This is a genomic window from Rhodanobacter sp. Root627 (genome assembly GCF_001427835.1).
Taxonomy (GTDB): Bacteria; Pseudomonadota; Gammaproteobacteria; order Xanthomonadales; family Rhodanobacteraceae; genus Rhodanobacter; species Rhodanobacter ginsenosidimutans.
Map to the genome: position 1 here is coordinate 56,473 of NZ_LMGW01000002.1, position 57,671 is coordinate 114,143.

Here is a 57,671-nt window from a genome sequence, read left to right on the forward strand (position 1 = left end):
GCTTCAGCCGCGATGCTTTTTGGCCGGGAATCGGGAATCGGGAATCGGGAATCGGGAATCGCGAAAAGCGTCGCGGCTGAAGCCGCTCCTACAGGTTTTTTGCGGGTGGGGTCAGCCGCGCTTCTCGACCGCGCGCAGTTCGCTGGCGAGTTTGTCCAGCACGCCGTTGACGTAGCTGTGGCCGTGGTCGGCGCCGAAGCGCTTGGTGACTTCGATGGCTTCGTTGATCACCACGCGGTACGGCACGTCGGGGCGGAATTTCAGCTCGTAGGCGGCCAGGCGCAGCGCGGCGCGTTCGATCGGATCGATCTGGGCGACTTCGCGGTCGATATGCGGGCGCAGGCTTTCGTCGAGCGCGTCGACGTTGGTTTCCACGCCGTGCAGCAGGTCTTCGAAGTACTCCAGGTCGGCAATCTCCATGTCCTGCTCGTGGCGGAACTGGTCGATCACCGCGTTCATGTGGCTGCCGCTCAACTGCCACGCATACAGCGCCTGCAGCGCGCGGCGGCGAGCGCGCGAACGCGCCTGCATGTCGATACTTTGGCTCATGCCAGCTTGCCGTAGAGATTGACCATTTCCAGCGCGGCCATGGCGGCGTCGGCGCCCTTGTTGCCGGCCTTGGTGCCGGAGCGCTCGATCGCCTGCTCGATGCTGTCGGTGGTGAGCACGCCGAACGCCACCGGCACGCCGGACGCGTACGCCGCCTGCGCCAGGCCCTTGGCGCATTCGCCGGCCACGTAGTCGAAGTGCGGGGTGGAACCGCGGATCACCGCGCCAAGGGCGATCACCGCCGTGTACTTGCCGCTGTTGGCCAGCTTGTGCGCGGCCAGCGCGATTTCCCAGGCGCCGGGCACGCGGACCAGGTCGATCGCATCGTCCGCCACGCCGTGGCGCACCAGCGCGTCACGCGCACCGGCCACCAGCGGTTCGACGACGAAGCCATTGAAGCGGCCGGCGACGATGACAAAGCGGCCTTTGGGCGTGGCGAAATCGCCTTCGATGATCTTCATTGCGGATTCCTTGGGTGGGCACAGCCCATGCTGGCCGGTCATTTTACGGGTTTGGGGCTTCGCCTGCTCTCTTTGCTCCCTCCCCTGCTTTGCAGGGGAGGGTTGGGGTGGGGTCGCTTTTGACCCCGGAAGATCAAAAGCCAACCCCCTCACCTAAAGGACTCCCTACGGTCGCCAGCCTCCCCCTGCCTTGCAGGGGAAGGAGTGCAGGCGTCAGAGCGACGGCAGATGCGGGTAATCGCTGAAACCAAGACTGGCCTCGCCGCCGCCCACGCGCAGCCTTGCCGGCGCGCTGAAGGGCAGCGTGAATTTGTCCGGTTCGTGGCCGGTGGGCAGGCCGTCGATCACCGGGATGCCGCAGGCGGCGCGGATCTGCTCGAAGCTGTGCTGCAGGCCGTAGCCGTTGTCGTAGGCGCTGCCGCGGCACTGGCTGAAATCGCCCAGCAGCAGCGCGCGCTGGCGCCCCAGCACACCGGACAGGTGCAGTTGGTACAGCAGCCGCTCGATCCGGAACGGCGGCTCGCCCACGTCCTCCACGAACAGGATGCCGCCCTCGATGGCGGGGAAATACGGCGTACCGATCAGGCTGCACAGCACGGCCAGGTTGCCACCCCACAGCGGGCCTTCGACCTCCGCTTCCGTTGCGGCCGTGGTGCGCCATGCGACCTGGGTCGCCGGCGAGCGCGCCGTCTGCCAGAAGTGCTGCCAGGTGAAATCACTCAAGGCTTCCGCGCCAAAATCCGCGCCCAGCATCGGGCCGCTAAAGGTGCACAGCCCGCTTTTTGCGTGCAGGGCCAGTTGCAGCGCAGTGAAATCGCTGTAACCGACCAGCAGCGTGTCGCCGCCGCTCAGCCGTTCGCGCAAGGCGTCGTAATGCAGATCGGCCAGCAACCGCGTGGCGCCGTAGCCGCCGCGGATCGCCAGCGCGATATCCGGCAGCGCATCCAGCGTGGCCAGCGCATTGATATCCGCCGCCCGTTGGGCGTCGCTGCCGGCGTAGCGCTGCTCGCTGCGGTCAAGCACGTCCAGCGCATCCACGACGCAACCGGCCTCGCGCAGCCGTTCCACGCCGCGCGTCATGGCGGCGCGATCGTGCGGATAGCCGGAAGGGGCGATCAGGCGGATGCGGGGTTCGGACATGGGCGCGGGTTCGGTGGGCGACGGTCGATTATGCGGGGATAGGGTGGCGGTTGCAGGGCGGAGGGATGGCGCGATGCCGCGACTTCTGTGTGGGAGCGGCTTCAGCCGCGATGCTCTTGGCTCTTCCAAATCCCAAATCCCGTAAAAGCATCGCGGCTGAAGCCGCTCCCACAGAAACAGGTGCGAGTCAAACGTACTCGACGACCTCCAGATCGAAACCGCCCAGGCCCACCAGCTTGCGCGGCGTGCCGATCACGCGCAGGCGGTGCACGCCGAGGTCGGCCAGGATCTGCGCGCCCAGGCCCAGTTCGCGCCATTCCTGCTGCGGGTCGGAGGTGGGTTCGGGCCGGGGCTGACGTTGCAGTCCAGCCAGCAGGGTGTCCGGCGTGTCATCGCCAGACAGCACCAGCAGCACGCCGCGATCCTCGTCGGCGATGCGGCGCAGGGCTTCGGTCACGGTGATGCCAAGATCGTCGCGTTGCAGGTGCAGCACGTCGGACAAGGTGTTGCGCACATGCACGCGCGACAGCACCGGCGCGCCGTCGTCCACCGTGCCGCGCACCAAGGCGAAGTGCAGGCCCTTGCGGATCACGTCGCGATACGCGACCAGCCGGAACGCGCCGAACTCGGTCTGCACGTCTTCCTCGTGCACGCGCTGCACGGTCTTCTCGGTTTCCAGCCGGTGGCGGATCAGGTCGGCAATGGAGCCGATCTTCAACCCGTGCTTGCGCGCGAAAACCTCCAGCTCCGGCCGGCGCGCCATCGAGCCGTCCTCATGCAGGATCTCGATCAGCACCGCCGCCGGCTCCAGCCCTGCCAGCGCCGCCAGGTCGCAGCCCGCTTCGGTGTGACCGGCGCGGCTCAGCACGCCACCCGGCAGCGCGGTGAGCGGAAAGATGTGCCCGGGCTGGGTCAGGTCCTGCGGCTTCGCATCCGCCTGCGCGGCCACCTGGATGGTGCGCGCGCGGTCGTGGGCGGAGATGCCGGTGGTGACGCCTTCGGCCGCCTCGATCGAGACGGTGAAGTTGGTGTGGTAGGCCGAGGTGTTGTCGCTGACCATCGGCTTCAGGCCCAACTGGCGCGTGCGCTGCTCGGTGAGCGTGACGCAGACCAGGCCGCGCGCCTCGCGCACCATGAAGTTGATGTCTTCGGGGCGCACTTTCTCGGCGGCCATGATCAGGTCGCCCTCGTTCTCGCGGTCTTCGTCGTCGACGATGACGACCATGCGGCCGGCGCGGATGTCTTCGAGGATTTCGGGGATGGTGTTGAAGGGCATGGGTGTATCCGTTTTGGCGGTTCCCTTCTCCCGATGGGAGAAGGTGCCCCGAAGGGGCGGATGAGGGTTCGGGCGGAGCGAAAGCGCTGCGCTCCGCCCGAACCCTCACCCCAACCCCTCTCCCAGGGGGAGAGGGGCTTCAGGATCAGGCAAAACCGTTCTGCTTCAGGAACGCCTCATCCAGCTTCGGCGTCTCGCCACTGGACAGCAGCCGTTCGATGTAGCGCGCCACCACGTCCACCTCGATATTCACCACATCGCCCACGCGGCGGGCGTGGAAGGCGGTGTGCTCGACGGTGTGCGGGATCAGGTTGACGCCGAAGCGATGGCCCGACACTTCGTTGACGGTGAGGCTGGTGCCGTCGATGCAGACCGAACCCTTGGCCGCGATGTATCGCGACAGGCTGGCGGGCACTTCGAAGGTCCACCGTTGCGAGCGGCCATCGGGCGTGATCGACACCACCTTGCCCAGCCCGTCGACGTGGCCGGACACCATATGGCCGCCCAAACGGTCGGCGAGGCGCAAGGCCTTTTCCAGGTTCACCGGATCGCCGGCTTTCAATTTTCCGAGAGAAGTCAGCGACAGCGTTTCGTTGGAGACGTCCGCCGCGAAACCGCGCGCTTCCAGCGTGACCGCCGTGAGGCAGACACCGGAGACGGCGATGGAATCGCCCAGTTGCACGTCGCGGAGATCGAGGTCGGCGGTATCGACATGAAGCCGCACGTCGCCGCCACGCGGTTCGAGCCGCGCGATGCGGCCCACGCATTGGATGATGCCGGTAAACATCAGCGCACCTCCGGCGGGAGGGCGAGGCGATGCCATGACTGAACGATTTTCATGAAACGTTTCCCGCGTCGAAAAAAGCGAAAAACGCCTCAAGGCATGAGGCCTGACGCACGCCGCGAAGCGTGTGCCGTGCCGTCTTCTCTTTATCCGGACTTTGAGGATGCGGTTGCCCGCATCCAACCGTCGGCTCCGGAGTCTGACCGGATCTGCTGACCTCCCAGTGGGACTGGAAGCGCTCGCGGGCTCGCCTCGAAAGGCCTACCGCCGGTGGGGAATTTCGCCCCGCCCTGAAGACGTCGTACTACCGGCCGAAGCCGGATGTGGCAGTCTAGCACCATCGCCGGGTAGGCCCCTGCGCTTTCTGGCCTCTGTAGGAGCGACTTCAGTCGCGACGCCTTTGCTTCGATGTCCCTGATAAGAGCGTCGCGACTGAAGTCGCTCCTACAGAAGGCGGCGCGTGCCGCGCTACAGCCCGATCTGCTGCCCCGTGGCGCGCCGGTAATCGCGCAGCACCTGGTCCATTACCCACGTGGTGCGCACGCCGCTGGCGGCAAGGTCCGGGCAGGCGGCGGGCTGGCCGTGGAGTTCGGCCACCAGGGTTTCGATCAGCGGCTGCTGGATGGTGCGCGGGTTCTCGATGTGGAACTCGCGCACGCCGGCGGCGTTCTCCAGCCGGATCGGACCGTCGCCGAAGGTGGCGAAGGAAAGCCGGCCCGCATCGCCCGTCACCTCGGTGAGATCGTGCCGCTGCAGCGCGTCGAAATTCCACAGGCCGGTACCGACCATGCCGTTGCCGAACGCGAACGCCATCGCCACGCTGTCCTCAGCCGGATAACTGCCGCGCTGGTTGCTGGCGTGGCCGCTGACGCGGGTGATGGGGCCGAACAGCCAGTCCAGGATGTTCAGCGTGTGGCAGCCGATGTCCACGAACAGCCCGCCGCCGGAAATCGCCGGGTTCACATGCCAGTGCGGCGACTGCGGACCGTCGTAGCGCGGGTTGTGCGAGGCGGTATGCACGCAATGCACCGAGCGCGGCGTGCCGATGGCGCGCTCGTCGAACAGCAACTCGCGCACCTTGTGGAAGCGCGGCAGCATGCGCCGGTAATAGGCCACGAACACCGGCACGTTGGCGGCGAGCCCGGCCGCCACGATGGCCTCGCATTCGGCCGCATCCATCGCGAAGGGTTTCTCCACGTAGACCGGCTTGCCCGCCGCGATGCTCATCAGCGCGTAGTGCTTGTGCGATGACGGCGGCGTGGCGATGTAGACGGCGTCCACATCGGGATCATCGACCAGGGCCTGGCCATCGTCATACCACTTCGCCACGCCATGGCGCTGGGCGTAATCGCGCGCCTTGGCGCCGTCACGGCGCATCACCGCCACCAGCGCGGACCCTTCCACCTTCTGGAAGGCCGGACCGCTTTTCACCTCGGTCACATCGCCGCAACCGATGATGCCCCAGCGGATGGTTTTCGGGTTGGCACTGCTCATGGCGATGGGCTCCTTGTGTGACGAACGGCCGCGGGGACTTCGGCGGCTCACGCGGGGCGCAGGCGCAAGCGGATGTCGGAGCCGAGCATGCGCTGGTCCAGCAACTGCAGCGACCAGCGTGAGGCCATGTCGGTCAGCGCCGGCAGGTTCATCAACGGCGCGGCTTCACTGCCCAGCAGCACCGGCGCGATGTACAGCAACAGCTCGTCCACCAGGCCGGCGGCGAACAATGCGCCGCACAGGGTCGGGCCAGCTTCGACGTGAATCTCGTTGCAATCGCGGCCGGCCAGCAGGGCCAGCACGGCATGCAGGTCGAGTGCGTCGCCCTGCTCCGGCACGCTGACGTATTCGACATGGTTGGAACGCGTTGCAGCGGGCGTTGCGTTCGCTGCGTGCAGCAGCAGCGTGGGGGCTGCGCCATCCAGCACATGGCTGCCGGCGGGCGTGCGCAGATGGCGGTCGAGGATCACGCGCAGGGGTTTGAAGCCCTCTCCCCCGGCAGCGCCGGGGGAGAGGGAGTTTGAAGCCTGCCGTACGGTGAGCCGGGGGTTGTCGGCCAGCACGGTGCCGCTGCCGCTGAGGATCGCGGAGCTGCGTGCGCGCCAATGCTGTACGTCGGCGCGGGCAGCCTCACCGGTGATCCATTTGGAATCGCCATTGGCCAGCGCGGTGCGGCCGTCCAGGCTCATCGCCAGCTTCACCCGCACGAACGGGCGACCGCGCTCGATGCGGCTGAAAAAACCGATATTCAGTTCGCGCGCGGCATCGCGCATCAAGCCGGTTTCGACCGTGATGCCGGCGGCGCGCAGGCGCTCGATGCCGCGGCCGGCCACCTGATCGAATGGATCCTCCGCGGCCACCACCACCCGCCCCACCCCGGCTGCCACCAGCGCGTCGGCGCACGGCGGTGTGCGGCCGTGGTGGGCGCAGGGTTCCAGCGTCACGTAGGCGGTGGCGCCGCGAGCGCGTGCGCCCGCCTCGCGCAGGGCGAAGACCTCGGCGTGGGGTTCGCCGGCGCGCTGGTGGAAGCCGGTGCCAAGCACGGTTTCACCGTCCGCGATCACGCAACCCACGCGTGGGTTGGGCGCCGTGGTGTACAGGCCGCACGCCGCGAGGCGCAGGGCGTGCGCCATGTGGGTATGGTCGGTGGCCGAAAACATCAGCCCATTCATCCGCATGTCAGCCGATCTGTGGGAGCGACTTCAGTCGCGATGCTCTTGATCTTTGCAGCAAAGGCATCGCGACTGAAGTCGCTCCCACAGGGAAAGCGCGGCCTCATGCTATTTGGGTTTGCCGCCGCCAAGCAGCGGCAATTGCAGATCCGACAAGCCCGGCAGATCGCGCTCCAGCTTCTCGATCTCCTCGCGAAACGCGTGCACGTCCTCGAACTTGCGGTAGACCGAGGCAAAGCGCACGTACGCCACCTGGTCGAGATTCTTCAGCTCGCGCATCACCAACTCGCCGAGTTGGCGCGACGGAATCTCGCGCTCGCCGCTGCGGCGCAGGTCGTTGATGATGGTGCGCACGGCGCTGTCCACGTCATGGCTTGGCACCGGCCGCTTCTGCAGCGCGCGCTCGAAACTCACGCGCAACTTGCGCTCGTCGAACGTCTCGCGCCGCTCGCCACTTTTCACGATCGTCGGCAACTTCAACTCGGCCGTCTCGAACGTGTTGAACCGCTCACCGCACTGCGGACATTCGCGCCGCCGACGCACCGTGCTGCCGTCCTCGGTCAGCCGCGAATCGATCACCCGCGTGTCTTCGTGCTGGCAGAAGGGGCAGTGCATGGTTAGGGGAATGAGGAATGGGGAATGGGGAATGGGAAAAAGCAAAAGCGCCCGGGAAGCCGGCTTTCACCGATTCCCCATTCCCCATTCCCCATTCCCGGCATCTCAGCCATACACCGGGAACTTGCGGCACTGCTCGGTGACCTTGCTGCGCACCGCCGCGATCACCGCCTCGTCTTCCGGTGCGTCCAGCACATCGCAGATCCAGTTCGCCAGCTCGGTCACGTCCGCTTCCTTGTAGCCGCGGGTGGTGACGGCCGGGGTGCCGACGCGCAGGCCGGAGGTGACGAAGGGCTTGCGCGGGTCGTTCGGCACGGCGTTCTTGTTGACGGTGATGTGGGCCTTGCCCAGCGCTTCCTCGGCCGCCTTGCCGGTGACGTCCTTGCCGATCATGTCGACCAGCATCAGGTGGTTTTCTGTGCCGCCGGAGACGATCTTGTAGCCGCGCTCGATGAAGGTCTTGGCCATCGCCTTGGCGTTCTTCACCACTTGCGCCTGGTAGCTCTTGAACTCGGGCTCCAGCGCTTCCTTGAACGCCACCGCCTTGGCGGCGATCACGTGCATCAGCGGGCCGCCCTGGATGCCGGGGAACACGATCGACTGCAGCTTCTTCTCGATTTCCTCACCCGCACCCTTGGCCACGATGAGGCCGCCACGCGGGCCGCGCAGGGTCTTGTGGGTGGTGGAGGTGACCACGTGCGCGTGTGGCAGCGGGCTGGGATAGACGCCCGCGGCGATCAGGCCGGCGACGTGGGCCATGTCGACGAAGAACAGCGCGCCCACCGAATCGGCGATCTTGCGCATGCGCGCCCAGTCGACCACTTGCGAATACGCGCTGAAGCCGCCCACCAGCATCTTCGGCTGGTGCTCCGTGGCCAGGCGCTGCACTTCGTCGTAATCGATCAGGCCGTTCTCGTCGACGCCGTACTGGATCGCGTTGAACAGCTTGCCGGAGACGTTGACCTTGGCGCCGTGGGTCAGGTGGCCGCCGTGGGCCAGGCTCATGCCCAGGATGGTGTCGCCCGGCTGCAGCAGCGCCAGGTAAACCGCCTGGTTGGCCTGCGAGCCGGAATGCGGCTGCACGTTGGCGTAGTCGGCGTCGAACAGCTGCTTCAGGCGCTCGATGGCCAGCTTCTCGGCCACGTCCACATACTCGCAGCCGCCGTAGTAGCGCTTGCCCGGATAGCCTTCGGCGTACTTGTTGGTGAGCTTGGAGCCCTGCGCTTCCAGCACGCGCGGGCTGGCGTAGTTCTCCGAGGCGATCAGCTCGACGTGATCTTCCTGGCGCTGGCCTTCATCGGCGATGGCCTTGGCCAGTTCGTCGTCATAACCGGCAATCGTGCAGTCCTTGGGGAACATTCTGGCCTCGGCGGGGTGGTGGCGGGATTTAGCCGGAAATTGTAGCGCTGCCGGGCTTTTGCGGCCACCGGCAGCTGGCTACGCGCGGGTTCATCGGCGCGATGGCACAAGCCGCTATAATGCGCGGTTTGATGAATTCCCTTTCCGCGCCGCCCGTCGGTGGCGCGGCGCACGCTTTCGGAGGTTGCATGAGCTCGCAGTACATCTACACCATGAATGGGGTCAGCAAGATCGTCCCGCCGAAGCGGCAGATCATCAAGGACATCTCGCTCAGCTTCTTCCCCGGCGCCAAGATCGGCCTGCTCGGCGTCAACGGCGCGGGCAAGTCCACCGTGCTGCGGATCATGGCCGGCGTGGATACCGACTTCCAGGGCGAGGCGCGCGCCCAGCCCGGCACCAAGATCGGCTACCTGGCGCAGGAGCCGAACCTGGACCCCGAGAAGACCGTGCGCGAAGTGGTCGAGGAAGGCGTCTCGGAAATTCTCGATGCGCAGAAGCGGCTGGAAGAGGTCTACGCCGCCTACGCCGAGGACGGCGCGGATTTCGACAAGCTGGCCAAGGAACAGGAACAGCTGGAAAACCTGCTGGCCGCCAACGACGCGCATGCGCTGGAGCGCCAGCTGGAAGTGGCCGCCGACGCGCTGCGCCTGCCGGCGTGGGATGCCGTCGTCGGCCCGCTTTCCGGTGGCGAAAAGCGCCGCGTGGCGCTATGCCGCCTGCTGCTGTCCAAGCCGGACATGCTGCTGCTCGACGAACCCACCAACCACTTGGACGCCGAGTCGGTCGACTGGCTGGAAAAATTCCTGCACGACTACCCCGGCACCGTGGTGGCGGTCACCCATGACCGCTACTTCCTCGACAACGCCGCCGAGTGGATCCTCGAACTCGACCGCGGCCGCGGCATCCCGTGGAAGGGCAACTACACCGAGTGGCTGGAGCAGAAGGACGCCCGTCTGAAGCAGGAAGCGAACCAGGAGAAGTCGCGCCAGAAGGCGATCGCGAAGGAGCTGGAGTGGGTGCGCTCGGCCGCCAAGGGCCGCCAGTCCAAGGGCAAGGCCCGCCTGGCCCGCTTCGAGGAACTGAATTCGGTCGACTACCAGCGCCGCAACGAGACGAATGAGATCTTCATCCCGCCGGGCGAGCGTCTGGGCCAGGAAGTGATCGAGTTCAAGAACGTGACCAAGTCGTTCGGCGACCGCGTGCTGATCGAGGACCTGTCGTTCAAGGTGCCGCCGGGCGCGATCATCGGCGTGATCGGCCCCAACGGCGCCGGCAAGTCGACCATGATGAAGATGATCATGGGCAAGGAACAGCCGGACACCGGCGAGGTGAAGCTGGGCCACACCACCAAGCTGGCCTACGTCGACCAGTCGCGCGATGCGCTCGACCCGAAGAACAACGTGTGGCAGGAAGTGTCCGGCGGTTCGGACATCCTCACCATCGGCAACTTCGAGATCCAGTCGCGCGCCTACATCGGCCGCTTCAACTTCAAGGGCACCGACCAGCAGAAGATCGTCGGCAGCCTGTCCGGCGGTGAGCGCGGCCGCCTGCACATGGCCAAGACCCTGCTGCAGGGCGGCAACGTGCTGCTGCTCGATGAGCCGTCCAACGACCTCGACGTGGAAACCCTGCGCGCGCTGGAAGACGCGTTGTTGGAATTCCCCGGCAGCGCGATCGTGATCTCGCATGACCGCTGGTTCCTCGACCGCATCGCCACCCACATCATCGCGTTCGAAGGCGACTCGCACGTGGAGTTCTTCCCCGGCAACTACAACGAGTACGAGGCCGACAAGAAGCGTCGCCTGGGCGACGATTCGGGTCCGAAGCGCGTGAAGTACAAAAAGCTGGCCTGATCGAACGACCTGTAGGAGCGGCTTCAGCCGCGACGCCTTTGCCTCGAATTTTCAGAGCAACAGCGTCGCGGCTGAAGCCGCTCCTACAAGTGCTATCCGTATTTCTCAGGCCTCGACCGTCACCAACACGGCACTACCACGCGGCAGCGACAACACGCCCCGCCCCGCATCGATCCGCAGCGTTTCATCGGAAACCGGCGACCAGTCGCCCGTATGCCCCACGGCGGCGCCAGCCAACGTGGTGTGGTGCACGTCGTCGATGCCCGGCGCCTGCAGACGCCACACCTTGGCCGCACTTCCCGCGTGGCCGAAATCCACCTGCAGATCCACATCACGCTGCAGATCCTTGTTGAACACCGCCAGCAGGCGCTGTCCGCCGCGGTCAGCCGCGTAGGCGGTGAGGTTGGCGCCATTCGCACGGAGCGCGGCATCGACGAAACCCGCCCCCGCGAACTGCCGCGCCAGCAGCAACCCGTAATACAGCGGGCGGGCGTAATAACCCTCCTCCGCATCGCCGGCGATGGGCGTGTAGCGGCCGCTGATCGCATCCAGCCGCTGCTCGTAGGTGGCACCCTTTGGCGCCGTCGCCACGTTCTTGTTGAGCGATGCCTCCAGTACCGACAGCGTGCCGGAGTGGATGTTGATGCCGTCCACGCCGGCCTGTGCGCAAGCCAGCGCGAAATCGCCGCCCCACAACGCCGAAGCGAAAGTATTGCTGACACCCAGCTTGCCGCCGCCCCAGTAGGAGTTCGCTTCGGTCAGCAGGAACGGCAGCTTCTTCGCCGCCGCCACCTTGGCGACCTGTTCCGCCTGCTGGATGAAGTCGGGGTCGCCACCCAGCATTTGCGCCACCGTGGTGGTCGGTTGCGGCGCGCCGCCGCGGTAGTAGTGATGCGTGAGTGCCACGATGTCGTTGGTGTCGTGGGCAAACTTCCGCACCCAGTCGATTTCATTGCTGGTGTCGGGGCCGGCGATCGGCACGTGCGCGCGCTGCCGGATCGCCCCGGCGGTTTTGCGCCACAACGCCAGGTACTCGTCGTAGCTGAAGGCGCTGCCATCCGCGTGCTTGTACAGGCTCGGCTCGTTGCCGATCTGGATCGCCTGCAACCGGTCGCCCACCGCGCGCTGCACCGCCTCGGCCAACTCGGCCGCCATCGCCGGCGAGCCGCGACGCAGGTTGACGCCGAACACCAGCCGCCAGCCGGTGGCATCGAGGAAGCCCGCCAGGTTCGTCAGCTGCTCGGGCGTAACCATGTACGGCCGCTTGAACACCGCGTGCGGCAATTGCTCGAACGGCGGCAGCGCGCCGGTGTAACCGCTCCACGCCGAGTAATCGCTGGAATTGCCGCCGATGCGCAACACGCCCTGCGGGTTCAACCGGCGCAGCATGCCGATCAGCGCCTTGTTCGATGCCGAGAAGTAGCTGGTGTCGTGCATCTGCAGCGTTTCGAAACTCAGGCCGACAAGGCCCGATGGCACGGTGCGACCAGTCGCCGACTTGCCCAGTTTCAACATGGCGCGCGTTGGCGTTCCGCCGGAACCACCGCCGGCTCGCGCGGCAAACGGGTTGATCAGCGCCATGGTGGCGGCAGTGGCACCGACCTGAAGGAAGCGACGGCGGCTGGCGGAAATCTCGTGCGTCATGGGCAAGGCCTCGCGGTTTCGAGATGACAGATCACTCTGGTCGACGATAAACGAAAAATCCCGCCAGCCGCTAAAATGGCCAACCGATCCCGCCGACCCGAGAGTGACCATGCGCTTTTCCGACGCCCTGCAGCAACGCTGGCGCCAGCACGACACCCTGGTCTGCGTGGGACTCGATCCGGACCCGGCGAAATTCCCCGCGCACATCAAGGGCGCGCCCGATGCGGTGTTCGCCTTCTGCCACGCCATCGTCGACGCCACCGCCGACCTGGCCTGCGCATTCAAACCGCAGATCGCCCACTTCGCAGCCCTGCGCGCCGAAGACGCACTCGAGCGCCTGATCGCCTACATCCACCAGCGGCATCCCGGCGTGCCGGTGATCCTGGACGCCAAGCGCGGCGACATCGGCAGCACGGCGCAGCATTACGTCACCGAGGCGTTCGACCGCTACGGCGCCGACGCTGTGACACTGAACCCGTACATGGGCCGCGATTCGATCCAGCCGTTCCTGGACCGCACCGACAAGGGCGTGATCCTGCTGTGCCGCACATCCAACCCCGGCGGCGCGGATTTCCAGGCGCTGGATTGCGGCGGCGTGCCGCTGTACCTGCGCGTGGCCGAAACCATCGCCCGCGACTGGAACACCCACGGCAACTGCGCCCTGGTCACTGGCGCCACCTGGCCCGAGGAAATCCGCCAGGTGCGTGCACTGGTAGGCGACATGCCGCTGCTGGTGCCGGGCATCGGCGCCCAGGGCGGCGACATCGAGGCGGTGATGCAGGCCGGCCGTACCACCGACGGCACCGGCCTGATGATCAACTCCTCCCGCGGCATCATCTACGCCGGCAACGACAAGGACTTCGCCCTCGCCGCACGCAACGCCGCCATCGAACTGCGCGACACGATCAATCGCTGCCGCTGAGCGGATAGGGGCGGCTCGACGAAGGTGATCCCATCGCACCTGGCGATGCCGCCTCAGGCCAGCGCCAGGAAAAAGCGGCGTTTGGACTTTTCCACCGCGCCGGCACGGCGATAGAAACGGGCAGCGTCACCGTTCCATTCCGGCGTTTGCCACTGGATCTCCGCACAACCGGAACGACGGGCGAAATCGCCGACCGCCTGCAGCAAGGCGGCGCCGGTACCGTGGCCTCGCCATCCCTCACGCACGAACAGGCAGTCCATGTGCAGGAATTCGCCGCCCTGCCAGGTGGAGAACTCCCACGCGGCCGTGGCATAGCCCGTCACCTCCCCGGCCGCCTCTGCCACCCAACCGTGCAATCGCGGCGTGGCGGCGAACAATGCCTGCGAGAGTGCCTTGGCCTTGCCCGCGCGCCGATAGGGTGCGCCTTCGTGCCGCGCGTGTTCGCCGCACATCACCACCAAAGCTTCGATGTCGTTCGGTCTTGCCGGTCGCACTTCAGCGGTGGTGCTCACGCCCGGCGACCGCTCAGTCATCATCGGCACCGATGGCCAGCTCGAACCCCTCATCGATCCAGCCCGTGATACCACCGGCCATCAGCTTCACCGGCCGTCCCAGCCGGGCCAGCCGCACGGCGGCACGCGCCGCGCCATTGCAATGCGGGCCGGCGCAATACACCACGAACAAGGTCTCCGCGGGGTGCTTCGCCAGCCGCGATTCGATGATCTTGGCATGCGGGATGTTGATCGCGCCGGGGACGTGCCCGCGCTGGTAGTGCGCCGGGCCGCGGGCATCGACGAGGACGAAGCCCGGCTCGGCCTGCTGCAGGGCGTCGTGCGTATCCCAGCAATCGGTTTCGAAGGCGAACGCCGCTTCGAAATGCTGCAGCGCCTGCGCGGACGGCGCGGCGGGAATCTGGGTGACGGCGTTCGACATGGGTGCTCCCGGGTGCGGATGGAGACTCATTGTTCGGCCGCGGCGGGGCGCGCACAATTGGCGAAAACGACACGCTTCGATCAGATCATGCCAATCTCCCGTCGCCGCCGAACCCCGCCCAACCCACTGGTCGCCGCGCTGGTCTACGACGGCTTGTGCGGCTTCGAGTTCGCCTGCGCGGCCGAGGTTTTCGGCCTGCCACGACCCGAATTGCAGCCCGGCTGGTACCGCTTCGAAACCTGTGCCGCCGAGCGCGGCCCGCTGCGTGGTCAATACGGCATGCGGGTGACGGCGGACGCGGGACTGGAGCGACTCGCCGACGCCGGCACCATCATCATCCCCGGCTGGAAAGGCCTCGACGTGCCGGTACCGACACGCGTGCTGGACGCCCTGCGCGAGGCGCATGCACGCGGCGCACGGTTGCTGACGATCTGCTCGGGCGCCTTCGTGCTGGCCGCCACCGGCCTGCTCGATGGCCGCCGCGCCACCACCCACTGGCGCTACGCCGAGGCGCTGCAACGCAGGTACCCGCGCATCAAGGTCGATCCAGCGGTGCTGTACGTGGACGAAGGCCAGTTGCTCACGTCCGCCGGCAGCGCGGCGGGCCTGGACTTGTGCCTGCATCTGGTGCGTCGCGACCACGGCGCCGACGTGGCCAACCAGGTGGCGCGGCGGCTGGTGATTCCGCCGCACCGCGACGGCGGCCAGGCGCAGTTCGTCGAGCGGCCGGTGGCGAAACGCGAATCCAGCACGCTGTCAAAAGTGATCGACCACATGCAGCGGCGGCTGGCCAGCCACCAGCCGATCGCCGAGCTGGCCGCGATGGCGGCGATGAGCGAACGCAGCTTCATGCGCCACTTCAAGCAGGCCACCGGCACCAGCCCGGCGGACTGGTTGATCGCGGCGCGGGTGGACCGGGCGCGGGAATTGCTGGAGGGTTCGTCGCTGTCCATCGACGCCATCGCCGGCGAGTGCGGCTTCGGCAGCGCGATCACCCTGCGCCATCATTTCCGCCGCAAGCTGGGCGTCAGCCCCGGCGCCTACAAGGCGCGCTTCGCTGCCGCGGAAACACGGCGGGAACCGACCACCGCGTGACGGCCGATGCGCCGACGCCGTAGCGTCGCTGCACTCAATCCGCCGCAACGCAAATCAGGCAGCCGTCTTGGCCGCCTGCAGGGTTTTCGCCTTCAGGTCCAGCGCATCGGCTGCGTCCAGCAGCGCTCGCGCAAAGCTGCGCACCTCACCGGGACGCAGGGCGTACCAGTTGCCCTTCTTGCTCACGTCGCCCACGGTGCGGCCGACGCGGGATACGCAGTGCGGTCGAAAAATCACCATCCCGGTCAGCAGTTCCGAGCTGATATCCGCGGACACAATCTGCATGTGCGTTTCATCTTCTTTCTTCACCAAATCTCTCCCCGGCGGAAAGCCACCGCTCTCCAGCTTACGCCACCGGTGATTTGGCGGTTGCCACCGCAACGGTGTGGAGCACCAAACACGGGAATCCTATACTCGCCGAGGGCCTACTGCTGGATGCGGTATCCGGCGGCATGTCCCTCCCTCCATCACACAAGGATTCCCCAAGATGAACGGACTTGCCGATGTGCGTATCGAAGACTGGAACCGCCTGCAACAAGAAGTAGCCCGTTTGCGCGTGCTGGTGATACTCGCCCTGCTGGCGGTGGTTGCGCTGGCCGCCGTGTCCCTGCTGCGCAAACCCGAGGCGCCGGCCAAGCCCGACGCGATCATCCGCACGCAGGGCCTGGTGATCACCGATGCCCAGGGCCACGACCGCATCCTGATCGGCGCGCCGGTGCCCGCCAGCAAGGACCGCACGCGCAAGGACGACGCTTCGGACGGCATCATCTTCCTCGGCAAGACCGGGGCGGATCGCCTGGCCGTCGGGCAAACGCCCACGCTGCATATCGATGGCAAGACCTACAAGCGTAGGGGTGATGACAACAACTACGGCATGACGCTCTACGACACCAAGGGCAGCGAGCGTGGAGGCATGGCTTTCATGGGGACCGGACGCGTCGGGATCGCGCTTGATCGTGCCAAGCCTCCCTACGAGGCGATTGGGTTGATGGTCGACGACGCGGACAACTTCGCCGGCATGTATGTCAATTACGGTGATCCCGCGGCTCGGGACGCAGCCTTTGAGCTGAGTACCAATGCCAACAGTGTCCATGTCCGGTTCAACGGCACGGATGGTCTTCCGCGCACCCAAATGAACGTGGACGGCAAGAGCAAACCCGCCTGGCAGTTCGACGACGCAGCTTCGGCGGCATCAGCCGCGAAGGCTGCGCAGGCCACCGCGAACTGACGGCTTCGCCGTGTGGGTGCGCGAATGCCGCGCACCCACACGGCATATCGGCAAGCGAACGGGCGACATCGGTGGGCACCACCGTCCCGCGACACGTCCCTACTTCGTCGGCGGGTACGGGCTTCCCTGCAACAGCCCCGCCAGATGCGCCGCATTGCAGGCCTGGGTCTTGATCGCGCCGGCCAGCGCCTTGGGCGTTTCCTTCAGGTCGATGTAGTTGGTCTTGTGCATCGCCTCGCCGACCCAGTAGCTGGAGCTGCCCCCGGGGATACTGAAACCGACATCGGCCAGCGCCTGGTAGAGCTCCGCGGTGACGTGATGCGCACCGTCCTCGTTACCGACCACGCAGACCATGGCGACCTTGCCGAAGGTGGGATAGACGCCGTGCTCGTCGATCTCGCCGAATACCGCGTCGAGACGTTCGCACACCCGTTTGGCCACGCTGCATGGCTGGCCCATCCAGATGGGCGTGGCCAGCACGAAGATGTTGGCGTCGTCGATGCGTTTGCGCAGCGCGGGCCACGCGTCGCCCGGCCCCTGGTCGGTCTTCACGCCGGGCTTGATGTCGTGGTTGACGGCGCGCTCGCTGGCGGTGGTCACGTCGTAGCCCTGCAGTGCTTCCAGCACCTGATCGAGCAGTTTCTGGGTGGACGACGGTTCGTTGCCGGTCTTGAGGGTGCAGTTGAGGCCGAAGGCGGAAAGCATGGCGGCTCCTTGAATCAAGGGCTTTCCACCCTGCACCTGCGGATGTCGAGATGCGGTCGGCGTAACGTGTTGCTGCCGTGTGGCGACAGCGTCCGGGCAACGCCCGCCGTATCAATCGACGACGCGCACCCCTTTCCAGAACGCCACCCGACCGGCGATCTGCGCCGCGGCTTCCTTCGGCTGCAGGTAGTACCACGCGGCCTGGGCATTCACTGCATCACCGACCACCACGTCGTAATAGCTGGCCGTGCCCTTCCACGGACACACGCTGTGATGATCGCTTTCGCGGAAATATTCCTCTCGCAACGAGGCGGCGGGAAAGTAGTGATTGCCTTCGACCACGACGGTGTCGTCGCTGTCGACCAGCACGGTGTCGTTCCAGATGGCTTTCATCAATCGTCTCCCAGGTCCTGCCCCGGAAACAGCACGTCGGTGTAGCCGAACTTGCTGAAGTCGGTGATGCGCGAGGGGTACAGGCGACCGATCAGGTGGTCGCATTCGTGCTGCACCACGCGGGCGTGGAAGCCTTCGGCGGTGCGGTCGATGCGGGTGCCTTGCGGGTCGACGCCCTGGTAGCGGATGAGTGAGTAACGGCTCACCGCGCCGCGCAGGCCCGGTACCGACAGGCAGCCTTCCCAGCCTTCTTCCATGTCCTGCGACAGTGGGGTGATCAGCGGGTTGAGCAGGATCGTGCGCGGCACTGCCGGTGCGTCGGGGTAGCGCTCGTTGTGGTCGAAACCGAAGATCACCAGTTGCAGGTCGACGCCGATCTGCGGCGCGGCCAGACCCACGCCGCCGGCGTCATGCATGGTTTCGAACATGTCGGCGATCAGCACATCCAGCTCCGCGCTGCCCAGCATTGCCGTGGGCACGGCCGGGGCGACGCGCAGCAACCGTGGGTCGCCCATCTTCAGGATTTCGCGAATCATGCAGAACCTCGACGTGGAATCGCCATCTCTTGACGATCTAGGGGCGGTGCGGCGCAATGCAAGCGATGTGGCTCACGAGCCACGAGAAGCACGAGCCCCGGCGAGCCACAAAGCCTGAGCGTCGTGTTTGTCGAACCCGCAAGCGGGTTCAACGGCCGCCGAACACCTTTTTCAGCAACTCGGTGCTGCGCGCAGCGGGGTTCTCGCGGATCGATCGTTCCTGCGCGCCGATCTCGGTGAACAGGCCATCCAGTGTTTTCGCTGTCACGTAGTCGTCCAGGTCCAGCGGGCTGCCGCCCTTGTTCGACTTTCCGCCGCCCAGCGCCCCGAGCACGCTGCCGAGCTGGCCACCACCGCTGCCAGAGGTGAACGCCTTGTATTTCCGGGTGACGCCGGCGCTGTCGGTGGCCTGGGCCACGATGGGATGGATGCGCGCGGTCAGTGCATCGCCGGCCACGCGACGGAAGAAATCGGTGGCCGCGTGGTCACCGCCGGTGAGGATGCCGCGCGCGTCGTCCAGCGTCATCTTGCGGATGGCGTCGCCGAAGATCCCGGCAACCTGTGGCACCGCCTTCTCGGCGGCGCGGTTCATGCTCAACTCGAACGCATCCACCTTGGCGCCCTGGCCCAGTTGCCTGGCCAGCTGGCCGGCCTGTTCGAGCTTGCCCGGCAGGGGAATACGCACCTTGGCGTTGTTCCAGAAGCCGCCGTCGCGGCCGAGACTGTTGATGGCGTTGGTGGTGCCCTTGGCCAGCGCTTCCTTGAGGCCGGCGGCGATGTCGCTGGTCGGCAGGTTGCTGCCCGCCTGCGACGTATTCGAGGTGTGCGTCGACTGCTTGACCTTGTTCAACAAGTCCTTGAATTGATTGGACCCGACGGCGCCCACCGGCAACGCCAGAGCCACCAGGGCAAGACCGCACAAACCGTGACGTATCGCGATGCGCATGGCGTATTTCCTCGATGGCGGCGGGCCGGGCAGTGTAGCGCCGCCCCTGTGACGCGGTGTGCACGGATCTCGCAATTCGACCAATGGCTAATCCGGCTGGCCTTATTTGGCATTGACCATCGCCGCCGCCGGGCGGAGTCTTGCGGTATTGCCGAGGAGGAGTTGCCATGCAGACGATGCAAGCCACCGTTCCCCCGCCGAGCGCCGCCAGCAAGATTGTCTGGGTCGCGATCGCCATCATCGGTGCTTTCTGCCTGGGCGTGGTGGCATTGAGACGGGGCGAACCGATCAATGCGATCTGGCTGGTAGCTGCCGCAACGGCGATCTTCGCCATCGGCTACCGCTTCTACGGCAAGTTCGTCGAACACTCCGTGTTGAGGTTGGACCCCACCCGCGCGCCGCCCTCCGTGCTGCGCAACGACGGCCTCGATTACGTGCCCACCGACAAATGGGTGGTGTTCGGCCACCACTTCGCCGCGATCGCCGGCGCCGGCCCGCTGGTCGGCCCGGTGCTGGCTGCCCAGATGGGTTATCTGCCCGGCACGTTGTGGATCCTGTTCGGCGTGGTGTTTGCCGGCGCGGTGCAGGACTTCATGATCCTTGGCCTGTCGCTGCGCCGCGACGCGCGTTCGCTCGGCCACATGTTGCGTGAGGAGTTGGGACCGGTGCCCGGCATCGTGGCGATGATCGGCGTGCTGGTGCTGATGATGATCGTGCTGGCGGTGCTGGCGCTGGTGGTGGTCAAGGCACTGACGCACAGCCCGTGGGGCACGTTCACCGTGGCCGCCACCATCCCGATCGCGTTCCTGATGGGCGGCTACATGCGCTGGTTCCGACCGGGCCGCATTCTCGAAGTGTCGATCATCGGCCTGGTGCTGCTGCTGGTCTCGATCTGGGCCGGCAAGTACGTGGCGGACTCGGCCACGCTGGCGCCGCTGTTCGACATGGACGCCAAGGCGCTGGCCTGGTGGCTGATCGGCTACGGCTTCGTCGCCTCGGTGTTGCCGGTGTGGCTGCTGCTGGCGCCGCGCGATTACCTTTCCACCTTCCTGAAGATCGGCACCATCGCGTTGCTGGCGCTGGCGATCCTGATCGCCGCGCCGGACCTGCAGATGCCGGCGGTGACCCGCTTCATCGACGGTACCGGCCCGGTGTTCGCCGGCGACCTGTTCCCGTTCCTGTTCATCACCATCGCCTGCGGCGCGGTGTCTGGCTGGCATTCGATCATCGCCTCCGGCACCACGCCCAAGCTGCTGGCCAACGAAGGCCAGGCGCGCATGGTCGGTTACGGCGGCATGCTGTGCGAAGCCTTCGTGGCGATCATGGCGTTGATCGCCGCCACCTACCTGCACCCGGGCGTGTACTTCGCGATGAACTCGCCCAGCGCCATCATCGGCACCACGGTGCAGGAAGCGGCCACCACGATCAGCCAGTGGGGCTTTGTGGTGACACCGGACGAGTTGATCAAGACGGCCCAGGACATCGGCGAAAACAGCATCCTCAGCCGCGCCGGCGGTGCGCCCACGCTGGCCGTGGGCATGGCCCAGTTGCTGCACAACATCCTGCCGGGCGGCGGCATGATGGCGTTCTGGTACCACTACGCGATCCTGTTCGAGGCGCTGTTCATCCTCACCACGGTGGACGCCGGCACCCGTGTGGGCCGCTTCATGATCCAGGAGATCGCCGGCCTGATCCACCAGCCGCTGCAGGAAACCGAATCGTGGGCCGGCAACCTGCTGGCCACCGCGATCTGCGTGTTCCTGTGGGGTTATTTCCTGTACCAGGGCGCGGTCGACCCGCTGGGCGGCATCAACACCTTGTGGCCGTTGTTCGGCATCGCCAACCAGATGCTGGCGGCAATCGCGCTGATGCTGGCCACCGTGGTGGTGGTGAAACTCAAGCGCGAGCGCTACGTGTGGGTGCCGGGCATCCCGGCGATCTGGCTGATCATCTGCACGCTCACCGCCGGTTACCAGAAACTGGTGGGCCCGATCAGCTTCACCGCCGCCGCCAACAAGTACAACGCGGCCCTGCAGCAGGGCCAGCTGCTGGCGCCGGCCAAGACCCCGGCCGCCATGCAGCAGATCGTCACCAACAACTACGTGGACATGGCGCTCACCGGCCTGTTCATGCTGCTGATCGTGGTGATGGTGGTGTTCTGCCTGCGCGCGCTGATCCGGGGCTGGCAGGCCAACCATCCCACCGCGCATGAAGAGCCCTACGTGGCGTTGGGCAGCGTGGCGTCATGATGGCCAGCACGTTGAACGCGGTACGCAAGTGGGCGGTGCAGACCGCCCGCCTGTGCTGCGGCATACCCGACTACGACGTCTACGTGAAGCATCTGCGCGAGCATCACCCCGAACGCAAGGTGCCCAACTATGGCGAGTTTTTCCGCGAACGGCAGGAAGCGCGTTACAAGGGAGGCGGCGGGCGCTGTTGCTGAGGGGCTGCTCAATGTAGGAGCGGCTTCAGCCGCGACCGCTTCTGCTCCAACGCCGAGCTGTCGCGGCTGAAGCCGCTCCTACAAGGTAATGACATGGCGCATTGGTCAACCGGCGCCAAGCGAGGACAATGGGCCGCTTGTCTGCCCGATGCCCACCATGTCCCCCTCCGAAAACACCCTGCTGTCCCCGCTGAAATCCGCACCGCTGCAACGCCACCCCGGACTGCGTGTCATCGCGATGTACGAGATCGTGAAGACCGCCTGCCTGCTGCTGGTGGCGATGGCGGCGTTCCATCTGGACCATCAGCAGAATTTCGAACACCTGGTGCACTGGCTGGAACATCTTTCGCTGGCCGACAGCAATGGCCTGCGCTGGAAACTGGTGGGCGTGCTGGTGGCGTTCGGTCCCAGCAAGTTCGTGGCGGTCGGCGCGGTGGCGTTGGGTTATGCGGTGCTGTTCGGCGTCGAGGGCATCGGCCTGTGGCTGGGCAGGCACTGGGCGGAATGGTTCACGGTGATCGCCACCGGTTCGCTGATTCCGCTGGAGCTGTACGAGACGCTGCACCGCTTCGGCTGGTTGAAACTGGCCACCCTGGTGGGCAATGTGGCGATCATCATTTACCTGGTGCGGATCGCATTGCAGCCGCGTGGCGGCGCATCCATCAGGACGCAACAGCCTCACACCTCGTGATGCACCGCCTCGGCTTGCAGCGCGGCCGCCGTGTCGGACCGGCGCGGCGCCAGCTCCACCAGATACATCGCCGCCAGCACCAGCGCGCCGCCTGCCAGCATGCGCCAGCCCAGCACGTCACTGCCGAACAGCACCGCGAACGCCGCGGCGAACACCGGCTCGGTGGTCATCACGATGGCGGCGCGGGTGGCCGGCAGGTGTGACTGCGCCCAGGTCTGCATCAGCATCGCGCCGGCGCCGGCGATCAGCGCCATGTACAGAATCGCCAGCCATGCATTGCGGTCGGGTGGCCACACCGGGCCGTGCGGTGCGGTGGCCAACAGGCAGACCGCGGCGATCGCCAGCATCTGCACCGCCGACATGCCGAACGCCTCGCCCGGCCGCGACCATTGCCCCAGCCCCACGATGTGCAGCGCATACAGCACGGCCGAGGCCAGCGTCAGCCACACGCCCAGATCCACCGAAAGCCCGTTGAGCGACAGCAGCGCCAACCCCGCCGTGGACAAGGCCACCGCCAGCCACGTCACGGCAGGCATCCGCCGACGCAACAACAGCACCGCCAGGATCGGCGTGAACACCACATACATGCCGGTGACAAAACCGCTGACGCTGGGCGCGATCAAGGCCAGGCCCCACGTCTGCAGCAACTGCCCCACACCATAGAGCGCGCCCAGCAACAAGCCGCGCACCAGTTGTTGCCGTCCAAGCCGCCACACCGGCCGCGCGAACAACGCCAACATCACCCCCGCGCCGATCAGGAAACGCACGGCCAGAAAATCCGCCACCGGCATGCGCCCCACCACGTCCTTGATCAGCACGAAGGTCGAACCCCAGACGGCTGTCATTGCCAGCAGGCCGAGGGTCGCGAGGGTGGTGGTCTGGCGTGGGTTGGGCATGGGGTGCTGGATGGAATGGGGAATGGGGAAGCTCCCATCGATCGCCCTGAGCGTAGCCGCGCAGCGGCGGAGTCGAAGGGTGGTTATGCGGCAGGGCTTCGACTACGCCGCTGCGCGGCTACGCTCAGCCGGAACGGTTGAGGAAACTGTTGCGCGAAATCAGGCGTTCCCGCCCCGAACCCGTTGCCTCGCACGCCACCACTGCCCCGGCACCAGCAACAAAAAGTGTCCCCAGATACCGAGCCACACCGCGGCCGCCAGCAGCGGGTTGCGCGCGGCCGGGTCGAACTTGCGGAACCAGCGCCACATGCCGCTGTGCTTGTAGCGGCTGACGAACACCGGCCGGTGGCGGCTGGAACTGCCCTTGCCATGCGGCACATGCACGTCGCCCGCCAGCAGCACCTGGTAGCCGGCATCACGCACTCGGCGGCACAGGTCCAGATCCTCGCAGTGCAGGAAATAGCCTTCGTCGAAGCCTTCCAACTGCTGGAAAACCCCGCGCGGCAGCAGCATCACCGCGCCGGAGACGGCCTCGGCTTCCACCACCCGATCGGGCATGGCGCCGTCGATCGCCACGCCTTCTCCCGCGCCACCGAACAGGCTGGTGAGCGCGCGCCGCAACAGCGGGTCGCGGCGGAACGAGGCCGGGTCGGGCTGGCCGTCGGCGTCGCACACCACCGCTCCCACCAGTCCCGCACGCGGATGCGCTTCGAGGATATCGAGCAACCGCTGCAGCGCCGTTTCCTGCAGCAGGCAATCGGGGTTCAACACCAGCAAGGTTTCGCCGCATGCCTGTGCAGCCGCGCGATTCACCGCCGGCCCAAAACCCAGGTTTGCGTGGTTCTCGATCACCCGCAGGCGCCCGTCACCCGCGTGCGCCTGCGCGATCGCCTGCGGCATGCCGTCGGTGGAGGCGTTGTCGATCAGGACCAGTTCCAGCGGCAAGGTACTGGCCAATACCTCGCGCACACCATCGCGCAGCGAGGGACCGCTGTCGGCCGACACGACGATGATGCTGACCGCGGGCGCGGAAGCGGAAGAAGAAGGAGGATTCACCGGCGCAAGTATGCGTGAGACGGGGCAATGTGAGAACCGGATGGGTGCATCGGTGGGAGCGCTCCTACCGTCGCCCGCGGGAGCCGGCGACGTGTTCCAGCGGCACCGGCATGTCGCCTTCGCGCCGTTGCAGCCAGGGCTGTTCGCCGTCCCAGCCATACAGGTTCCAGCCGCGCAGGCGGTGGCAGCGGTGATGGTCGCGATCGCATAGCAGCAGGCGACGGCCGTGTTCGGGGCGGGCAGCGAACCAGCGTCCGCCCGGGCTGAAATCGCATTGCTCGCCGGCTTCCACTTGCATGCCGTCCGCAAACAGGTAGCTGCCCTCGCGCCACTGCAAGCGGCCGCCGCGCGGGTCGGCGAGTTCCGCTGATGCGGCGTGCCACTCGGGTGGGCGCAGTTCGATGATGCGGGCGGGCGGGCCGATCGGCGCGCGGGCCAACTCGGGCCATTCCGCGTCGGAGGTGGTACCGGCGGGGGCGCGGCGCAGGTCGCGATCCAGCCACGCCTCCATGCCGGCCAGCAAGGTGTAGCCGGCGAGTGCGCCCAGCAGTGCGGCGCCCACGCCGAACGCTCCGCCACCCAATGCCCGTTGCAGTGCGACCATCACCCCGGGCAGGCCCCAGCGCAACGCCTGCCGTAACAGTCTGGCGTGTTCAGCCGGCCAGTGCAGTTGCAACAACAACGCGGCAGCCAGAGCCAGCAACAGGGGCAGCCCCAGCCACCATGGCAGCAACGCCAGCGCCGCCAGCCATGCCAGCATCGGCGCCATGGCATGCCACTCGGGTAAGCGCCACCGGGCCATGGCTCAGTGGCGTTCTGTGGGCGGTGGAACGATCAGTCGCACCACACGCGGGCGTTGCGGAACATGCGCATCCACGGTGAATCCTCACCCCAGTTTTCCGGATGCCAGCTCAACTGCACGCTGCGGAACACGCGCTCCGGATGCGGCATCAGGATGGTCACGCGGCCATCGGCGGCGGTGAAGCCGGCCAGGCCGCCGGGCGAGCCGTTGGTGTTGAGCGGGAAGTTCTCGGTGGGCTTGCCGCGGTTGTCGACGAAGCGCACTGCGCCGTGCGACTTGGACGGGCTGCACACCTGCGGAAAACTCACCCGGCCCTCGCCGTGCGCCACCGCCACCGGAATCCGCGAGCCGGTCATGCCCTTGAAGAACAGGCTGGGCGAATCGAGGATTTCCAGCGTGGCCACGCGCGACTCGTACTGCTCCGACGCGTTGCGCAGGAACTTCGGCCAGTGCTGCGCACCGGGAATGATTTCCTTCAGCTGTGACAGCATCTGGCAACCGTTGCACACGCCCAGCGCAAACTTCGTCTCGTCGGCGAAGAACGCGGTGAACTGCTCGCGCAAGTCGTCGTTGTAGAGGATCGAGGTGGCCCAGCCGCGACCCGCGCCCAGCACGTCACCGTAGGAGAACCCGCCGCACGCCGCGAAACCGCGGAAATCGGCCAGCTTCACGCGACCGCTGGCGAGATCCGACATGTGCACGTCCACCGCGTCGAAGCCGGCGCGGGTGAACGCGGCGGCCATCTCCACCTGGCCGTTGACGCCCTGCTCGCGCAGTATCGCGATGCGCGGCCGCTGGCCCTTGGCGATGAGCGCGGCGGCCACGTCCTGCGTCGGGTCGAACGTGAGCTTTGGCGAGATGCCCGGGTCGGCATCGTCCAGACGCCATTCCAGCTCGGCGTCGGCGCTGAGCGGGTTGTCGCGCAGGCGCTGCATGGCGTGGCTGGTTTCGTTCCAGGCCGCGTACAGCGTGCTCCAGTTCCACTTGAACAAGGTGTCGCTGCCGTTGAACAGTTTGATGCCCAGCTTTTCTTTTGGCCGTCCAATCCGGTGGCTGCAACCGGCCAGGTCGTATTTCACCAGCAGGCTCTCGAACGCCTCGCGGTTGGCATCCGCCACCTGCAACACGGCGCCCAGTTCCTCGTTGAACAGCGCGCGCATGGCCGCTTCGGCCCAGCCGTCCAGATGGATTTCCAGGCCGCAATGGCCGGCGAAGGCCATCTCCAGCAAGGTGACGATGACGCCACCGTCGGAACGGTCGTGATAAGCCAGCAGCAGGCCGTTGGCATTCGCCTCCTGCACCAGTTCGAACAGCGCGCGCAGCCGCTTCGCGTCATCGAGATCCGGCGGCACGCCGCCGCCGCGGTTGAACACCTGGGTCAGCGCGGAGCCACCCAGGCGGTCGCGGCCGGCGCCAAGGTCCACCAGCCACAGGGACGAGTGGCCGCGATCGAGCTTGAGTTGCGGGGTCAGCGTGCGGCGCACGTCGCCCACGCGGGCGAAGCCGGTGATCACCAGCGACACCGGCGACACCGTGCGCTGCGGCGTGCCACCGTCCTGCCACACCGTCTGCATCGACAGCGAGTCCTTGCCGACGGGGATGGAAATATCGAGTTCGGGGCACAGCTCCATGCCCACCGCGTGCACCGCATCGAACAACGCGGCGTCCTCGCCCGGATGGTTGACCGCGGCCATCCAGTTGGCCGACAGCCGGATCTCGCCGAGTGAGGCGATCGGTGCGGCGGCCAGGTTGGTGATCGCCTCGCCCACCGCCAGCCGCGCCGCATCGGCGCTGCTGAGCAAGGCCACTGGCGCGCGTTCGGCCATCGCCATCGCCTCGCCCGCGTAACCGTCGAAATCGGCGATGGTCACCGCGCAATCGGCGACCGGCACCTGCCACGGGCCGACCATCGGGTCGCGCGCATTGAGGCCGCCCACGGTGCGGTCGCCGATGGTGATCAGGAAGCTCTTGCTGCCCACGCCGGGCAACCGCAGCACGCGCAGCAGCGCCTCGTCCATGCCGATGCCGGTGAGGTCGGGCACCAGGTCCACGCGCGGCTTGATGCGGGTGGCGTCGCGATGCATGCGCGGCGGCTTGCCAAACAGCACGTCCATCGGCAGGTCGATGACGGTCAGCTCGCGGCGCGGATCGGTCAGCACCAGTTGGCGTTCGGCGGTGGCGTCGCCCACGACGGCATACGGGCAACGCTCGCGCACGCACATGGCTTCGAATTGGGCCAGATTTTCCGGCGCGATGGCCAGCACGTAGCGCTCCTGCGACTCGTTGCTCCACACCTGCATCGGCGACAGCGAAGGATCGTCGCAAGGGATTTTCGACAGGTCGATCACGCCGCCCACGTCGGCGTCGTTGAGCAATTCCGGGATCGCGTTGGACAGGCCGCCCGCGCCCACGTCATGCACGCTGACGATGGGGTTGGCCTCGCCCAGCGCGCAGCAGGCGTCGATCACTTCCTGGCAGCGCCGTTCCATCTCGGGGTTGTCGCGCTGCACCGAGGCGAAATCCAGCTCCGCGCTGGACGCGCCGCCGGCCACCGACGAGGCGGCACCGCCGCCCAGCCCGATCAGCATCGCCGGGCCGCCCAGCACGATCACCTTGTTGCCCGGCTGCACCGGGTGCTTCAGCACGTGGCCCGCGCGCAGGTTGGCCAGACCGCCGGCCAGCATGATCGGCTTGTCGTAGCCGCGGCGCAGGCCGGCTTCGCCGGTCTCGTGCTCGTAACTGCGGAAATAGCCGCCCAGGCAGGGGCGGCCGAATTCGTTGTTGAACGCGGCCGCGCCCAGCGGGCCGTCGCGCATGATCTCGAACGCGCTGGCCATCCGCGGCGGCAGAGGGCGCTCCACTTCCCACGGCTGCGGGTGGCCGGGGATGCGCAGGTCGGAGACCGAGAAACCGGTGAGACCGGCCTTTGGCTTGCCGCCGCGACCGGTGGCGCCTTCGTCGCGGATCTCGCCACCCGCGCCGGTGGCCGCGCCGGGCCAGGGCGCGATCGCGGTGGGGTGGTTATGCGTTTCCACCTTGATCGCGAAGTCGATGCGCTCCTCGATCCCGCGCCAAACGCCATCATCCGGGTCGGTGAAGAAGCGCTTGCCGTTGCTGCCCTCGATCACCGCCGCGTTGTCCGAATACGCGGACAGCGTGTACGCCGGCGAGCGCTGGTGGGTGTGCTTGATCATGCCGAACAGGGTCTTGTCCTGCGCCTCGCCATCCACCGTCCAGCTGGCGTTGAACACCTTGTGCCGGCAGTGCTCGGAGTTGGCCTGGGCGAACATGAAAAGTTCGGCGTCGGTGGGGTCGCGGCCGAGTTCGGCGTAACGGTCGGCCAGGTAGTCGATCTCGTCGTCGGCCAGCGCCAGGCCCAGTCGCTTGTTGGCCTCGGCCAGCGCGCCGCGGGCGTCGGCGCCCAGCGCGATGTATTGCAGATCGCCCGGCGCGCCGCCCAGGAACAGGCTGTGCGCGTCTTCGATACGGATCAACACCGATTGCGTCATCGCATCGTGCAGCAGCGCCATCACCGCTTCGTGGGCAGGCGTGCCGGCGTCCGGCAGGCCGGCCATGCGCCACGCCATGCCACGCTCCACCCGCCGCACGTCGGCGCCGAAGCCGGCGCCATGCAGGATGTCGGTGGCCTTGCTCGACCACGGCGAAATCGTGCCCAGTCGCGGCACCACCCACAGCGTGGCCGGCTCCGGCGCGGCATCCTTCGCTTCCAGCACGGCCAGCAACCGCTGGCGCAGCACGCCTTCGGGCGCGGCATCGGCGTCGATGAAATAGACAAACCACGACGCCTGCACGCGCACACCGTGATGCAGGGCATCCAGGCGGGCGTTGAGGCGTTCGAGGCGGAACGGCGAGAGGGCGCTCTGCCCGTCGAGTGCGATCATGCGGGGAACGGCGCTATGCGAGGGGAAACGCCCATTCTAACCGACCTGCCCGCCCGAGGTCTGCCGTTGGGGTATCCCGCTGCAAAAACCTAGCATTACCTGTAGGAGCGGCTTCAGCCGCGACCCGCCTCCCCGCACAGGCCGGTCGCGGCTGAAGCCGCTCCTACAGAACAGCCAGCTCAGCTGCCTTTCTGCAGCGCGATCAGCATTTGCTCGGGGGTCACATAACCACCCAGCGTGCGGCCATCGGGCGCGACGATGGTGGGCGTGCCGCTGACGCCCAGTTTCATGCCCAGGTCGAACTGGTCCGCCACCGGGTTGGTGCAGGTGGCCGCGGCCGGCGCCTTGCCTGCGATGGCGGCGCTGAAGGCCGCCTTGCGATCGGCCGCGCACCAGATCGACGCCATTTCGCTATAGGTCGCGGTGGGTTTGCCCGAGGTGCTGGCGACGCCTTCACGCGGCCAGGCCAGGTATTCCACCGCGATGCCGGCCTTGTTGAAGGCGGCGATGTGCTCATGCAGCGCGCGGCAATAGCCACAGTTGATATCGGTGAACACGGTGACGGTGTATTTCGGGTTCGCCGGCGCGAACACGATGCGCTGCGAGGCGGGCACCTTGGCCAGTTCCGCCTTGCGGAAGCGGGCCCACGCCGCGTTGCTCACGTTCTTCTTCTGCGTCAGGTCGATCAGGTCGCCGTTGAGCAAGTAGCGACCGTCGCTGCTGAGGTACATCAGCTGGCCCGAGGCGATCACCTGATAGAAGCCCGGCAGTGCCGCCGGCTCCACCGCATCCACCTGCACGCCGGGCGCCAGCGTTTTCAGCGCGTTCCGCACCATGGTGTTGACGGCGGGAGTGACCTTCAGGGGAGCCGGCTCGACCGCACTCGCAGCACCCATCGCTGTCGCGCTGGCGAGCATTGCGCTGGCGACCATCAGGCCGGCGCACGTCGCCAGCAGCCATTTCTTCGACATCACGACCTCGTTCGATCCGGCTTGGCCGGGCATGACAGGCGATTCTCGCATAGTCCGCTGAACCGGCCTGATCCGCGCCCGATCATCCGCGCGGGTGGTGCTGCGCGTGCAACCGCTTCAGGCCTTCCTTCGCCACCAGGGTGTAGATCTGGGTGGTGCTGAGCGAGCTGTGGCCCAGCAGCATCTGCAGCGCACGCAGGTCGGCACCATGGTTGAGCAGGTGGGTGGCGAACGAATGGCGCAGCACATGCGGCGATATGCGCTTCGGGTTGATGCCCACCTGCACCGCATAGCGCTTCACCAGCAACCAGAACATCTGTCGTGTCATGCCGCTGCCGCGCTGGCTGAGGAACAGTGCCGGCGGCTGGCGGGCGCCGGCCAGTTGTGGGCGCGCGTCGGCCAGATAGTTGCCGATGTGCTCCAGCGCCACCTCGCCCACCGGCACCAGCCGGTCCTTGCCGCCCTTGCCGGTAACCCGCAGCACACCCTGGCGCGCGTTGAACCCGGCCAGCGGCAGCTCGACCAGCTCCGACACGCGCAGGCCGCAGGCGTACATCAGCTCCAGCATGGCGCGGTCGCGCAGCCCAAGAGTGCTGCCTAGGTCGGGCGCGGCCAGCAGGCTTTCGATCTCGCGCTCGGCCAGCGCCTTGGGCAGGCTGCGCGGCAGGCGCGGCCGTTCGATCAGGGCGGTGGGGTCGACGAACGAGGGCTCGTCGCGGGCAATGGCCGCGTAATAGCGGCGAAACGTGGATTGCCGCCGCGCCATCGAACGGATCGCCCCCGCGCAGGCCGCGTGGTAGGCGGAGATGTCCTCGCGCCGCGCCGTGCGCAACTGCCGCCCGCGTCCGGCCAGCCACGCGGCCAGCGCCTGCAGGTCGCGGCGATACGCTTCCAGCGTACGATCCGCCAGGCCGTCCTCCGACCACAGCCGTTCGAGAAACGCGGCAATGCCCGCGCGGTCGGCTTCGGCGATACTGGCCGGGTTTTCTTCCTTCGTCATGCGCTCGATGCTGGCCATTGCGCGCGCAACACGCAAGCGATCCACACTGATGTCCAGCACCTTTCCCACCGCCCCGCCCTGCCCGCTGTGGCGCCGATTGACGGCGCTGGTGTACGACCTGCTGATCGTGCTGGCGATCATGATGGTGGCGAACATGCTGGGCCTGCTGGTCACCGGCGGCCGCCTGCTGGACGAACAGCAGCACCTGCGCGCCTGGTGGTTTCCGCTGTTCGAGGCGGCCTGCGTGGGCGGGTATTTCGTGGCGTCGTGGCGACGCGGCGGGCAGACCATCGGCATGCGGCCGTGGCGCATCCGCCTGACCACCGCCGCTGGCGACACACCCTCGTGGCCGCAACTGCTGATTCGCCTGGGTGTCGCCGCCGCACCGTGGTTTTTGCTGGGCCTCACCCACTGGGTCGGGCTTCGACTGGCGCTGTGGGCCGTGCTGGTGGCGTGGGTCGTCTGGTACATACCGGCATTGATCGATCCGCGCCGCCGCGCCGTGCACGATATCGTTGCCGGCACCGAAATCCGTTCACCACCCTGATTCCCACCGTCGCCCCGCCCGCGCAGGACCCCAACCGCCCATGCCAAGCCCCGCACGCGACAGCCGCAGCAACGATGACCTCATTCGTGCCAACCGCGGCTTCTATGAATCGCTGTGGGCCGACGCGCATCTGATGGAACCGCAACGCTTCAACACCTGGCCACTGGTGCGCGAACTGGTCGCCGCCGCGCCGCGCCGGCTGGAGGTAGCCCCGGGCCTGCGCCCGCGCCTGCCGCTGGAAGACACCTGTTTCATCGACCTCAGCCACGCCGCCCTGCGCCAGTTGCGCCAGCGCGGTGCGAATGCCGCGCACGGCATGATCGGCGCGCTGCCCTGCGCCAATGCCAGCTTCGAACTGGTGTGCGCGCTGGACATCCTGGAGCACGTGGCCGACGACGAAGGCGCGCTGCGCGAACTGGCGCGCGTGGCCGCGCCCGGCGCCACAGTGTTGCTTTCGGTGCCGCTGCATCAGCACGCGTGGACGGCGTTCGATGAATTCGTGGGCCATTGCCGCCGCTACGAGCCGGACCGGATCATGACGCTGCTGGCACAGCACGGCTTCACCATCGAGCAGAGCGCCGTGTACGGCATGCAACCCAAATCCTCGCGCCTGCTGGAGCTGGGCCAATGGTTCCTGGTGCACCGGCGCCAGCGCGCGATGTGGTGGTACAACCGCGTGTTCATGCCGCTGGGCGTGCGCTTCCAGAAGCCGCTGCAGTGGCGCGACGGCATGGGCGACACCGAGGGCGTGGATGAGCTGCTGCTGCGCTGCCGTTTCTCGCCAAGTGATTGATTAGGCAGGCCACCACTGCTTTTGCGGCGACGCAACACCCGGCGCTCAAAAGGGCTAAGATGGCGCCTTTCGTCGCAGGCACACCCGCCCCATGCTTTATCAAATCCACGAATGGCAACGCTCGTTCCTCGGCCCGTTGAGCTACTTCGCGCAGGCCAACGCGCGCATGCTCAATGACCATGCCAGCCCGCTGTCGCAATGGCCGGGCGTGCAGCGGATGGCGGCGGGTTTCGAGCTGATCCACCGGCTGGGCAAGGATTACGAGAAGCCGGAATTCGGCATCCACAGCGCGCTGGCCCACGAGCACGAGATCGCGGTGATCGAACGCGTGGCGTTGGACAAGCCATTTTGCCAGCTGAAGCGCTTCAAGCGTTTCAGCGACGACCCGGCCACCATCGAGAAAATGAAGGCCGACCCGGTGGTGTTGGTGGTGGCGCCGCTGTCCGGCCATCACGCCACGCTGCTGCGCGACACCGTGCGCACGCTGCTGCGCGAGCACAAGGTCTACATCACCGACTGGGTCGACGCGCGCATGGTGCACGCCGAGGCCGGCACGTTCGGGCTCGACGATTACGTGGCGTATATCGAGGAGTTCATCCGCCATATCGGCGCGCGCGAGCTGCACGTGATCTCGGTGTGCCAGCCCACCGTGCCGGTGCTGGCAGCGGTGTCGCTGATGGCCGCGCGCGGCGAGGACACGCCGCTCAGCCTCACCATGATGGGCGGCCCGATCGACCCGCGCCGCAGCCCCACCGGCGTCAACAACCTGGCCACCACGCAGCCGCTGTCGTGGTTCAAGAACAACGTGGTGCAAACCGTGCCGCCGAACTACCCCGGCCACGGCCGCGAGGTCTACCCGGGCTTTCTGCAGCACGCCGGATTCATCGCGATGAATCCCAGCCGGCACCTCAGCTCGCACTGGGACTACTACCAGAACCTGTTGCGCGGCGACCAGGAAGACGCCGCCTCGCACCGCAAGTTCTACGACGAATACAACGCCGTGCTGGACATGCCGGCCGCGTTCTACCTGGACACCATCGCCACCGTGTTCCAGCAGTTCCTGCTGCCGCGCGGCCTGTGGGACGTGGCCGGTGAACGGGTGAACCCGGCGGCGATCAAGCGCAGCGCGCTGCTCACGGTCGAAGGCGAGCTGGACGACATCTCCGGCCTGGGCCAGACCCAGGCGGCGCACGACCTGTGCAGCGGCATCCCCGCGAAACGCCGCGCGCACAAGGTGATCGAGGGAGCCGGTCACTACGGCATCTTCAGCGGCAGGCGCTGGCGCGAAACCGTGTACCCGCAGGTGCGCGACTTCATCCGCAAGTTCGACCGCGCTGCAAAATAATCCGATCGAGGCGGCGCCAGGAACGACGAAGGCCGGCATTGCCGGCCTTCGTCGTTTTGCCTGCGTGGTGCCCTCGAGACGATTCGAACGTCCGACCTGCCCCTTAGGAGGGGGCCGCTCTATCCAGCTGAGCTACGAGGGCGAACGGCAATTTTCGCATGGATTCGCCGAGGCGCGAAGAACGCCAGCGAGAGGCCCGGTAAATGACCACCTGCTAGAATGGTTTCTTTTTAAACCATTCAATGGAGACGCTCATGTCCCATGCGATCCTGAAGTCGCTCGGCCTCGACCAGACCTTGTCCGGCACCTACCTGGGCCAGGGCGAATGGTCGACCACGACCGACGCCGGCACGCTGCAGCCCACCAACCCGGCCACCGGTGAAGTGATCGCCAGCGTGCCCGCCACCAGCGCGGCCGATTACGAAAAGCTGATCGCGCGCGCGCAGGCCGCGTTCAAGATCTGGCGCACCACGCCCGCGCCGCAGCGCGGCGAAGCCGTGCGCCTGTGCGGCGAGGCGTTGCGCAAACACAAGGATGCGCTGGGTTCGCTGGTGGCGCTGGAGATGGGCAAGATCAAGCCCGAGGGCGATGGCGAAGTGCAGGAGATGATCGACATCGCCGACTTTGCCGTGGGCCAGAGCCGCATGCTCTACGGCTACACCATGCATTCGGAACGCCCCGGCCACCGCATGTACGACCAGTACCATCCACTGGGCCTGGTCGGCATCATCAGCGCATTCAACTTCCCCGTCGCGGTGTGGGCGTGGAATGCGATGCTGGCCACCATCGCCGGCGACATCTGCATCTGGAAGCCGTCGCCGAAGACACCGCTGTCGGCGATCGCCACGATCAGGATCTGCAACGAGGCGCTGAAGGCTGGCGGCTTCCCGGACCTGTTCTTCCTGTTCAACGATGCCGGCAGCGAGTTGGCGCAGAAGTTCGTGGATGACCGGCGCATCCCGCTGATCAGCTTCACCGGTTCCACCAAGGTCGGCCGCATGGTCGGCGAGCGCGTGGCCAAGCGCATGGGCCGTTCGCTGCTGGAGCTGGGCGGCAACAACGCCATCATCCTGGACGAGAGCGCCGAGCTGAAGCTGGCGATCCCCGCGATCGTGTTCGGCGCGGTGGGCACCGCCGGCCAGCGCTGCACCAGCACGCGCCGGCTGTTCGTGCACGAGTCGATCCACGACACCGTGGTCGACACGCTGGTGAAGGCGTACAGCCAGGTGGAAGGCAAGATCGGCGATCCCACGCTGGCCACCACCCTGATGGGCCCGCTCAACAGCCCGGACGCGGTACAGGCGTATCTGGCGGCGATCGAGAAGGCCAAGGCCGCGGGCGGCAACGTGCGCAGCGGCGGCAAGGCGCTCACCGATCGCAAGGGCAACTTCGTGCTGCCCACGATCATCACCGGGCTGAAGAACGACGATGAGGTGGTGCAGACTGAAACGTTCGCGCCGATCCTCTACGTGATGCCGTTCAAGACGCTGGACGAGGCGATCGAGTTGCAGAACAGCGTGCCGCAGGGTTTGTCCGCGGCAATCTTCACCCAGAACCTGAAAGCGGCCGAGCAGTACCTGTCGGCGGCCGGCTCCGATTGCGGCATCGCCAACGTCAACATCGGCACCAGCGGCGCGGAAATCGGCGGCGCCTTCGGCGGCGAGAAGGACACTGGCGGCGGGCGCGAATCGGGTTCGGACGCGTGGAAGGTCTACATGCGCCGCCAGACCAATACCATCAACTACTCGGACGCGTTGCCACTGGCGCAGGGCATCAAGTTCGAGTTCTGATGCAGGCGACCTGGCCGCGGCACCCGCCGCGGCCGGCGCCACGCGAGACCGCGTTGTATCCCACAAGAGTGCGCGATCGATGAGCTACCAACCGTCCCACCGCCCCGCTACAAACAGCACGTTGGCGATCGTGAGCCTGGTCTTCGGCATCCTGGCGTGGTGCGTGTTGCCGTTCGTGGGTGCCCTGGTGGCGATCGTCTGCGGGCACATGGCGCGCGCGGACATCCGCCGCGCCAGCGTGGACGCCCCGATCGAAGGCGATGGCCTGGCCATCGCGGGCCTGGTGCTGGGCTACGTGCAAGTGCTGTCCGGCGTGGCGGTGGTCGCCTTCATCCTCGCCATGCTCTTCACCGGCCTGGGCTGGGTGACCTGGTAGCGGCCACGGCATCGGCTGCGCAGATATTGAACGGCTGACCGACCGGCCAGGAGCGGGGGCGGTAGAAACCAAGGGAGCGAGGCGAAGCGCTTTTGCGTCGGGTTTTTCGATCGTTTGAGGAAGATAGCCGTAGCTATCTGACGAGAAGGAGCGGAAAACCCGGCCAAAAGCGCAAAGCCGCAGCCCCTCGCGTTTCTGCCGCCCCCGCTCCCGAGCGCGATAAACTGGCGCGACGACTCCCGCACTTCGCGGACAACCGGTTCGACACATGTACGACTACCTGCGCCCGCTGCTGTTCAAGCTGGATGCCGAAACCGCGCATCGCGCCACCTTGTATGCACTGGGCGTGGCCCAGCGCAGCAACGTCGCGCAGTGGATCGCCAAGCCGCCGGCCGACCTACCGACCACCGCGTTCGGCATCAGTTTCCCCAACCCGGTCGGCCTGGCCGCGGGGCTGGACAAGAACGCCGAGCATCTGGACGCGCTGAACACCCTGGGTTTCGGTTTCATCGAGGTGGGTACGGTGACGCCGCGGCCGCAGTCGGGCAATGAAAAACCGCGCATGTTCCGGCTGCCGCGGCACGAGGCGATCATCAACCGCATGGGCTTCAACAACGAGGGCGTCGATGCGCTGGTGCGCAACGTCCGCGCATCGAGCTACCACGGCGTGCTCGGCATCAACATCGGCAAGAACAAGGACACGCCGAACGAGAAAGCCGCCAGCGATTACCTGTTCTGCCTCACCCGCGTGTACGAGCACGCCAGCTACATCACCATCAATATCTCCTCGCCCAACACGCAAGGCCTGCGCGACCTTCAGCAGGAGGCCACGCTGCGGCGCTTCATCTCGGTATTGCGCGAGGCGCAGGAGCGCCTGGGCGCCCAGCACGGCCAGCGCAAACCGATGCTGCTGAAGATCGCGCCCGATCTGAACGAGGCCGAGCAGGACGCCGTGGCCGAGGTACTGCTGCACACCGGCATCGACGGCGTGATCTGCGGCAACACCACCATCGACCACAGCGCCGTCGCCGACGATCCGCACGGCGACGAGGCGGGCGGGCTTTCCGGCAAACCGCTGTTCGCGCACTCCACCGCGGTGCTGGCCGGCATGCACAAGCGCCTGCAGGGGCGCATTCCGCTGATCGGCGTGGGTGGCATTCTGGACGGCAGTGACGCGGCCGAGAAGCTCGACGCCGGCGCCTCGCTGGTGCAGCTGTATTCGGGGCTGATCTATCGTGGGCCAGCGCTGGTCAACGAATGTGTGGACGAGATCCGCCGCCAGCGCGGGGCCGCGCATGTCGAGTGAACACGGCCGCATGCCAGCGGAGCGGATTGATATGGGCGGCTACACGCTGATCGAAAACGCCCCGTTGGCCAACCGCAACACCTTGCGCGTCGATGCACGGGCCCGGCTGCTGGCCGAGATCCACGACGCCAGCAAGCTGCCCGAGCTGCTCGACTTCCCCGCCGTGCGCAACAGTCGCCTGCTGGTGTTGGGCGAAGGCAGCAACATGCTGTTCACCGGCGACTTCGACGGCACCGTGCTGGCCATGGCCACCCGCGGCGTGCAGGTGGAAAGCGACGGCGACAGCGCCCGTATCGCCGTCGCAGCCGGCGAACGCTGGGACGACTTCGTGCGCTGGACCCTGGGCCAGGGCTACGCCGGATTGGAAAACCTGATCCTTATCCCCGGCACCGTGGGCGCCGCCCCGATCCAGAACATCGGCGCCTACGGCTGCGAAGTGGCCGAATTCGTGGAAAGCGTGGAAGCATGGGACACCCGCGAGCGCTGCGTGGTCACGCTGGATCACGCCACCTGCGCCTTCGGCTACCGCGACTCCCTCTTCAAGCACGAACCCGGCCGCTACATCGTCACCGCCGTACGTTTCCTGCTGCCGCGCAACCGCCCGCTGCGCACGGACTACGCCGGCATCGATGAACAACTGGCGCGGATGGGCGTGGACAAGCCCGCCCCGTTCCACGTCGCCGAAGCCGTCGTGCACCTGCGCACCAAAAAACTGCCCGACCCCGCCGTGATCGGCAACGCCGGCAGCTTCTTCAAGAACCCCATCGTGGACGCCACCACCGCCGCCACCTTGAAACACAACCACCCCGACCTGCCCGCCTGGCCGATGGCCGACGGTCGCTGCAAACTCTCCGCCGCCTGGATGATCGAGCAAGGTGGGTTCAAGGGTCTGCGCGAGGGTGACGCCGGCATTTCCAACCGCCATGCGCTGGTTCTGGTAAACCACGGCCACGCCACCGGCCCGCAGTTGTGGGCATTGGCGCAGCAGGTGATGGATGGCGTGCGCGGGAAATTCGGCGTGCAACTGGAACCGGAGCCGATCGTCATCGGGCCCTGAGTTCCCGTCGAAGCGCGCTTCGCGCGCGATGCTTTGCTCTTCCGCTGTCCTGTGGGATCGACTTCAGTCGCGACGCTTTGCTCTTGGATGTGACTTCAGAGCGAGAGCTTCAGGGCTGCGCGAAAACCGGAAAAGCGTCGCGACTGAAGTCGCTCCCACAAATACCCAAAGCAACAGCAAGAGCATCGCGCACGACCGAAGGAAGCCCCTTGTGACATACACGGAAGCGGCAGGAACGAGGGGCATCTATCGCAAACGACCGGCGCGAAAACCAGCCTGATCGCGAAGACTCACACCACCCGCGCAAACCATGCGCCGTAACCCGGCAAGCGCAACCCATCGCCATGCACCGCACCGGTCAATAACCCGTGGCCTTCCAAGGCGTGCAACGCACCCAAGGCAGGCAACGACACATCGACCGCCGCCTCGCCGAGGTTGAATATCACCAGCACGGTCTCGTCATCGACGCGGCGTGTGAATGCCAGCACCGGTTCGGGCATGTCGATGAAGCTGATTTCGCCCACGCACAACGCCGGCTGCGCCTTGCGCCAGTGCATGAAAGTGCGGAAGCCGTTGAGTACCGAGTGCGGATCGTGTTCCTGCAGCACGACAGCGAGTTCGCGATGTTCCTGCGGCACCGGCAGCCACGGCGTGCCGGCACTGAAGCCGCCGTTGGTTTCGTCGCTCCAGGGCATAGGCGTGCGGCAACCGTCGCGGCCTTTGAACTGCGGCCAGAACGCGATGCCGTAGGGGTCCTGCAACGCCTCGTAGGGCACGTCGACTTCGGTGAGGCCGAGCTCCTCGCCCTGGTAGATGCATACCGAGCCACGCAGCGAACACAGCACCGCCGTGAACAGGTTGGCCAATGACGTCGATGCGTGCCCCCGGCCCCAGCGCGTGATCACCCGCTCCACGTCGTGGTTGGAAATGGCCCAGCAGGGCCAGCCCTGGTCCATCTGCGCTTCCAGCGCCTGCACCGTGTCGCGGATGTAGGTTGCGCTGAAATCGTCGGTGAGCAGCTCGAAGCTGTAGCCCATGTGCAGGCGGCCGGGACGGGTGTATTCAGCCATCGTGGCCAGCGAATCCTCCGATGAGATTTCGCCCAGCGCGGCCACATCCGTATAGCCGTCCATAAGTGCGCGGAGATCGCCGAGGAATTTCAGGTTTTCCGGCTGGGTGTTGTTGTAATGGTGGTACTGGAAGGCGTACGGATTGTCCGGGCTGAAGCCGCGGCCCACGCGCTTTTCCTTCGGCTTGGGCGGGTTGTCGCGCAGTGCGCGGTCGTGGAAGCAGAAGTTGATGGAGTCCAGCCGGAAGCCGTCCACGCCCTTGTCGAGCCAGAAGCGCAGGTTGGCCAACACCGCCGCGCATACATCGGGGTTGTGGAAGTTGAGATCCGGCTGCGAGGCCAGGAAGTTGTGCAGGTAGTACTGCCCGCGGCGCGGCTCCCATTGCCAGGCCGAACCGCCGAACAGCGACAGCCAATTGTTCGGCGCGCTGCCATCGTCCTTCGCGTCCGCCCACACGTACCAGTCCGACTTGGGATTGTCGCGGCTCTCGCGGCTTTCCTTGAACCAGGCATGCTCGTTCGAGGTATGGCTGAGCACCTGGTCGATCATCACCTTCAGCCCCAGCGCATGCGCCTTCGCCAGCAAGGTGTCGAAATCGGCCAGGGTGCCAAACAGCGGGTCGACGTCGCACGGGTCGGCGATGTCGTAGCCGAAATCAGTCATCGGCGAACGGAAGAACGGCGCGATCCAGATCGCGTCCACGCCCAGGCTGGCCACGTAATCGAGCTTGCTGATGATGCCGGGGAGATCGCCCACGCCATCGCCATCGGTGTCCATGAAACTGCGTGGATAAATCTGATAGATGGCGGCTCCGCGCCACCAGGATGCCTCACTCATTCCGCATGTCCCCTTGTTCTTGTGCCGCGGCGCCGACGGATTCGGATCGGCTCGACTGCATGACATGGGGGCAGCTTAATGGCAGCGGGCGATGCTCCATACGAGCGTGCATACGTATTCATTTGCGGCATGTAACGCGTCGCAACACGACGACAAAACGCTCCGGAACATGCCCTGCGTCATCGACGAAAACAGCTTGAAAAAAGCGGTATTTCACACGTGAACATACGTCATCGACCCCTGCCGTGTTAGCGCAAACATTGATGCGAAGCACAAAAATGAATACGTATGCACTACCCGGTTGAACGCGCGTTTCCGCGCCTACCATGGCCCCGCATCGACAAGCCGCATGCAACTCCAAGGGAGTGCGCGGGGGAAAGTCGATCAGTCATCGATACGCGCAACCAATCATAGAAACTGGGGAGGGGGCACCATGGTATTCAAGCGAAACGTACTTGCCTTGGCATTGGCATCCGTCGGCTTTTGCGCTGCATCGAGCAGCTACGCAACGCCGCAAGTGAATGATGGCAACGACCAGGCAACGCAGACGGCCGCGTCCAGTGACGTAGCCACCGCCAAGGCCAAAGCGCAGGCGAAGGAAGACCAGCACGTCAAGAACATGAGCACGATCACGGTGACCGGCTTCAGCCGCAGCATCGAGACCTCGATCGACGTGAAGCGCTACGCCGACACCGTGGTGGACGTGGTGACGGCGGCGGACATCGGCGGCCTGCCCGACGTTTCCATCTCCGATGCACTGACCCGCCTGCCCGGCATCTCGGCCGAGCGCATCAACGGCGAAGCCAGTGCGATCAATATCCGCGGCATGTCCGGCGGTTTCGTGGAAACCACCTTGAACGGCCGTGAGCAGGGCGCCACCAGCGGCAGCCGCGTGATCCAGTTCGACCAGTACCCGTCGGAGATGATCAGCCAGGCGACGGTTTACAAGTCGCCCAAGGCCTCGTTGATCGAGGGCGGCGTGGCCGGCACCGTGGCGATGGAAACCGCCAACCCGCTGGAGAACTCCAAACAGTATTCGGCCGTGTTCAACCTGCGCGGCAGCTACAACGACCGCGGCAACGAAACCGACGGCGCCAACCCGCGCGGCTATCGCGCCAGCGCATCGTTCCAGGGCAAGTTCCTCAACAACACGCTGGGCCTGGGCCTGGGCGTGGCGCAGATGTACCAGCCGCACGTAGCCGACCAGTTCAACGGCCTGGCCTACAACGGCTCCAAGGACGTCGACGGCGACGGCGTCAACGACTACACCAGCGAAGGTTTCGAGATGCAGCAGAACGGCGGCTCGGCACGTCGCAACGGCTACATGGCCGTGGCGGTGTGGGAGCCCAGCGATTCGTTCACGCTGAAAGCGGACGGCTTCTACTCGCATTTCGACGCCACCAACTTCGGCCGCGGCTTCCGCGTGAAGACGCTGTCCAACGGCATCATCACCAACCCGCACCTGCAGCCGGATGGCCAGGTCACCGGCGGCACCGTCACCAGCGACCCGTCCAATCCGTACTACACCATCCAGACCACCAACGACGACGACAGCACGGTCACCAGCGTATTGTCCGGTGGCTTGAACGCGACATGGAGGACCGGCTCGTGGACCATCGCCGGTGACGTGGGCATGTCGCGCGCCAAGAGCGACATGACCAACGCGGTGTCATGGACATTGCCGTTCAACGGGCTCGGCACCGACAGCCCCACGGTGGCCAACGACCTTTCGGCCACCTATCAGCTGAAGAACCTCAACATCCCGGACGTCAGCTTCAACCGCGATCTCACCGATCGCAACCAGATGGCCCTGGCCAAGGTCGGCGTCTATCCGTACATCTACGAGGACACCACGAAGGCGGCGAAGCTGGACGTCCAGTACGACCTGTTCAACAACTCGGTCATATCCGCGATCCAGGCCGGCGCCCGCTATTCAGAGCGCCGCTACGAAGCGGACCGCGCCATCTGGGAATACGGCAACGACTTCGGCCAGTACGCCAACGGCCAGGTGCCGCTGGCCTTGAACGATGGCAACTCGCACACCGCCTGCTTCAAGGGCAACCTCTCGGGCTTCCCCTGCTTCCTCTCGGTCAACAGCCTGGCCGTGCTGGAAGAGAACGGCATCACGCCCACCCCGACCCGGCAGTGGGCCAACGACTGGACCCAGATCCAGAGCGCCACCGTCAGCGAAAACGTGCTGGCCGCCTACGTGATGGCCGACGTGGACACGATGATCGGCGACCACAACCTCACCGGTAACTTCGGCGTGCGCATGGTGCGCAGCTCGCAGTACAGCGAGGGCCTGCAGAACATCGGCGACGGCAGCGCACCGCCGCTCACCGACGGCCTGGGCGTGGTCAGCACCAACTACCTGATGGTGCGCCGTGGCAAGAAATACACCGACTACCTGCCCTCGCTGAACCTCAACTACCACTTCGACGACGCCAACCAGTTGCGCTTTGCCGCGGCCAAGGTGATGTCGCGCCCGCCGCTGAACAAGCTGATGGCCGGCGGCGGTTCGTGGATCGACGGCAACAAGTACAACATGTGGGGCAACACCAGCCCGTTCCTCGACCCGTTCTATGCCAAGGCGTATGACCTGTCGTTCGAGCACTACATGGACGACAACGGCGGCGCCATCGCAGCGGCACTGTTCTACAAGAAGATCGATTCGTTCATCGAAGACCGCACCATCGATCCGTTCGACTTCGCCGGCGCGGGCATCCAGGTGCCAATCAACCCCACCACCGGCGCGCCGTACGAGAACGGCCAGTACCAGACGGCGGTGAACAACGACAAGGGCGGCTACGTCCGCGGCATCGAGCTGGACTACTCCAAGGTGTTCAAGTCGTTGCCCGGCGCATGGTCCGGGCTGGGCTTCACCGGCAGCTTCGCCTACTCGCAGAGCAAGGTGACGGAAACCTCCACACTGGGCGGCACGCCGGTCCAGATCGGCCTGCCCGGCCTGTCGCCGCGGGTGATCAACGGCACGCTGTTCTACGGCCATAAGGGCTTCGACACACGCCTTTCCGCGCGCTATCGCGACCGCTTCGTTTCCAACCAGATGTCCGAAGACAGCCAGACGGTCTACTACGCGCCGGAAACCGTGGTCGATTACCAGGCCTCCTACGCGTTCCAGTCCGGCAACCTGAAAGGCCTGAGCCTGCTGTTCCAGGTCAGCAACCTCACCGACCAGCCGACCCGCACCTACTTCGGCAGCGAAGACCTGACCGGCACCTTGCAGTGGTTTGGCCGCCAGTACTACGTGGGCTTCACCTACGCGCTTTAATCGATGGATCACGGGCGCCGCGCAAGCGGCGCCCGGCAGTTTTCCTCTTCAGCCCGGACCGGTCGCACGCTGGATCCGGGCTTTTTTTCGACAGGCCGCACCGCGCATCATGCGTAGCTGCCGTCCACCCGCACTCCATGGGGAACGTCCATGTTCTGGCGACAGTCCGTACTCAGCTGCACCACCACGCTTTTCGCCGCGCTGGCACTTGGCCTTGCCGGCAACGTCGTTGCGGCCACGCCCACGACAACCAGCCACACACCCGCAACCCGCGCGGCGTCGTCGGATGTCTGGTACGAGATCTTCGTACGCAGCTGGGTCGACACCAACGGTGATGGCATCGGCGATCTCAATGGCGTCACCGCCAAACTCGACTACCTGCAATCGCTGGGCGTCAGTGGTATCTGGCTGATGCCGATCAACCCCTCGCCCAGCAACCACGGCTATGACGTCACCGATTACTACGGCATCAACCCGCAATACGGCAACATGCAGGACTTCGAAAAGCTGCTGGCGGAGGCGCACAAGCGCGGCATCAAGGTCATCATGGATCTGGTGATGAACCACTCCAGCGACCAGCACCCGTGGTTCCGCGCCGCACTGGACCCGGCCAGCAAATACCGCAGCTGGTACCAGTGGTCGCAGCCCGGCACCGACCTCGACGCGATCAGCGCCACCGGCACGCCGGCGTGGCACGCGCGGGGCAAACAGCATTACCTGGGTGTGTTCACCGGCGCCATGCCGGATCTCGATTTCGACAACCCCGCCGTGCGCCAGGAGATGATCCGCATCGGCCACTATTGGCTGGAAAAAGGCGTGGACGGTTTCCGCGTGGACGCCGTGCAGCATGTCTATCTCGACTTCAAGGCGGATACCGACAACCCGCAGATACTGGCGAAAAACATCGCATGGCTGACGCAGTTCCGCGCCGGCATGGATGCGGTCAATCCGCACGCCTATATCGTGGGTGAGGTCACCCAGCCGTCGGCGGAAAAGCTGGCGCCGTATTTCAAGCCACTCAGCGCCGTGTTCGATTTTCCGCTGGCTGAAAAATTGATCGACAGTGCGCGGCAGGAACGCAACGATGGCCTGGATCAATTGCTGGCCCACATCGACAACACGTACCGCGCCACCACCGGCCGCTCGGGTGTCGATGCACCCTTCCTTTCCAACCACGACCAGAACCGCGTGATGAGTCAGCTCGACGGCAACGCGCAGCACATGCGCATGGCCGCCGCGATGCTGCTGACCCTGCCCGGCGAACCGTTCATCTATTACGGCGAGGAAATCGGGATGCGCGGGCAGAAACCCGATCCCGACATCCGCACGCCGATGCGCTGGAATCGCGCCACCCACGCGTCCGGCGAAACCACCTGGCGCGCCGGCCACGACGCCCCCGCCATCTCGGTGGAAGCGCAACACGGCGACCCGGATTCCCTGCTGAATTTCTACACCCGCCTGATCCACTGGCGCAGCCAGGTCAGCGCGCTGCGCGGTGGCCGGCTCACGCCGTACAACGTGGACAACAAGCAAGTGGTCGCCTACCGTCTCGACGACGCCAGCAGCCATGTGCTGGTGACGCACAACCTTTCCGGCACGCCGCAAACGATCACGCCAGACAAGACGCGCAACGTGCTGCTGCAAAGCAAACCTGGCGTGGCACTGCAGGATGGCGTCCTGCACCTGCCGGCCTACAGCACGGCCGTGCTGCAATGATGGTGCTGGCCACTGCCCTGGCGATGGCGCTGTCGGGCGCCGCGGCGCCCGCGGCCGACAGTATCGAATGGCAGCAGCGTCGGGCCAGCATGAGCATCGCCGGTGACGGCTTCGTACTGCACGCCCCTGGTGGCGATCGCCACATCCCGACGCAACCGTTGGCCACCCATACCGGCAGCCCGTTGTTCGACGGCCTGTTCGCGATGGCGCTGGATGACTTGCACAAGAACTCGGTGGCGGCGATCCGCGACGACGCGTTCGACCACGGCCAGTCGATGCCTTGCCCCTGTTTCGAGACGGGCGAGAAATGGCATTACGTGTGGACGCGCGACCTGTCTTACGCGGTCGACCTGGGTCTGTGGCGGATCGACCCGGCGCGGGCGAAAGCCTCGCTGCTGTTCAAGCTGTCCGACGTGCGCGAACCCGCCGCGCCGCCGGGCCTGTACCCGATGCAGGACACCGGCTCGGGCGGCAGCTGGCCGATCAGCACTGATCGCGTGGTGTGGTTCCTGGGCGCGCGGCATCTGCTGGGCGACCCGGCGTTTGCCGACAAGGTGTATCGCGCGCTCACCGACACGCTGGCGCAGGATCAACACTATGTATTCGACGCCGCGATGGGGCTTTATCGCGGTGAGACCTCGTTCCTCGACTGGCGCGAGCAGAGCTACCCCGGCTGGACGGCGAACGACGTGCGCTTCATCGCGCAGTCCTATGCGTTGTCCACCAATGTGCTGTATTACGAGGCGCTGCAATTGGCCGTCCAGATGGCCGAACGCCGTCACGACCCGAAGGCGGCCGATTACCGTGCCCGCGCCGGCGCCTTGAAAGCCGCCATCAACACCCACTTCTGGCGCAGCGACCGCGGCTTGTACATGAGCTACATCGGCAATGACGGCATGCCGATCGAGGCCTACGACCTGCTGGGCACCTCGCTGGCGATCACCAGCGGCGTGGCCGATGCCGATCGCGCCCGCCAGGCACTGACCAACTACCCCGCCTATCCGGCCGGCAGCCCGGTGATCTGGCCCGAGCGGGCGGATCAGCCGATCTACCACAACCGCGCGATCTGGCCGTTCGTCAGCGCCTATGCCCTGCGCGCCGCGCGGGCGGTGAACGACGCCGGGCGCATCGCGCACGAGTTGCGCTCGCTGCTGCGCGGCGCCGCGCTGAGCGGCTCCAACATGGAGAACTTCGAACTGCTGAGCCAGCGCGTACATGTGGAAGACGGCAAGCTCAGCGGCCCGGTGGTCAACTCGCCGCGCCAGCTGTGGTCGGTGGGCGGTTACCTGGACATGGTGATCGAAGGCGTTTTCGGCCTCGGCGCCGATGGCCGCATCGCGCCGAAGCTGCCCGCCTCCCTGCTGCCGATGCTGTTTGGTGACCACGAGCGCATCAGCCTGCAGTTGCGCGACCAGCACATCACCTTGCAGCGACCGGCCTCGGTAAACGGCAACCTGCTGGTGGCCGGTGACATTGAACAGCACGGCAACGAGACGGTGGTGACGCTGAAGGCGATCCACGTCGATACGACACCGCTGCGGCTGGACGCACCGTTGTTTGCGCCGGCCACGCCGGCGGCGCCGCAAGCCACTCGCGCCGGGAATGACTGGAAAATCAGCTTCAGCGGGCACGGCCAGCTGTATGTGGATGGCAAGGCCGCCGGTGCCATCGACGGCCAACGCCTGGTTCCCGCCAGCGCCGCACAGCAATGTTTTTCCGTCACCCGCCGCGCCGGCGAACTCGAATCCCTGCCCAGCCCCGCCACCTGCGTCGGCCCGGCGCAGCGCCTTGCCGGCACCTGGCCACGCACGTGGACAGCGCCCGTCAGCGGCCGCTTCCAGGCCACCTTGATCTACGCCAACGATCACGGCCCGATCAACACCGGCATCACCGCCGCGGTGAAAAACCTGGTCATCGCGTGCAAGGGTGCGCCGGTGCAGACAAGGCCCCTGGTGATGCCGCACAGTGTCGGCATGCAGCCATCCACCGATGTCACGTTCGACGCGTCCGCGGGCGCGCCTTGCAGCTTTTCGATCAGCCAGGGGTTCAACATGAGTTTCCTGCGCAGCTTCGCCCACTACACCGGCGGGCAAGGTGGCATCGAGGGACCCTTGAATGAAGCACGCATCGGCGATCTGCTTGTCGCACCGTTGACCAGGGCCACACCATGAGCAAAAAACCCGAGCTGTCGTTCTGGCAGATATGGAACATGTGCTTCGGTTTCCTGGGCATCCAGTTCGGCTTTGCGCTGCAAAACGCCAACGTCAGCCGCATCTTCCAGACGCTGGGCGCGGACGTCACCGACATACCCGCGTTGTGGATCGCCGCGCCGCTGACCGGTTTGCTGGTGCAGCCCATCGTGGGTTACTGGTCCGACCGTACCTGGAACCGGCTGGGGCGGCGGCGACCGTATTTCCTGGCCGGTGCGGTGCTGGCCACGCTGGCCCTGCTGGCGATGCCCAACTCGCCTGCACTGTGGATGGCCGCGGGCCTGCTGTGGGTACTGGACGCGTCGATCAACATCTCGATGGAACCGTTCCGCGCGTTCGTGGGCGACCAGTTGCCGCCGCGCCAGCGGCCGCTGGGTTACGCGATGCAGAGCTTCTTCATCGGCCTCGGCGCCATCGTCGCCTCGGCCCTGCCGTGGCTGCTGGCGCATGCCGGCGTGGACAACGTGGGCGCCGCCGGCGTGATCCCCGATACGGTGAAATACGCGTTCTACATCGGCGGTGCGGTGCTGCTCTGCTCGGTGTTGTGGACGGTGCTTTTCACCCGCGAATATCCGCCGGAGACCTTGCTGGGTTTCGAGCAGGGTGACGAGCACGCCGCCGCCGTGACGGAAGCCGTCATCGACCGCCACGCCGCATGGCGCAATGCCGCGATCTGGTGTTCGGCAGGCATCGTCGGCGCGCTGCTGATCAGCCATTACAACCTCGAACGCGACCTGTATATCCTGGCCGGCAGCCTGATCGCATACGGCCTGGCGCAGGCATGGCTAGGCCGCTCGCGCGGCGACGGCATGCTCACCCAGGTGCTGCGCGACCTGCACCACATGCCCGACGCGATGCGTCGGCTGGCCTGGGTGCAGTTTTTCTCCTGGTTCGCGCTGTTCGCGATGTGGATCTACACCACCGCGGCCGTCACCGAAGTGCATTTCGGCAGCACCGATCCCCACTCCACCGCCTACAACGACGGCGCCAACTGGGTCGGCGTGCTGTTTGCCGCCTACAACGGTTTTGCCGCGCTGGCCGCACTGGTGATTCCGCTGATGGTGCGCCGCTGGGGGCTGCGCATCAGCCACCTGCTGAACCTTTGGATAGGTGGCGTTGCGCTGCTCTCGTTCCTGTTCATCCTCGACCCGCAGTGGCTGCTGCTGTCGATGGTGGGCGTGGGTTTCGCCTGGGCCTCGATCCTGTCGCTGCCGTATGCGCTGCTGTCGGACAACCTGCCCGCCGCGAAGATGGGCGTCTACATGGGCATCTTCAATTTCTTCATCGTGATACCGCAGTTGCTGGCCGCCAGCGTGCTGGGCATGGCGCTGAAAACCTTCTTCCACAGCCAGCCGATCTGGGCGTTGGCTCTGGGTGGCGTCAGTCTGATGGTCGCCGGCCTTTTCACCTTGCGGGTGCAAGAGCCACAGGCCGCATCAATTTCGCGCTAGCACCCCAACTGTAGGAGCGACTTCAGTCGCGATGCTCTCGGGGTCGAACGCAAAGGCATCGCGGCTGAAGCCGCTCCTACAAGGGCCTCGACCGCTATGCCGCACAGGACACCAACATGCTTTGCAAAACCATGCTCCCCATCCTCGCGACGATGCTGGCCACCAGCGCAGCGCAAGCCAGTACCCCACCCGACTTCTACGGCACCGATGCCCCCTTCGCCGCCGACGCGATCTACTTCGTGATGACCGACCGCTTCGTCAACGGCGACCCCGCCAACGACCAGCGCCACCAGGGCGGCGCGCACCCCACGTTCAACATCCCCGTGGCGGGTGCGCCCGATGGCCGCAGCGCGAACATCGGCTACCTCGGCGGCGACTTCAAGGGCGTGCTGGACAACGCCGGCTATATCCGCGGCATGGGCTTCGGCGCGGTGTGGATCACGCCGATCGTGGACAACCCCAACGAGGCGTTCACCGGCGGCGATCCGGTGCAATGGGCGTCCAAGTTCACCGACCGCGGCAAGACCGGTTTCCACGGCTACTGGGGCGTCAACTTCTACAAGCTCGACGAACACCTGCCCAGCAAGAACCTGGACTTCGCCCAGTTCACCGCGGGCATGCGCACTCAGGGCTTGAAGACCGTGCTGGACATCGTCGCCAACCACGGCTCACCCGCTTTCACCATGCCGACAGCGCAGCCGATGTTCGGGCAGATCTACGACAACAGCGGCACGCTGATCGCCGACCAGCAGAACCTGCCGCCGTACCAACTCGATCCGGTGCGCAACCCGCTGCACCGCTTCTATCACGCGTACGACGACCTGGTGCAGCTGTCCAACATCGACGACGCCAACCCGGCCGTGCTCGACTACTTCGTTGGCGCGTACGAACAATGGATCGAACGTGGCGCCGACGCTTTCCGCATCGACACCATCAGCCACATGCCCACCGCGTTCTGGCAACAGTTCGCCCAGCGCATCCGCGCGAAACACCCGGGCTTCTTCATGTACGGCGAAGCCTTCGACTACAGCCCCGACAACATCGGCAAATACACCTGGCCCGAAAACGGCGGCATCAGCCTGCTGGACTTTCCGTTGCGCGGTCGCATCGCCGAGTTGTTCGAGCATCCCGACAGCGACTACGCCAGCGTGCTCGACCGCCTCTACCTCACCAACGGCCCCTACGCCAATCCGTATGAGCTGGTGACCTTCTACGACAACCACGACATGGCCCGAATGAACGCCAGCGACAACGGCTTCATCGACGCCAACAACCTGCTGTTCACCGCGCGCGGCATCCCGGCCATCTACTACGGCTCGGAAACCGGCTTCGAGCGCGGCCGCGCCGAACACGAAGGCAACCGCAACTACTACGGCCAACCCCGTATCGACGCCGCCCCCGCGAGCCCCATCTACCAGCACCTGAAACGCATCGCCCAGCTGCGCCAGCAAACCATCGCCCTGCAACGCGGCCTGATGCTGCCCCTGCACTTCGCCGGCGACAAAGCCGCGTTCTACCGTGTCTACCAGCACAAGGGCGTGCATCAACTGGCCCTGGTACTGCTCAACAAAGGCGACCAGCCGGCAAGCTTCAACGTCAGCGAAAAACTGCAGCCCGGCCATTGGAAACCCGCATTCGGCGGCAGCCCCATCGACGTATCCGACGGCGGCAACCTGCAAACAACCGTAGCCCCGCACGACGTACAGGTCTACCTGCTCGACGCACCCGCCACCCGTCCTGATCTAGTTGCCGAGCTGGCCCGATTGATGCGCGAGTGTGGGCATCCGCGACAGTAGAGATGTTGACGCCCAACCCGTCATTCCGATGCACTGGTTTCAACAACAACGCCGATCGAGTCGCAACTCGGTCTATTGAGGGCCAGCCGGGTCACTGGATCCCAGCTTTCGCTGGGATGACGGCGGTTCGTTACGTGCGGGCGCGTGCCGAGCGTCGAAGGCGGTCGAAAGCTCTGGCTCCGAGTCAATGCCGAACCACAAAGCGTCGCGACTGAAGTCGCTCCCGCAGTTTGCTGTTTGGCTATCGCGTCCGTGCCGCAACCCGATCAATCCAGCGTCGGATAATCCGTATAGCCCTGCGCGCCACCGCCGTAGAACGTCTTCTGGTCGGGCGCATTGAGCGACGCGTTTTCGCGCAGCCGGCGTGGCAGGTCGGGGTTGGCCAGGAAGGGGACGCCGAACGCCACCAGGTCGGCCTTGCCGTTGGCCACCGCGTCGATGGCCATGTCGCGGTCGTAGCCGTTGTTGACGATCCAGGCGCCGCGGAACGGCTTGCGCATGGCGGCGTAGTCGAACGGTTGCGGGTGACGATTGCCGCCAGTTTCGCCTTCGATCACATGGATATACGCCAAGTCCAGCGTGGCCAGGCGCTCGACGGCGCGGTTGAACAGGGCCTGCGGATTACTGTCGGCGATGTCGCCGGCCGGGGTCAGCGGCGACAAGCGCACGCCGGTGCGGCCGGGGCCGACTTCGCGGGCTACCGCCTCGCACACTTCGAACAGCAGCCGCGTGCGGTTCTCGATACTGCCGCCGTAGGCATCGGTGCGATGGTTGCTCCTGTCGCGCAGGAACTGATCGATCAGGTAACCGTTGGCGCCATGCACCTCGACCGCATCGAAGCCGGCTTCGCGCGCGTTGGCGGCGGCCTGGCGATAGCTGTCGATGATGCGCGGGATTTCATCCAGCGCCAGCGCGCGCGGCGCGGACACGTCGACGAAACCCTCGGCAATGAAGGTCTTGGCGTCGGCCTGGATGGCCGACGGTGCCACCGGCGCCTGGCCGTCCGGTTGCAGCGATACGTGGGAAATGCGACCCACGTGCCACAACTGCAGCGCGATGCGCCCGCCCTTGGCGTGCACCGCGTCGGTGACCTTCTTCCAGCCGGCGATCTGTTCGGGCGAATGGATGCCCGGCGTGGCGATGTAGCCCTGGCCTTCGGGGCTGATCTGGGTGGCTTCGGCGATGATCAGCCCGGCGCCGGCACGTTGCGCGTAATAGGTGGCGTTGAGTTCGGTGGGCACGTTGCCGGCGCTGGCGCGGTTGCGGGTCAGCGGCGCCATCGCCACGCGGTTGGGCAGGTTCAGGTCACCGACCTGGATCGGCTGGAACAGGACTTCGGCATCGGATGGGCCGGCGTGGGAAGAGCTCATGGGATTTCCTTGTGGGTCGAAGAGCGGGCAGGCGCGCGTGGGGAACGCGCATCCTGCCCGAGGCCATGTTTGCGTTTCATGAGCGCCGGCCACATCGCCGCCGGGTGGTGACCGTTACCGCGGACAGCGTCCACTACAATGGCCGCTTTCCGCACCGATCATTCCCATGCCGCCGCTGCGCCTGAAACGCTACCTGCTGACCGGCTTGCTCACGTTCATCCCATTGTGGGTGACGTGGCTGGTATTCAAGTTTGTGCTGGGTGTGCTGGTGGACATCGGCGCGCCGCTGGTGGGCGCGTTGCTGGGTGCGCTGGCGCTGGTGGCGCCGCGCACGGCCGCCGTGCTGGGCAGCGCGTGGAGTACGTACATCGTGGCGCTGCTGATCACATTGGGCGCCTTGTACCTGCTGGGCGCACTGGCCAACCGGGTGATCGGGCAGCGCGTGATCGGCGCGTTCGACGGTGTGCTGGCGCGCATCCCGGTGGTGCAGACCATCTACGGCGGCACCAAGAAGTTGATGGCGGTGCTGCAGAACAAACCCTCCGGCGTGCAGCGCGTGGTGCTGGTGGAATTTCCGCGGCGCGGCATGCGGGTGGTCGGCTTCGTCACCCGGGTGATGATCGAGGAAGACAGCGGACGCGAGATGGCGGCAGTGTTCATCCCCACCACGCCCAACCCCACCGGCGGTTATCTGGAAGTGGTGCCACTGGCCGAGCTGACGCCCACCGACTGGACGATGGATCAGGCCATGGCGTTCATCATCTCCGGTGGCGCGGTGGCGCCCGATACACTGCCGGCCCTTTGTGGGAGCGACTTCAGTCGCGATGCTCTTGCGGCAACCGAAAAGCATCGCGACTGAAGTCGCTCCCACAAATATCCCCACACAGGAGCTCCCATGCATCGATGGCTGCTGATTCCCCTGCTGGGCCTTGCGACCCTCACCGTCCACGCCGCCGACTGGACCACGCCGGCCGAGGCGGCGCAGTTCCGTACCACGCCCAGCTATGCCGACACGCTGGCGTATCTGCAGAAGCTGCAGAAGGCGGCGCCGGGCATGATCCATCTGGAAACGTTCGGCACCACGCCCGAAGGCCGGCCGATGACGGTGGTGATCGCCAGCGGTGGCGGCACGTTCGATCCGGCCGCCGCGCGCGCGGCGCACAAGCCGGTGGTGCTGGTGCAGGCCGGCATTCATCCCGGCGAGATCGAGGGCAAGGATGCGGGGCTGATGCTGCTGCGCGATATCGCGGTCACCGGCAAATACCCGCACCTGCTCGATGACCTGGTGCTGGTGTACATCCCGGTGTTCAGCGTGGACGGCCACGAGAATTCCAGCCCCTACCATCGCATCAACCAGAACGGCCCCGCGTCGATGGGTTTCCGCGGCCAGTCGCAGTACCTCAACCTCAACCGCGACTACATCAAGGCCGACGCGCCGGAGATGCGCGCGTGGCTGAAGCTGTGGCAGGCGTGGCTGCCCGATTTCCTGATCGACGTGCACACCACCGACGGCGCCGATTACCAGTACGACCTCACCTGGTACACCGAGGACCCGCACAAACTCGACCCTGCCGTGAGCGCCTGGCAGCACGACGCCATCGTCAACCACGCCATGCCGGCATACGAGCAACGCGGCCATCTGGCCTCCAGCTACCTGGAGTTCAAGGACGGCCGCGACCCGCTCAAGGGCCTGGAGAACTTCGGCTCCGGCCCGCGCTTTTCCACCGGCTACGCGGCGCTGCAAAACCGCCCCGCGCTGCTGATCGAAACCCACATGCTGAAGCCGTACGCGAATCGCGTGCGCGCCACCTACGACATCGTGGAACTGATGCTGGAACAGATCGGCGCACACCCCGCCGCCCTGCTCGCTGCCACCGCCAAAGCGGATGCCGACACCATCGCCCGCGCCCACGCTGCAAAGGCGAGTGTGCCGCTGACCTTCAAGCTTGATCCCCAACCCACGAAGTTGGAACTGAAGGGCTACGCGTTCACCCGCAGCCACAGCGACATCTCCAACAGCGAGTGGATCCGCTACGACCCCAGCCGCCCAAAAACGTACACCATCGACAACTGGAACTGGCTGCTGCCCGACCTGTCCATCACGCCGCCCGCCGCCTACGTGGTGCCCGCGCAGTGGACGGTGATCATCGACCGGCTGGACGCGCACGGCATCCATTACCGGCGCACCACGCAGCCGCTGACGATGCATGCCGAGGGCTATCAGCTGGACGAACCGCGCTGGGCCGACAAGCCGTTCGAAGGCCACCTGATGCTGCGCGACTTCCGCTTGCGTGCGTTGCCGCGCGAGGTGCGCCTGCCCGCCGGCTCGGTGATCGTGCCGATGGATCAGCGCGCCGCCAACGTGGCGATCAACCTGCTCGAACCACAGGCGCCGGACTCGCTGCTGCGCTGGGGCTATCTCGACGCCATCTTCGAGGCCAAGGAATACGGCGAGCCGCGCGTGGTCGAGAAACTTGCCCGCGAGATGCTGGCGAAAAGCCCGGCGTTGAAAGCCGAATTCCAGCGCAAGCTGCACGACGATCCAGCCTTCGCTGGCGACAGCCGCGCGCGGCTGGCCTTCTTCTACGAACGCTCGCCCTGGTACGCCGCGCAAGACGTAGGCGCCTACCCGGTGCTGCGCCTGGACGCCGCGCAGTGGCGGTCGTTGTCGGCACAGGATGAAACGGTTGACGGCGCCCGCCACTGAGGCCCCGGCCGGCGGCCATACCCCTTACCTTTGACACTGTGCCCACCATGACGATTGACCTAGCTTGGCTCGTCATTGTCGCAGCCTGTGTCCGACCCACCATCAGCCACGCTCGCCATCCAAACGCCGCGCTCGCGGACCACAATCACGAGGGAAATCCATGACCAAGCCGTATTTGAAACCGCTGGCGCTGGCCGTCAGCCTGGCCTTGTCGCTGACCGCCTGCGGCAAACAGGAGCCGGCCGAATCCGCTGCGCCGGCGCCCAGCGCCAGTGCGAACGCCGCGGCAGCGCCGGCCGCGTCGGGCGGCATTTTCGATGTCAGCGAGCTCGACCCGAACATCAACGCCTGTCAGGATTTCAACGGCTTCGTCAACGACAAGTGGGTTGCCGCCAACCCGATCCCCGCCGACCACACCAGCTGGGGCGCGTTCAACAAGCTGGCCGAGGACAGCCTCAACACCCAGCATGACATCGTCGAGGCCGCGGCCAAGAATGCCGCCTCCGCCAAGGCCGGTTCGATCGATCAGAAGATCGGCTACCTGTACCAGTCCGGCATGGACGAGGCCACCATCGACAAGGCCGGCTTCGACCCGATCAAGCCCCGCCTCGACGCGATTGCCGGCCTGAAGAACACCAGCGACATCGTCGACTTCATCAACAAGAGCTACGCCGAAGGCAACGGCCAGGTATTCGGCTTTGGCGCCGGCGCCGACTTCGACAACGCCAAGCTGCAGATCGCCTACGCGATGCAGGCAGGCCTGGGCCTGCCGACCAAGGACTACTACACCGAGCCCCAATTCAAGGAGATCCGTGACGCGTACGTGGCCTACATCGCCAAGTCGCTGGAGTTGACCGGCGTGTCGGCCGCCGACGCGAAAGCGCAGGCCGACCAGGTGATGAAGCTGGAAACCTCGCTGGCCGCCGCCTCGCTGGCGCCCACCGAAATGCGCGACCTGGACAACCAGTACCACTTCGTCAGCGTGAAGGAAGCGGACAAGATCACCCCGCACTTCAGCTGGGAAAAATTCTTTGATGCCCAGGGCGTCAAGATCGACAAGGGCTTCTCGCTGTCGCAACCGAAGTTCTTCGCCGAGTTCGACAAGCTGCTGGCCAACGCGCCGGCGTCGCAGTGGCAGGCCTACCTGCGCTTCCACACCATCGACGACTCCGCCAACGCGCTGTCGAAGAATTTCCGCGACAACAAGTTCGACTTCTACGGCAAGACCCTGGCCGGCCAGCCGCAGCAGCAGGAGCGCTGGAAGCAGGTGCTGGGCGCGGTCAACGGCGCCATGGGCCAGGCCCTGGGCCAGTTGTACGTGGCCAAGGAGTTCACCCCGGAAGCGAAACAGCGCGCCGAGGAACTGGTCACCAACGTGCGCGATGCGCTGAAGACCCGCATCGAGAACCTGGACTGGATGAGCGCCGACACCAAGGCCAAGGCAGTCGAGAAGTGGGAGCAGTTCCTGCCCAAGATCGGCTACCCGGACAAGTGGCGCGACTGGTCCGGCCTGGAGCTGACCCCGGACAACTACTACGCCAACCTGCAGGCGGCGGCCAAGTTCAACTACGACTACGACATCGCCCACATCGGCAAGGCCACCGACCGTGGCGAGTGGTACATGACCCCGCAGACGGTCAACGCGTATTACGACCCCAGCACCAACACGATCAACTTCCCGGCCGCGATCCTGCAGCCGCCGTTCTTCGATGCCAAGGCGGATGACGCGATCAACTACGGCGGCATCGGCGCGGTGATCGGGCATGAAGCCAGCCACGGTTTCGACGACCAGGGCAGCCAGTTCGACGGCTTCGGCAACCGCCACAACTGGTGGACCAAGCAGGACAAGGCGCAGTTCGACGCGCGCAGCACCAAGCTGGTGGATCAGTTCAACGCCTATGCGCCGATCAAGGACAAGCCGGACCTGCACGTCAACGGCAAGCTGACCCTGGGCGAGAACATCGCCGACCTGGGCGGCCTCAACGTGGCCTACGACGCGCTGCAGACGGCGTTGAAGAACCATCCCGAGGAAGCGAACAAGAAGATCGACGGCTACACCGAGGATCAGCGTTTCTTCCTCAACTGGGCCCGCGTGTGGCGCGGCAGCATGCGCGAGAAAACCTCGATCGTGCGCCTCAACACCGATCCGCACGCACCGATGGCACTGCGCGCCACCGCCGCGCCGTCCAACATGCCGGAGTTCGCCAAGGCGTTCCAGTGCAAGCCCGGCGACACGATGGTGCGCCCGGCCGACACCCAGGTGAAGATCTGGTAAGGCGTTCGCGCCCGCGCTGCAACAGGTGAAACGAAGAGGCCCCGCATGCGAATGCGGGGCCTCTTTCATTGTGGGAAAGAGGCTGCCCCGCAACAACGCTATTGCAAATCATTCTCATTCCTTTACCATGCGTCCGGTCGCGCCCGCCCCGATCCACGGGTAGCCAGCGCTCCACCCTCTCGCAATAAGTACGCCTCGGCACGACCCGGCGGCTGCGCCGTTCCGCCGTTCGCCCGGCGTCGGCAGCGGGATACATCGCAGATGGCAAAGGAACCCCACGCATGTCCTTCATCAAGAGCCGCAAGCACGCTGTTTCCACGAGCGCGCGCCGCCTGTCGCTGGCCGGCACCACCACCGCCACGTTGCTGACCAGCCTGGCGCTGGCGCAATCCGCCGTGGCCGCGGACGCCTCCCCGGTCGCGCAGCTGACTGACGCACGCACGCTGCCGGGCATCAAGGTGCAGGCCACGCGCGGCGCCGATTACCGCGCCGACAAGGTCGAGTCGCCCAAATTCACCCAGCCGCTGCTGGATACGCCGCAGACCATCACGGTGATCTCCAAGGACCTGATCACCGACCAGGGCGCCACCACGCTGACCGAGGCACTGCGCAACAGCCCGGGCGTGGGCACCTTTTATGCCGGCGAGAACGGCGCCACCTCCACCGGCGACTCCGTCTACATGCGCGGCTTCGACGCCTCCAGCAGCATCTTCGTCGACGGCGTGCGCGACCTCGGCTCCATCTCCCGCGACGTGTTCAACATCGAACAGATCGAAGTGGAAAAAGGCCCGGCCGGCACCGACAACGGCCGCACCTCGGCCGGCGGCGCCATCAACATGGTGAGCAAACAGCCGTTCCTGATGAATGCCG

48 protein-coding genes, 1 tRNA gene and 1 riboswitch (1 of these 50 running past the window's edge) are annotated in these 57,671 nt (G+C 66.1%); of the genes, 23 read left to right on the forward strand and 26 right to left on the reverse strand.

Features of this window, described 5'->3' with window-relative positions; genetic code table 11:
* Positions 1-111: 111 nt before the first annotated feature.
* The 9 genes from nusB to glyA all read right to left on the reverse strand — a co-directional run bounded on the left by nusB (position 112) and on the right by glyA (position 8,850).
* Entirely contained in the window at positions 112-549 is a 438-nt protein-coding gene (gene nusB, locus ASD68_RS07670; protein WP_056605384.1) for a transcription antitermination factor NusB, read from the reverse strand.
* On the reverse strand, positions 546-1,010 hold the full coding sequence (gene ribE, locus ASD68_RS07675; protein ID WP_056605387.1) for a 6,7-dimethyl-8-ribityllumazine synthase: 465 nt from the start codon (positions 1,008-1,010) through the stop codon (positions 546-548). The genes nusB and ribE overlap by 4 nt, the downstream gene beginning before the upstream one ends.
* 213 nt (positions 1,011-1,223) lie before the next feature.
* On the reverse strand, positions 1,224-2,150 hold the full coding sequence (gene ldcA, locus ASD68_RS07680; protein WP_056605390.1) for a muramoyltetrapeptide carboxypeptidase: 927 nt from the start codon (positions 2,148-2,150) through the stop codon (positions 1,224-1,226).
* A gap of 187 nt (positions 2,151-2,337) precedes the next feature.
* The gene (ribB, locus tag ASD68_RS07685; protein WP_056605393.1) at positions 2,338-3,426 is read right to left on the reverse strand and encodes a 3,4-dihydroxy-2-butanone-4-phosphate synthase; all 1,089 of its coding nucleotides are present in this window, start codon (positions 3,424-3,426) and stop codon (positions 2,338-2,340) included.
* Positions 3,427-3,571: 145 nt separating this feature from the next.
* Entirely contained in the window at positions 3,572-4,213 is a 642-nt protein-coding gene (locus ASD68_RS07690; protein ID WP_056605396.1) for a riboflavin synthase, read from the reverse strand.
* A 130-nt stretch (positions 4,214-4,343) separates the two neighbouring features.
* Positions 4,344-4,512, reverse strand: a riboswitch (FMN riboswitch).
* Positions 4,513-4,678: 166 nt separating this feature from the next.
* Entirely contained in the window at positions 4,679-5,704 is a 1,026-nt protein-coding gene (locus ASD68_RS07695; protein ID WP_056605399.1) for a Gfo/Idh/MocA family oxidoreductase, read from the reverse strand.
* 47 nt (positions 5,705-5,751) lie between these two features.
* A complete protein-coding gene (gene ribD / locus ASD68_RS07700) occupies positions 5,752-6,864 on the reverse strand; it encodes a bifunctional diaminohydroxyphosphoribosylaminopyrimidine deaminase/5-amino-6-(5-phosphoribosylamino)uracil reductase RibD (protein WP_343123439.1) in 1,113 nt (370 codons plus the stop codon).
* Positions 6,865-6,984: 120 nt separating this feature from the next.
* Positions 6,985-7,491 carry a transcriptional regulator NrdR gene (gene nrdR / locus ASD68_RS07705; RefSeq protein ID WP_056081238.1) on the reverse strand — a complete coding sequence of 169 codons (507 nt, stop codon included), beginning with the start codon at positions 7,489-7,491 and terminating at the stop codon, positions 6,985-6,987.
* 105 nt (positions 7,492-7,596) lie between these two features.
* The gene (gene glyA / locus ASD68_RS07710; protein WP_056605402.1) at positions 7,597-8,850 is read right to left on the reverse strand and encodes a serine hydroxymethyltransferase; all 1,254 of its coding nucleotides are present in this window, start codon (positions 8,848-8,850) and stop codon (positions 7,597-7,599) included.
* 188 nt (positions 8,851-9,038) lie between these two features.
* Here glyA and ettA point away from each other — a divergent pair, with 188 nt between their 5' ends.
* Complete coding sequence (gene ettA / locus ASD68_RS07715; RefSeq protein WP_056605405.1) at positions 9,039-10,703, forward strand: energy-dependent translational throttle protein EttA; 1,665 nt, start codon at positions 9,039-9,041, stop codon at positions 10,701-10,703.
* Between the two features lie 105 nt (positions 10,704-10,808).
* Here ettA and ASD68_RS07720 read toward each other — a convergent pair whose 3' ends face one another.
* A complete protein-coding gene (locus ASD68_RS07720) occupies positions 10,809-12,347 on the reverse strand; it encodes a hypothetical protein (RefSeq protein ID WP_056605407.1) in 1,539 nt (512 codons plus the stop codon).
* Positions 12,348-12,456: 109 nt separating this feature from the next.
* Between ASD68_RS07720 and pyrF the strand changes: the two genes are divergently transcribed.
* A complete protein-coding gene (pyrF, locus tag ASD68_RS07725) occupies positions 12,457-13,269 on the forward strand; it encodes an orotidine-5'-phosphate decarboxylase (protein WP_056605409.1) in 813 nt (270 codons plus the stop codon).
* A gap of 53 nt (positions 13,270-13,322) precedes the next feature.
* Here pyrF and ASD68_RS07730 read toward each other — a convergent pair whose 3' ends face one another.
* A complete protein-coding gene (locus ASD68_RS07730) occupies positions 13,323-13,781 on the reverse strand; it encodes a GNAT family N-acetyltransferase (RefSeq protein WP_056605412.1) in 459 nt (152 codons plus the stop codon).
* Between the two features lie 13 nt (positions 13,782-13,794).
* Positions 13,795-14,202, reverse strand: a complete 408-nt coding sequence (locus ASD68_RS07735; protein WP_056605415.1) for a rhodanese-like domain-containing protein — start codon at positions 14,200-14,202, stop codon at positions 13,795-13,797.
* An 87-nt stretch (positions 14,203-14,289) separates the two neighbouring features.
* Here ASD68_RS07735 and ftrA point away from each other — a divergent pair, with 87 nt between their 5' ends.
* The gene (gene ftrA, locus ASD68_RS07740; protein ID WP_056607372.1) at positions 14,290-15,297 is read left to right on the forward strand and encodes a transcriptional regulator FtrA; all 1,008 of its coding nucleotides are present in this window, start codon (positions 14,290-14,292) and stop codon (positions 15,295-15,297) included.
* A gap of 54 nt (positions 15,298-15,351) precedes the next feature.
* Here ftrA and ASD68_RS07745 read toward each other — a convergent pair whose 3' ends face one another.
* Complete coding sequence (locus ASD68_RS07745; protein WP_056083943.1) at positions 15,352-15,582, reverse strand: hypothetical protein; 231 nt, start codon at positions 15,580-15,582, stop codon at positions 15,352-15,354.
* A 202-nt stretch (positions 15,583-15,784) separates the two neighbouring features.
* Between ASD68_RS07745 and ASD68_RS07750 the strand changes: the two genes are divergently transcribed.
* Positions 15,785-16,525 carry a hypothetical protein gene (locus tag ASD68_RS07750; RefSeq protein WP_056605417.1) on the forward strand — a complete coding sequence of 247 codons (741 nt, stop codon included), beginning with the start codon at positions 15,785-15,787 and terminating at the stop codon, positions 16,523-16,525.
* A 99-nt stretch (positions 16,526-16,624) separates the two neighbouring features.
* Here the strand turns inward: ASD68_RS07750 and ASD68_RS07755 are convergent, their stop codons facing one another.
* The 4 genes from ASD68_RS07755 to ASD68_RS07770 all read right to left on the reverse strand — a co-directional run bounded on the left by ASD68_RS07755 (position 16,625) and on the right by ASD68_RS07770 (position 19,105).
* Complete coding sequence (locus ASD68_RS07755) at positions 16,625-17,230, reverse strand: NAD(P)H-dependent oxidoreductase (RefSeq protein ID WP_056605420.1); 606 nt, start codon at positions 17,228-17,230, stop codon at positions 16,625-16,627.
* A 111-nt stretch (positions 17,231-17,341) separates the two neighbouring features.
* The gene (locus tag ASD68_RS07760) at positions 17,342-17,623 is read right to left on the reverse strand and encodes a DUF427 domain-containing protein (RefSeq protein WP_156458368.1); all 282 of its coding nucleotides are present in this window, start codon (positions 17,621-17,623) and stop codon (positions 17,342-17,344) included.
* On the reverse strand, positions 17,623-18,159 hold the full coding sequence (gene def, locus ASD68_RS07765; protein ID WP_056081280.1) for a peptide deformylase: 537 nt from the start codon (positions 18,157-18,159) through the stop codon (positions 17,623-17,625). Before def ends, ASD68_RS07760 begins: the two co-directional genes overlap by 1 nt.
* Before the next feature lie 148 nt (positions 18,160-18,307).
* The gene (locus tag ASD68_RS07770; RefSeq protein WP_056605426.1) at positions 18,308-19,105 is read right to left on the reverse strand and encodes a DUF4197 domain-containing protein; all 798 of its coding nucleotides are present in this window, start codon (positions 19,103-19,105) and stop codon (positions 18,308-18,310) included.
* Between the two features lie 176 nt (positions 19,106-19,281).
* On the opposite strand from ASD68_RS07770, the gene ASD68_RS07775 reads away from it, so the two are divergent.
* From ASD68_RS07775 to ASD68_RS07785, 3 genes are all read left to right on the forward strand, one after another.
* Positions 19,282-21,354 (forward strand): carbon starvation CstA family protein, encoded by a 2,073-nt coding sequence (locus ASD68_RS07775; protein ID WP_056607374.1) that lies wholly within the window; start codon positions 19,282-19,284, stop codon positions 21,352-21,354.
* On the forward strand, positions 21,354-21,548 hold the full coding sequence (locus tag ASD68_RS07780; protein WP_056083948.1) for a YbdD/YjiX family protein: 195 nt from the start codon (positions 21,354-21,356) through the stop codon (positions 21,546-21,548). The genes ASD68_RS07775 and ASD68_RS07780 overlap by 1 nt, the downstream gene beginning before the upstream one ends.
* A gap of 157 nt (positions 21,549-21,705) precedes the next feature.
* Complete coding sequence (locus ASD68_RS07785) at positions 21,706-22,239, forward strand: DUF2127 domain-containing protein (protein WP_056607377.1); 534 nt, start codon at positions 21,706-21,708, stop codon at positions 22,237-22,239.
* Here the strand turns inward: ASD68_RS07785 and ASD68_RS07790 are convergent.
* The 6 genes from ASD68_RS07790 to xerD all read right to left on the reverse strand — a co-directional run bounded on the left by ASD68_RS07790 (position 22,227) and on the right by xerD (position 30,866).
* Complete coding sequence (locus tag ASD68_RS07790) at positions 22,227-23,135, reverse strand: DMT family transporter (protein WP_056605429.1); 909 nt, start codon at positions 23,133-23,135, stop codon at positions 22,227-22,229. The two genes, ASD68_RS07785 and ASD68_RS07790, sit on opposite strands and share 13 nt — an antisense overlap.
* Before the next feature lie 159 nt (positions 23,136-23,294).
* Positions 23,295-24,191, reverse strand: coding sequence for a glycosyltransferase family 2 protein (locus ASD68_RS07795; protein ID WP_056605432.1), 897 nt, complete (start codon positions 24,189-24,191; stop codon positions 23,295-23,297).
* A gap of 64 nt (positions 24,192-24,255) precedes the next feature.
* Positions 24,256-24,960 carry a hypothetical protein gene (locus ASD68_RS07800; protein WP_235578680.1) on the reverse strand — a complete coding sequence of 235 codons (705 nt, stop codon included), beginning with the start codon at positions 24,958-24,960 and terminating at the stop codon, positions 24,256-24,258.
* Between the two features lie 65 nt (positions 24,961-25,025).
* Entirely contained in the window at positions 25,026-28,895 is a 3,870-nt protein-coding gene (gene purL, locus ASD68_RS07805; RefSeq protein WP_056605439.1) for a phosphoribosylformylglycinamidine synthase, read from the reverse strand.
* 179 nt (positions 28,896-29,074) lie between these two features.
* Positions 29,075-29,866 (reverse strand): DsbC family protein, encoded by a 792-nt coding sequence (locus ASD68_RS07810; protein WP_056607379.1) that lies wholly within the window; start codon positions 29,864-29,866, stop codon positions 29,075-29,077.
* A gap of 82 nt (positions 29,867-29,948) precedes the next feature.
* On the reverse strand, positions 29,949-30,866 hold the full coding sequence (gene xerD, locus ASD68_RS07815) for a site-specific tyrosine recombinase XerD (protein ID WP_235578681.1): 918 nt from the start codon (positions 30,864-30,866) through the stop codon (positions 29,949-29,951).
* A gap of 49 nt (positions 30,867-30,915) precedes the next feature.
* Here xerD and ASD68_RS07820 point away from each other — a divergent pair, with 49 nt between their 5' ends.
* From ASD68_RS07820 to phaZ, 3 genes are all read left to right on the forward strand, one after another.
* Positions 30,916-31,413, forward strand: coding sequence for an RDD family protein (locus ASD68_RS07820; RefSeq protein WP_056607380.1), 498 nt, complete (start codon positions 30,916-30,918; stop codon positions 31,411-31,413).
* 40 nt (positions 31,414-31,453) lie between these two features.
* Positions 31,454-32,206, forward strand: a complete 753-nt coding sequence (locus ASD68_RS07825; protein ID WP_056605445.1) for a methyltransferase domain-containing protein — start codon at positions 31,454-31,456, stop codon at positions 32,204-32,206.
* A 91-nt stretch (positions 32,207-32,297) separates the two neighbouring features.
* Positions 32,298-33,551 carry a polyhydroxyalkanoate depolymerase gene (gene phaZ / locus ASD68_RS07830; protein WP_056605448.1) on the forward strand — a complete coding sequence of 418 codons (1,254 nt, stop codon included), beginning with the start codon at positions 32,298-32,300 and terminating at the stop codon, positions 33,549-33,551.
* Positions 33,552-33,616: 65 nt separating this feature from the next.
* Here phaZ and ASD68_RS07835 read toward each other — a convergent pair.
* Positions 33,617-33,693, reverse strand: a tRNA-Arg gene (locus tag ASD68_RS07835).
* A 112-nt stretch (positions 33,694-33,805) separates the two neighbouring features.
* Between ASD68_RS07835 and ASD68_RS07840 the strand changes: the two genes are divergently transcribed.
* From ASD68_RS07840 to murB, 4 genes are all read left to right on the forward strand, one after another.
* Positions 33,806-35,341, forward strand: coding sequence for an aldehyde dehydrogenase family protein (locus ASD68_RS07840; protein WP_056607382.1), 1,536 nt, complete (start codon positions 33,806-33,808; stop codon positions 35,339-35,341).
* Positions 35,342-35,420: 79 nt separating this feature from the next.
* A complete protein-coding gene (locus ASD68_RS07845) occupies positions 35,421-35,717 on the forward strand; it encodes a DUF4190 domain-containing protein (protein WP_056081305.1) in 297 nt (98 codons plus the stop codon).
* Positions 35,718-35,985: 268 nt separating this feature from the next.
* On the forward strand, positions 35,986-37,023 hold the full coding sequence (locus ASD68_RS07850) for a quinone-dependent dihydroorotate dehydrogenase (RefSeq protein ID WP_056081308.1): 1,038 nt from the start codon (positions 35,986-35,988) through the stop codon (positions 37,021-37,023).
* A gap of 31 nt (positions 37,024-37,054) precedes the next feature.
* Entirely contained in the window at positions 37,055-38,080 is a 1,026-nt protein-coding gene (gene murB / locus ASD68_RS07855; RefSeq protein ID WP_056605451.1) for a UDP-N-acetylmuramate dehydrogenase, read from the forward strand.
* 290 nt (positions 38,081-38,370) lie between these two features.
* Here murB and ASD68_RS07860 read toward each other — a convergent pair whose 3' ends face one another.
* Positions 38,371-39,987, reverse strand: coding sequence for an alpha-glucosidase family protein (locus tag ASD68_RS07860; protein ID WP_056605453.1), 1,617 nt, complete (start codon positions 39,985-39,987; stop codon positions 38,371-38,373).
* A 517-nt stretch (positions 39,988-40,504) separates the two neighbouring features.
* Here ASD68_RS07860 and ASD68_RS07865 point away from each other — a divergent pair.
* The 5 genes from ASD68_RS07865 (at position 40,505) to ASD68_RS07885 (ending at position 50,449) form a co-directional block, all read left to right on the forward strand.
* Positions 40,505-43,276 carry a TonB-dependent receptor gene (locus ASD68_RS07865; protein ID WP_056605456.1) on the forward strand — a complete coding sequence of 924 codons (2,772 nt, stop codon included), beginning with the start codon at positions 40,505-40,507 and terminating at the stop codon, positions 43,274-43,276.
* Positions 43,277-43,426: 150 nt separating this feature from the next.
* Positions 43,427-44,992, forward strand: coding sequence for an alpha-amylase family glycosyl hydrolase (locus tag ASD68_RS07870; protein ID WP_056605458.1), 1,566 nt, complete (start codon positions 43,427-43,429; stop codon positions 44,990-44,992).
* Positions 44,992-47,163, forward strand: a complete 2,172-nt coding sequence (locus ASD68_RS07875) for a Six-hairpin glycosidase-like protein (RefSeq protein WP_200945391.1) — start codon at positions 44,992-44,994, stop codon at positions 47,161-47,163. Before ASD68_RS07870 ends, ASD68_RS07875 begins: the two co-directional genes overlap by 1 nt.
* Positions 47,160-48,653 (forward strand): MFS transporter, encoded by a 1,494-nt coding sequence (locus tag ASD68_RS07880; RefSeq protein ID WP_056605461.1) that lies wholly within the window; start codon positions 47,160-47,162, stop codon positions 48,651-48,653. The genes ASD68_RS07875 and ASD68_RS07880 overlap by 4 nt, the downstream gene beginning before the upstream one ends.
* A gap of 131 nt (positions 48,654-48,784) precedes the next feature.
* Positions 48,785-50,449 (forward strand): alpha-amylase family glycosyl hydrolase, encoded by a 1,665-nt coding sequence (locus ASD68_RS07885; RefSeq protein ID WP_056607386.1) that lies wholly within the window; start codon positions 48,785-48,787, stop codon positions 50,447-50,449.
* A gap of 266 nt (positions 50,450-50,715) precedes the next feature.
* Here the strand turns inward: ASD68_RS07885 and ASD68_RS07890 are convergent, their stop codons facing one another.
* The gene (locus ASD68_RS07890; protein ID WP_056605464.1) at positions 50,716-51,819 is read right to left on the reverse strand and encodes an alkene reductase; all 1,104 of its coding nucleotides are present in this window, start codon (positions 51,817-51,819) and stop codon (positions 50,716-50,718) included.
* A gap of 166 nt (positions 51,820-51,985) precedes the next feature.
* Here ASD68_RS07890 and ASD68_RS07895 point away from each other — a divergent pair, with 166 nt between their 5' ends.
* From ASD68_RS07895 to ASD68_RS07910, 4 genes are all read left to right on the forward strand, one after another.
* A complete protein-coding gene (locus ASD68_RS07895) occupies positions 51,986-52,678 on the forward strand; it encodes a DUF502 domain-containing protein (RefSeq protein ID WP_056605466.1) in 693 nt (230 codons plus the stop codon).
* Positions 52,679-52,714: 36 nt separating this feature from the next.
* Positions 52,715-54,526 carry a M14 family metallopeptidase gene (locus tag ASD68_RS07900; protein ID WP_056605469.1) on the forward strand — a complete coding sequence of 604 codons (1,812 nt, stop codon included), beginning with the start codon at positions 52,715-52,717 and terminating at the stop codon, positions 54,524-54,526.
* Between the two features lie 160 nt (positions 54,527-54,686).
* Positions 54,687-56,801: a M13 family metallopeptidase gene (locus ASD68_RS07905; protein ID WP_056081332.1), complete on the forward strand. Its 2,115-nt coding sequence runs from the start codon at positions 54,687-54,689 to the stop codon at positions 56,799-56,801.
* Between the two features lie 281 nt (positions 56,802-57,082).
* On the forward strand, positions 57,083-57,671 hold the 5' portion of the coding sequence (locus ASD68_RS07910) for a catecholate siderophore receptor Fiu (protein ID WP_056605472.1). 1,739 nt of this gene lie beyond the right edge of the window; only the first 589 of its 2,328 coding nucleotides appear in the window; the start codon lies at positions 57,083-57,085; its stop codon lies off the right edge, out of view.

Bases quoted from the DNA above. Each gene is read 5' to 3' on its own strand.
- nusB (WP_056605384.1), bottom strand. From the start codon at position 549: ATGAGCCAAAGTATCGACATGCAGGCGCGTTCGCGCGCTCGCCGCCGC.
- ribE (WP_056605387.1), bottom strand. From the start codon at position 1,010: ATGAAGATCATCGAAGGCGATTTCGCCACGCCCAAAGGCCGCTTTGTC.
- ldcA (WP_056605390.1), bottom strand. From the start codon at position 2,150: ATGTCCGAACCCCGCATCCGCCTGATCGCCCCTTCCGGCTATCCGCAC.
- ribB (WP_056605393.1), bottom strand. From the start codon at position 3,426: ATGCCCTTCAACACCATCCCCGAAATCCTCGAAGACATCCGCGCCGGC.
- ASD68_RS07690 (WP_056605396.1), bottom strand. From the start codon at position 4,213: ATGTTTACCGGCATCATCCAATGCGTGGGCCGCATCGCGCGGCTCGAA.
- ASD68_RS07695 (WP_056605399.1), bottom strand. From the start codon at position 5,704: ATGAGCAGTGCCAACCCGAAAACCATCCGCTGGGGCATCATCGGTTGC.
- ribD (WP_343123439.1), bottom strand. From the start codon at position 6,864: ATGTTTTCGGCCACCGACCATACCCACATGGCGCACGCCCTGCGCCTC.
- nrdR (WP_056081238.1), bottom strand. From the start codon at position 7,491: ATGCACTGCCCCTTCTGCCAGCACGAAGACACGCGGGTGATCGATTCG.
- glyA (WP_056605402.1), bottom strand. From the start codon at position 8,850: ATGTTCCCCAAGGACTGCACGATTGCCGGTTATGACGACGAACTGGCC.
- ettA (WP_056605405.1), top strand. From the start codon at position 9,039: ATGAGCTCGCAGTACATCTACACCATGAATGGGGTCAGCAAGATCGTC.
- ASD68_RS07720 (WP_056605407.1), bottom strand. From the start codon at position 12,347: ATGACGCACGAGATTTCCGCCAGCCGCCGTCGCTTCCTTCAGGTCGGT.
- pyrF (WP_056605409.1), top strand. From the start codon at position 12,457: ATGCGCTTTTCCGACGCCCTGCAGCAACGCTGGCGCCAGCACGACACC.
- ASD68_RS07735 (WP_056605415.1), bottom strand. From the start codon at position 14,202: ATGTCGAACGCCGTCACCCAGATTCCCGCCGCGCCGTCCGCGCAGGCG.
- ftrA (WP_056607372.1), top strand. From the start codon at position 14,290: ATGCCAATCTCCCGTCGCCGCCGAACCCCGCCCAACCCACTGGTCGCC.
- ASD68_RS07745 (WP_056083943.1), bottom strand. From the start codon at position 15,582: ATGCAGATTGTGTCCGCGGATATCAGCTCGGAACTGCTGACCGGGATG.
- ASD68_RS07750 (WP_056605417.1), top strand. From the start codon at position 15,785: ATGAACGGACTTGCCGATGTGCGTATCGAAGACTGGAACCGCCTGCAA.
- ASD68_RS07755 (WP_056605420.1), bottom strand. From the start codon at position 17,230: ATGCTTTCCGCCTTCGGCCTCAACTGCACCCTCAAGACCGGCAACGAA.
- ASD68_RS07760 (WP_156458368.1), bottom strand. From the start codon at position 17,623: ATGAAAGCCATCTGGAACGACACCGTGCTGGTCGACAGCGACGACACC.
- def (WP_056081280.1), bottom strand. From the start codon at position 18,159: ATGATTCGCGAAATCCTGAAGATGGGCGACCCACGGTTGCTGCGCGTC.
- ASD68_RS07770 (WP_056605426.1), bottom strand. From the start codon at position 19,105: ATGCGCATCGCGATACGTCACGGTTTGTGCGGTCTTGCCCTGGTGGCT.
- ASD68_RS07775 (WP_056607374.1), top strand. From the start codon at position 19,282: ATGCAAGCCACCGTTCCCCCGCCGAGCGCCGCCAGCAAGATTGTCTGG.
- ASD68_RS07780 (WP_056083948.1), top strand. From the start codon at position 21,354: ATGGCCAGCACGTTGAACGCGGTACGCAAGTGGGCGGTGCAGACCGCC.
- ASD68_RS07785 (WP_056607377.1), top strand. From the start codon at position 21,706: ATGTCCCCCTCCGAAAACACCCTGCTGTCCCCGCTGAAATCCGCACCG.
- ASD68_RS07790 (WP_056605429.1), bottom strand. From the start codon at position 23,135: ATGCCCAACCCACGCCAGACCACCACCCTCGCGACCCTCGGCCTGCTG.
- ASD68_RS07800 (WP_235578680.1), bottom strand. From the start codon at position 24,960: ATGGCGCCGATGCTGGCATGGCTGGCGGCGCTGGCGTTGCTGCCATGG.
- purL (WP_056605439.1), bottom strand. From the start codon at position 28,895: ATGATCGCACTCGACGGGCAGAGCGCCCTCTCGCCGTTCCGCCTCGAA.
- ASD68_RS07810 (WP_056607379.1), bottom strand. From the start codon at position 29,866: ATGTCGAAGAAATGGCTGCTGGCGACGTGCGCCGGCCTGATGGTCGCC.
- xerD (WP_235578681.1), bottom strand. From the start codon at position 30,866: ATGACGAAGGAAGAAAACCCGGCCAGTATCGCCGAAGCCGACCGCGCG.
- ASD68_RS07820 (WP_056607380.1), top strand. From the start codon at position 30,916: ATGTCCAGCACCTTTCCCACCGCCCCGCCCTGCCCGCTGTGGCGCCGA.
- ASD68_RS07825 (WP_056605445.1), top strand. From the start codon at position 31,454: ATGCCAAGCCCCGCACGCGACAGCCGCAGCAACGATGACCTCATTCGT.
- phaZ (WP_056605448.1), top strand. From the start codon at position 32,298: ATGCTTTATCAAATCCACGAATGGCAACGCTCGTTCCTCGGCCCGTTG.
- ASD68_RS07840 (WP_056607382.1), top strand. From the start codon at position 33,806: ATGTCCCATGCGATCCTGAAGTCGCTCGGCCTCGACCAGACCTTGTCC.
- ASD68_RS07845 (WP_056081305.1), top strand. From the start codon at position 35,421: ATGAGCTACCAACCGTCCCACCGCCCCGCTACAAACAGCACGTTGGCG.
- ASD68_RS07850 (WP_056081308.1), top strand. From the start codon at position 35,986: ATGTACGACTACCTGCGCCCGCTGCTGTTCAAGCTGGATGCCGAAACC.
- murB (WP_056605451.1), top strand. From the start codon at position 37,055: ATGGGCGGCTACACGCTGATCGAAAACGCCCCGTTGGCCAACCGCAAC.
- ASD68_RS07860 (WP_056605453.1), bottom strand. From the start codon at position 39,987: ATGAGTGAGGCATCCTGGTGGCGCGGAGCCGCCATCTATCAGATTTAT.
- ASD68_RS07870 (WP_056605458.1), top strand. From the start codon at position 43,427: ATGTTCTGGCGACAGTCCGTACTCAGCTGCACCACCACGCTTTTCGCC.
- ASD68_RS07875 (WP_200945391.1), top strand. From the start codon at position 44,992: ATGGTGCTGGCCACTGCCCTGGCGATGGCGCTGTCGGGCGCCGCGGCG.
- ASD68_RS07880 (WP_056605461.1), top strand. From the start codon at position 47,160: ATGAGCAAAAAACCCGAGCTGTCGTTCTGGCAGATATGGAACATGTGC.
- ASD68_RS07885 (WP_056607386.1), top strand. From the start codon at position 48,785: ATGCTCCCCATCCTCGCGACGATGCTGGCCACCAGCGCAGCGCAAGCC.
- ASD68_RS07890 (WP_056605464.1), bottom strand. From the start codon at position 51,819: ATGAGCTCTTCCCACGCCGGCCCATCCGATGCCGAAGTCCTGTTCCAG.
- ASD68_RS07895 (WP_056605466.1), top strand. From the start codon at position 51,986: ATGCCGCCGCTGCGCCTGAAACGCTACCTGCTGACCGGCTTGCTCACG.
- ASD68_RS07900 (WP_056605469.1), top strand. From the start codon at position 52,715: ATGCATCGATGGCTGCTGATTCCCCTGCTGGGCCTTGCGACCCTCACC.
- ASD68_RS07905 (WP_056081332.1), top strand. From the start codon at position 54,687: ATGACCAAGCCGTATTTGAAACCGCTGGCGCTGGCCGTCAGCCTGGCC.